54 protein-coding genes and 1 pseudogene (2 of these 55 running past the window's edge) are annotated in these 56,506 nt (G+C 68.5%); 33 read left to right on the top strand and 22 right to left on the bottom strand.

Translation table 11 applies throughout. The annotated features are described in order from the left end of the window. The 9 genes from trbL to CMO28_RS24850 form a co-directional block, all read left to right on the top strand. On the top strand, positions 1 to 1,137 hold the 3' portion of the coding sequence (gene trbL / locus CMO28_RS24890; protein WP_287945096.1) for a P-type conjugative transfer protein TrbL. It extends 234 nt beyond the left edge of the window; 1,137 of the gene's 1,371 nt are visible here — the last part of the coding sequence; the start codon falls outside the window, past its left edge; it ends in the stop codon at positions 1,135 to 1,137. Between the two features lie 12 nt (positions 1,138 to 1,149). After that, positions 1,150 to 1,854 (top strand): conjugal transfer protein TrbF, encoded by a 705-nt coding sequence (gene trbF / locus CMO28_RS24885; protein ID WP_287945095.1) that lies wholly within the window; start codon positions 1,150 to 1,152, stop codon positions 1,852 to 1,854. Next, entirely contained in the window at positions 1,851 to 2,837 is a 987-nt protein-coding gene (gene trbG / locus CMO28_RS24880; RefSeq protein ID WP_287945094.1) for a P-type conjugative transfer protein TrbG, read from the top strand. The genes trbF and trbG overlap by 4 nt, the downstream gene beginning before the upstream one ends. A gap of 2 nt (positions 2,838 to 2,839) precedes the next feature. Then, complete coding sequence (locus tag CMO28_RS24875; protein ID WP_296718592.1) at positions 2,840 to 4,138, top strand: TrbI/VirB10 family protein; 1,299 nt, start codon at positions 2,840 to 2,842, stop codon at positions 4,136 to 4,138. Then, positions 4,135 to 4,359: a DUF2274 domain-containing protein gene (locus CMO28_RS24870; protein ID WP_296718589.1), complete on the top strand. Its 225-nt coding sequence runs from the start codon at positions 4,135 to 4,137 to the stop codon at positions 4,357 to 4,359. The genes CMO28_RS24875 and CMO28_RS24870 overlap by 4 nt, the downstream gene beginning before the upstream one ends. Positions 4,360 to 4,425: 66 nt before the next feature. After that, positions 4,426 to 5,568 carry a patatin-like phospholipase family protein gene (locus tag CMO28_RS24865; RefSeq protein WP_322111408.1) on the top strand — a complete coding sequence of 381 codons (1,143 nt, stop codon included), beginning with the start codon at positions 4,426 to 4,428 and terminating at the stop codon, positions 5,566 to 5,568. Next, on the top strand, positions 5,555 to 6,616 hold the full coding sequence (locus CMO28_RS24860; RefSeq protein ID WP_296718584.1) for a cyclic GMP-AMP synthase DncV-like nucleotidyltransferase: 1,062 nt from the start codon (positions 5,555 to 5,557) through the stop codon (positions 6,614 to 6,616). The genes CMO28_RS24865 and CMO28_RS24860 overlap by 14 nt, the downstream gene beginning before the upstream one ends. An 11-nt stretch (positions 6,617 to 6,627) precedes the next feature. Next, positions 6,628 to 8,382: a ThiF family adenylyltransferase gene (locus tag CMO28_RS24855; protein ID WP_296718580.1), complete on the top strand. Its 1,755-nt coding sequence runs from the start codon at positions 6,628 to 6,630 to the stop codon at positions 8,380 to 8,382. Continuing rightward, the gene (locus CMO28_RS24850; protein WP_296718577.1) at positions 8,357 to 8,821 is read left to right on the top strand and encodes a Mov34/MPN/PAD-1 family protein; all 465 of its coding nucleotides are present in this window, start codon (positions 8,357 to 8,359) and stop codon (positions 8,819 to 8,821) included. Before CMO28_RS24855 ends, CMO28_RS24850 begins: the two co-directional genes overlap by 26 nt. Positions 8,822 to 9,061: 240 nt before the next feature. Here CMO28_RS24850 and CMO28_RS24845 read toward each other — a convergent pair whose 3' ends face one another. Further along, on the bottom strand, positions 9,062 to 10,312 hold the full coding sequence (locus tag CMO28_RS24845) for a multidrug effflux MFS transporter (RefSeq protein WP_296718575.1): 1,251 nt from the start codon (positions 10,310 to 10,312) through the stop codon (positions 9,062 to 9,064). Further along, complete coding sequence (locus tag CMO28_RS24840) at positions 10,299 to 10,739, bottom strand: OsmC family protein (protein ID WP_322111412.1); 441 nt, start codon at positions 10,737 to 10,739, stop codon at positions 10,299 to 10,301. Before CMO28_RS24840 ends, CMO28_RS24845 begins: the two co-directional genes overlap by 14 nt. 211 nt (positions 10,740 to 10,950) lie before the next feature. Here CMO28_RS24840 and CMO28_RS24835 point away from each other — a divergent pair, with 211 nt between their 5' ends. Continuing rightward, positions 10,951 to 11,883, top strand: a complete 933-nt coding sequence (locus tag CMO28_RS24835) for a PhzF family phenazine biosynthesis protein (RefSeq protein ID WP_296718571.1) — start codon at positions 10,951 to 10,953, stop codon at positions 11,881 to 11,883. 215 nt (positions 11,884 to 12,098) lie between these two features. Next, the gene (locus CMO28_RS24830; RefSeq protein WP_014745630.1) at positions 12,099 to 12,374 is read left to right on the top strand and encodes a hypothetical protein; all 276 of its coding nucleotides are present in this window, start codon (positions 12,099 to 12,101) and stop codon (positions 12,372 to 12,374) included. 225 nt (positions 12,375 to 12,599) lie between these two features. On the opposite strand, the gene CMO28_RS24825 is transcribed toward CMO28_RS24830, so the two are convergent. Beyond that, positions 12,600 to 14,069 carry a L,D-transpeptidase family protein gene (locus CMO28_RS24825; RefSeq protein ID WP_296718567.1) on the bottom strand — a complete coding sequence of 490 codons (1,470 nt, stop codon included), beginning with the start codon at positions 14,067 to 14,069 and terminating at the stop codon, positions 12,600 to 12,602. Continuing rightward, a complete protein-coding gene (locus CMO28_RS24820) occupies positions 14,066 to 15,205 on the bottom strand; it encodes a patatin-like phospholipase family protein (RefSeq protein WP_014745628.1) in 1,140 nt (379 codons plus the stop codon). Before CMO28_RS24820 ends, CMO28_RS24825 begins: the two co-directional genes overlap by 4 nt. Before the next feature lie 557 nt (positions 15,206 to 15,762). Between CMO28_RS24820 and CMO28_RS24815 the strand changes: the two genes are divergently transcribed. Together CMO28_RS24815 and CMO28_RS24810 are read left to right on the top strand one after the other, a co-directional pair. After that, on the top strand, positions 15,763 to 16,695 hold the full coding sequence (locus CMO28_RS24815) for a DMT family transporter (RefSeq protein ID WP_296718563.1): 933 nt from the start codon (positions 15,763 to 15,765) through the stop codon (positions 16,693 to 16,695). 217 nt (positions 16,696 to 16,912) lie between these two features. Next, positions 16,913 to 18,418 carry an EAL domain-containing protein gene (locus CMO28_RS24810; RefSeq protein WP_296718560.1) on the top strand — a complete coding sequence of 502 codons (1,506 nt, stop codon included), beginning with the start codon at positions 16,913 to 16,915 and terminating at the stop codon, positions 18,416 to 18,418. A gap of 55 nt (positions 18,419 to 18,473) precedes the next feature. Here CMO28_RS24810 and recQ read toward each other — a convergent pair whose 3' ends face one another. The 6 genes from recQ to phnF all read right to left on the bottom strand — a co-directional run bounded on the left by recQ (position 18,474) and on the right by phnF (position 24,106). Then, on the bottom strand, positions 18,474 to 20,336 hold the full coding sequence (recQ, locus tag CMO28_RS24805) for a DNA helicase RecQ (RefSeq protein ID WP_062762865.1): 1,863 nt from the start codon (positions 20,334 to 20,336) through the stop codon (positions 18,474 to 18,476). A 54-nt stretch (positions 20,337 to 20,390) separates the two neighbouring features. Further along, on the bottom strand, positions 20,391 to 20,870 hold the full coding sequence (locus CMO28_RS24800; protein ID WP_062762839.1) for a peptidylprolyl isomerase: 480 nt from the start codon (positions 20,868 to 20,870) through the stop codon (positions 20,391 to 20,393). Positions 20,871 to 21,152: 282 nt separating this feature from the next. Next, positions 21,153 to 21,395 (bottom strand): type II toxin-antitoxin system ParD family antitoxin, encoded by a 243-nt coding sequence (locus CMO28_RS24795; RefSeq protein ID WP_296718556.1) that lies wholly within the window; start codon positions 21,393 to 21,395, stop codon positions 21,153 to 21,155. A gap of 195 nt (positions 21,396 to 21,590) precedes the next feature. After that, a complete protein-coding gene (locus tag CMO28_RS24790; RefSeq protein ID WP_296718555.1) occupies positions 21,591 to 22,469 on the bottom strand; it encodes a hypothetical protein in 879 nt (292 codons plus the stop codon). Positions 22,470 to 22,588: 119 nt separating this feature from the next. After that, complete coding sequence (locus CMO28_RS24785) at positions 22,589 to 23,164, bottom strand: peptidylprolyl isomerase (protein ID WP_014745620.1); 576 nt, start codon at positions 23,162 to 23,164, stop codon at positions 22,589 to 22,591. A gap of 174 nt (positions 23,165 to 23,338) precedes the next feature. After that, complete coding sequence (gene phnF, locus CMO28_RS24780; protein WP_296718553.1) at positions 23,339 to 24,106, bottom strand: phosphonate metabolism transcriptional regulator PhnF; 768 nt, start codon at positions 24,104 to 24,106, stop codon at positions 23,339 to 23,341. A gap of 174 nt (positions 24,107 to 24,280) precedes the next feature. On the opposite strand from phnF, the gene phnG reads away from it, so the two are divergent. The 8 genes from phnG to phnN are packed head-to-tail and all read left to right on the top strand — an operon-like array spanning position 24,281 to position 30,766. Then, entirely contained in the window at positions 24,281 to 24,790 is a 510-nt protein-coding gene (gene phnG / locus CMO28_RS24775) for a phosphonate C-P lyase system protein PhnG (RefSeq protein ID WP_296718549.1), read from the top strand. Between the two features lie 5 nt (positions 24,791 to 24,795). Beyond that, positions 24,796 to 25,425 carry a phosphonate C-P lyase system protein PhnH gene (gene phnH / locus CMO28_RS24770; protein WP_296718546.1) on the top strand — a complete coding sequence of 210 codons (630 nt, stop codon included), beginning with the start codon at positions 24,796 to 24,798 and terminating at the stop codon, positions 25,423 to 25,425. A gap of 4 nt (positions 25,426 to 25,429) precedes the next feature. Continuing rightward, positions 25,430 to 26,563: a carbon-phosphorus lyase complex subunit PhnI gene (locus CMO28_RS24765; protein ID WP_296718543.1), complete on the top strand. Its 1,134-nt coding sequence runs from the start codon at positions 25,430 to 25,432 to the stop codon at positions 26,561 to 26,563. Beyond that, the gene (locus CMO28_RS24760) at positions 26,560 to 27,498 is read left to right on the top strand and encodes an alpha-D-ribose 1-methylphosphonate 5-phosphate C-P-lyase PhnJ (protein WP_296718541.1); all 939 of its coding nucleotides are present in this window, start codon (positions 26,560 to 26,562) and stop codon (positions 27,496 to 27,498) included. Before CMO28_RS24765 ends, CMO28_RS24760 begins: the two co-directional genes overlap by 4 nt. Further along, entirely contained in the window at positions 27,495 to 28,304 is an 810-nt protein-coding gene (phnK, locus tag CMO28_RS24755; RefSeq protein WP_296718538.1) for a phosphonate C-P lyase system protein PhnK, read from the top strand. Before CMO28_RS24760 ends, phnK begins: the two co-directional genes overlap by 4 nt. A gap of 16 nt (positions 28,305 to 28,320) precedes the next feature. Next, positions 28,321 to 29,058 carry a phosphonate C-P lyase system protein PhnL gene (gene phnL / locus CMO28_RS24750; RefSeq protein ID WP_296718536.1) on the top strand — a complete coding sequence of 246 codons (738 nt, stop codon included), beginning with the start codon at positions 28,321 to 28,323 and terminating at the stop codon, positions 29,056 to 29,058. Next, entirely contained in the window at positions 29,055 to 30,200 is a 1,146-nt protein-coding gene (locus CMO28_RS24745; RefSeq protein WP_296718533.1) for an alpha-D-ribose 1-methylphosphonate 5-triphosphate diphosphatase, read from the top strand. The genes phnL and CMO28_RS24745 overlap by 4 nt, the downstream gene beginning before the upstream one ends. Before the next feature lie 2 nt (positions 30,201 to 30,202). Then, positions 30,203 to 30,766, top strand: a complete 564-nt coding sequence (gene phnN, locus CMO28_RS24740; protein ID WP_296718530.1) for a phosphonate metabolism protein/1,5-bisphosphokinase (PRPP-forming) PhnN — start codon at positions 30,203 to 30,205, stop codon at positions 30,764 to 30,766. A gap of 40 nt (positions 30,767 to 30,806) precedes the next feature. Here phnN and CMO28_RS24735 read toward each other — a convergent pair whose 3' ends face one another. From CMO28_RS24735 to CMO28_RS24725, 3 genes are all read right to left on the bottom strand, one after another. Then, on the bottom strand, positions 30,807 to 31,019 hold the full coding sequence (locus tag CMO28_RS24735) for a DUF805 domain-containing protein (RefSeq protein WP_296718527.1): 213 nt from the start codon (positions 31,017 to 31,019) through the stop codon (positions 30,807 to 30,809). Next, positions 30,920 to 31,381, bottom strand: coding sequence for a hypothetical protein (locus tag CMO28_RS24730; RefSeq protein WP_296718526.1), 462 nt, complete (start codon positions 31,379 to 31,381; stop codon positions 30,920 to 30,922). The genes CMO28_RS24735 and CMO28_RS24730 overlap by 100 nt, the downstream gene beginning before the upstream one ends. Before the next feature lie 90 nt (positions 31,382 to 31,471). Beyond that, on the bottom strand, positions 31,472 to 32,185 hold the full coding sequence (locus CMO28_RS24725; RefSeq protein WP_296718520.1) for a DUF1045 domain-containing protein: 714 nt from the start codon (positions 32,183 to 32,185) through the stop codon (positions 31,472 to 31,474). 339 nt (positions 32,186 to 32,524) lie between these two features. Between CMO28_RS24725 and phnC the strand changes: the two genes are divergently transcribed. The 4 genes from phnC (at position 32,525) to CMO28_RS24705 (ending at position 36,445) form a co-directional block, all read left to right on the top strand. Beyond that, positions 32,525 to 33,379, top strand: coding sequence for a phosphonate ABC transporter ATP-binding protein (gene phnC, locus CMO28_RS24720; protein ID WP_296718518.1), 855 nt, complete (start codon positions 32,525 to 32,527; stop codon positions 33,377 to 33,379). Between the two features lie 66 nt (positions 33,380 to 33,445). After that, positions 33,446 to 34,480 (top strand): phosphonate ABC transporter substrate-binding protein, encoded by a 1,035-nt coding sequence (gene phnD, locus CMO28_RS24715; RefSeq protein ID WP_062762807.1) that lies wholly within the window; start codon positions 33,446 to 33,448, stop codon positions 34,478 to 34,480. 104 nt (positions 34,481 to 34,584) lie between these two features. Beyond that, positions 34,585 to 35,391: a phosphonate ABC transporter, permease protein PhnE gene (phnE, locus tag CMO28_RS24710; RefSeq protein ID WP_014745606.1), complete on the top strand. Its 807-nt coding sequence runs from the start codon at positions 34,585 to 34,587 to the stop codon at positions 35,389 to 35,391. A 97-nt stretch (positions 35,392 to 35,488) separates the two neighbouring features. After that, complete coding sequence (locus CMO28_RS24705) at positions 35,489 to 36,445, top strand: D-2-hydroxyacid dehydrogenase family protein (RefSeq protein WP_296718512.1); 957 nt, start codon at positions 35,489 to 35,491, stop codon at positions 36,443 to 36,445. A 49-nt stretch (positions 36,446 to 36,494) separates the two neighbouring features. On the opposite strand, the gene CMO28_RS24700 is transcribed toward CMO28_RS24705, so the two are convergent. Genes CMO28_RS24700 through CMO28_RS24690 form a run of 3 tightly spaced genes read right to left on the bottom strand, consistent with a single transcriptional unit; the run spans position 36,495 to position 38,066 of the window. After that, on the bottom strand, positions 36,495 to 36,659 hold the full coding sequence (locus CMO28_RS24700; protein WP_014745604.1) for a hypothetical protein: 165 nt from the start codon (positions 36,657 to 36,659) through the stop codon (positions 36,495 to 36,497). 56 nt (positions 36,660 to 36,715) lie between these two features. Continuing rightward, complete coding sequence (locus CMO28_RS24695) at positions 36,716 to 37,204, bottom strand: PaaI family thioesterase (RefSeq protein ID WP_296718507.1); 489 nt, start codon at positions 37,202 to 37,204, stop codon at positions 36,716 to 36,718. Between the two features lie 46 nt (positions 37,205 to 37,250). After that, positions 37,251 to 38,066, bottom strand: coding sequence for an IclR family transcriptional regulator (locus CMO28_RS24690; protein ID WP_296718504.1), 816 nt, complete (start codon positions 38,064 to 38,066; stop codon positions 37,251 to 37,253). Positions 38,067 to 38,316: 250 nt separating this feature from the next. Here CMO28_RS24690 and CMO28_RS24685 point away from each other — a divergent pair, with 250 nt between their 5' ends. Beyond that, positions 38,317 to 39,882, top strand: a complete 1,566-nt coding sequence (locus tag CMO28_RS24685; protein WP_296718501.1) for a 3-hydroxyacyl-CoA dehydrogenase — start codon at positions 38,317 to 38,319, stop codon at positions 39,880 to 39,882. Between the two features lie 36 nt (positions 39,883 to 39,918). Then, the gene (locus CMO28_RS24680; RefSeq protein WP_296718499.1) at positions 39,919 to 41,130 is read left to right on the top strand and encodes a 3-oxoadipyl-CoA thiolase; all 1,212 of its coding nucleotides are present in this window, start codon (positions 39,919 to 39,921) and stop codon (positions 41,128 to 41,130) included. Between the two features lie 34 nt (positions 41,131 to 41,164). Here the strand turns inward: CMO28_RS24680 and CMO28_RS24675 are convergent, their stop codons facing one another. Then, the gene (locus CMO28_RS24675; protein WP_296718497.1) at positions 41,165 to 41,371 is read right to left on the bottom strand and encodes a hypothetical protein; all 207 of its coding nucleotides are present in this window, start codon (positions 41,369 to 41,371) and stop codon (positions 41,165 to 41,167) included. A gap of 56 nt (positions 41,372 to 41,427) precedes the next feature. Continuing rightward, positions 41,428 to 42,738, bottom strand: coding sequence for an MFS transporter (locus CMO28_RS24670; RefSeq protein WP_296718494.1), 1,311 nt, complete (start codon positions 42,736 to 42,738; stop codon positions 41,428 to 41,430). A gap of 374 nt (positions 42,739 to 43,112) precedes the next feature. Between CMO28_RS24670 and CMO28_RS24665 the strand changes: the two genes are divergently transcribed. After that, a complete protein-coding gene (locus CMO28_RS24665) occupies positions 43,113 to 44,324 on the top strand; it encodes an OpgC family protein (RefSeq protein WP_296718491.1) in 1,212 nt (403 codons plus the stop codon). Positions 44,325 to 44,326: 2 nt separating this feature from the next. After that, positions 44,327 to 45,271, top strand: coding sequence for an SGNH/GDSL hydrolase family protein (locus CMO28_RS24660; protein WP_296718488.1), 945 nt, complete (start codon positions 44,327 to 44,329; stop codon positions 45,269 to 45,271). Here the strand turns inward: CMO28_RS24660 and CMO28_RS24655 are convergent. After that, positions 45,199 to 46,134: a LysR family transcriptional regulator gene (locus tag CMO28_RS24655; protein WP_062763838.1), complete on the bottom strand. Its 936-nt coding sequence runs from the start codon at positions 46,132 to 46,134 to the stop codon at positions 45,199 to 45,201. The genes CMO28_RS24660 and CMO28_RS24655 overlap by 73 nt on opposite strands. A 366-nt stretch (positions 46,135 to 46,500) precedes the next feature. On the opposite strand from CMO28_RS24655, the gene CMO28_RS24650 reads away from it, so the two are divergent. Then, positions 46,501 to 48,390 (top strand): autotransporter assembly complex protein TamA, encoded by a 1,890-nt coding sequence (locus CMO28_RS24650; RefSeq protein ID WP_296718478.1) that lies wholly within the window; start codon positions 46,501 to 46,503, stop codon positions 48,388 to 48,390. A gap of 49 nt (positions 48,391 to 48,439) precedes the next feature. After that, entirely contained in the window at positions 48,440 to 53,101 is a 4,662-nt protein-coding gene (locus CMO28_RS24645; protein WP_296718473.1) for a translocation/assembly module TamB domain-containing protein, read from the top strand. A gap of 33 nt (positions 53,102 to 53,134) precedes the next feature. Here the strand turns inward: CMO28_RS24645 and CMO28_RS24640 are convergent, their stop codons facing one another. Next, positions 53,135 to 53,707, bottom strand: a complete 573-nt coding sequence (locus tag CMO28_RS24640) for an HD domain-containing protein (RefSeq protein WP_062763835.1) — start codon at positions 53,705 to 53,707, stop codon at positions 53,135 to 53,137. Between the two features lie 146 nt (positions 53,708 to 53,853). Next, positions 53,854 to 54,891 (bottom strand): NAD(P)/FAD-dependent oxidoreductase, encoded by a 1,038-nt coding sequence (locus tag CMO28_RS24635; protein WP_296718466.1) that lies wholly within the window; start codon positions 54,889 to 54,891, stop codon positions 53,854 to 53,856. 110 nt (positions 54,892 to 55,001) lie between these two features. Here CMO28_RS24635 and CMO28_RS29985 point away from each other — a divergent pair. Further along, positions 55,002 to 55,139, top strand: a pseudogene (locus CMO28_RS29985) (DUF2256 domain-containing protein); the annotation flags it as partial. A gap of 21 nt (positions 55,140 to 55,160) precedes the next feature. Further along, positions 55,161 to 55,880, top strand: coding sequence for a DUF6134 family protein (locus tag CMO28_RS24625; protein ID WP_416370982.1), 720 nt, complete (start codon positions 55,161 to 55,163; stop codon positions 55,878 to 55,880). A 3-nt stretch (positions 55,881 to 55,883) separates the two neighbouring features. On the opposite strand, the gene CMO28_RS24620 is transcribed toward CMO28_RS24625, so the two are convergent. Then, on the bottom strand, positions 55,884 to 56,506 hold the 3' portion of the coding sequence (locus CMO28_RS24620) for a 4Fe-4S binding protein (RefSeq protein WP_296718463.1). 808 nt of this gene lie beyond the right edge of the window; 623 of the gene's 1,431 nt are visible here — the last part of the coding sequence; its start codon lies beyond the right edge, outside the window; its stop codon occupies positions 55,884 to 55,886.

Raw genomic sequence — 56,506 nt, 5'->3', positions numbered from 1 at the left:
GGCAACTTCAACTGGCTGGCCAGCATCGTGTTCCGTTCCTTCGCGGGGCTGGGGCTGACCGCTTCCGGCTCGACGCTGACGCAGGCCGAGTTCCTGCAACCGGGACGGTTGGCCAAGACCGGCATCGACGCCGCCGCGCCGATCATGGAACAGATCGGAGACATGACCGGCTTTCCGGGCGTGTTCACCAACCTCGATGTCATCACCGTGCTGTTCCTCGCCTGGCTGGTGGTGATCCTCAGCTTCTTCATCCTGGCGATCCAGCTTTTCATCACGCTGATCGAGTTCAAGCTGACGACCCTCGCGGGCTTTGTATTGGTGCCGTTCGCCTTGTGGAACAAGACCGCGTTCCTGGCCGAAAAGGTGCTGGGGAATGTCGTGGCCTCGGGCGTCAAGGTCTTGGTCTTGGCGGTGATCGTCGGCATCGGCACCGGCCTGTTCGCCGAGTTCCAGGCCGCGCCGGCCGAACCGTCCATCGACCACGCGCTGGTCATCATGCTGGCGTCGCTGTCGCTGCTGGCCCTCGGGATCTTCGGACCGGGTATCGCGACTGGCTTGGTGTCCGGTTCGCCGCAGCTCGGCGCCGGGGCGATGGCGGGCGCCACGCTCGGCGCGGCCGGTACGGCGGTTGCCGTGGGTGCGGCGGCCACCGGAGTCGGCGGTGCCGTTGTGGCCGGCGCGCGCATGGCGCCGGGTGCGGCCCGCATGGCTGTCGGCGGCGCACGTTCGATGGCATCGACCGCCAGCAGCGCGCGGTCGGCTTTCCAGGCAGGTTCCGCCGGTGCTGGCGGTGGCCTCAGAGGCGCGGCGGCCGGCCTGGGCAACGTCGCCCGGACCGGCGCGCAGTCGGTCGGGCAGCGTGTGTCTGCCGGTGCGCGTTCGCTGCAAGCGCGCGCCGCTGCCGCCATCAATCCCCCGCCTGCCACAGCCGGCGCGAGCAATGCCGCTGCCGGCTCGACGGCTCAAGGCAGCGCGGAAGCCGCATCCGCCGGCACCGGACAACCCGCATGGGCCAGGCGCCTGCAACGCCGCCAGCAGCTTTCCCATGCCGCCACCACCGTTGCGCACACGCTGCGCGGTGGCGACGGCGGCGGCGCGGGCAGCGGCCCCAGCCTGCGCGATCCATCGAACTCATAAGGAGAACCTGCCATGCGATTCAAACGACCGCAGGTGCGCTACGCCGACACACCGCAACCGGCGACGCCGTACCAGGCCGCCGAACAGGTATGGGACGAGCGCATCGGCTCGGCCCGTACACAGGCCAGGAACTGGCGGCTGATGGCCTTTGGCTGTCTGGTGCTGGCGCTGCTGATGGCCGCCGGTCTGGTCTGGCGTTCGGCGCAGTCCATCGTCACGCCCTACGTGGTGGAAGTGGACCACGGCGGGCAAGTGCGCGCCGTCGGCGAAGCGGCCACGCCGTACCGGCCCAACGATGCGCAGATCGCCCACCATTTGGCGCGCTTCGTCACGCTGGTGCGCTCGCTGTCCATCGACCCCATCGTGGTCAGGCAGAACTGGCTGGATGCCTACGACTACACCACCGACCGAGGTGCGGCCGTGCTCAATGATTATGCGCGTGCCAACGATCCCTTCACACGTATTGGTCGGGAGACGGTGACGGTACAGATCAACAGCGTTGTGCGCGTAAGCGATACATCGTTCCAGATTCGATGGGCCGAACAGCGCTATGTCAACGGCGCGGCAGCGGGCACCGAACGCTGGACGGCGGTGGTCTCCATCGTGCTGCAAACGCCACGCTCGGAAGAGCGGCTGCGCCGTAATCCATTGGGCATCTACGTCAACGGCTTGTCGTGGAGCCAGGAACTCGACTCAACCGAAGGAGGCAGGCCATGAAACCGTCTTTCCACTTTTTCGCTGTTGCATTGGTCGCCATCGCACTGTCGGGCTGCGCCACGCCACGCAAGCCACCGAGCATCACGCTCGACGAGCCGGTGCAGGCGCAGCCCTTGCCCGAACCGCCTCTGCCGATGGAGGTGGTTGCGATGCCGGAACCCTTGCCGCTGCCGGGACAGTTGATGCCGCTGCCCGAACTCGCGGAAACGCAGGCGACACCCGAGCCGGAGGACGAGCGCGTGCGCGTATCCCGCGCCAACGAGGAAGCGCGCATGGCGCCCACGCGCGAAGGCTACATCAATGCGATTCAGGTCTGGCCGTTTACCGACGGCGCACTGTACCAGGTCTATACGAGTCCGGAGCGGGTCACGGTGATTACCCTCCAGCCCGGCGAGGAACTGGTGACGGTCGCCTCCGGCGACACGGTGCGCTGGATCGTCGGCGACACGTCGAGCGGCGGCGGTGACGAGCTGCGCGTCAACGTGCTGGTCAAGCCGATCCGCGCCGGCCTCAAAACCAATCTGGTCATCACCACCAGCCGCCGCACCTATCTGATCGAGCTGACCTCGACAGAACGCGCATGGATGGCGTCGGTGTCCTGGGACTATCCGCGCGACCGCATGCTGGCCTTGCAGCGCCAGGCGCAGGCGGCGCAGACAGCGGCGCCGCTCGATACCGGCCTGACGCTGGAGAACATCCGCTTCCGCTACGCGATCAGCGGCAGCAATCCGCCGTGGAAGCCGCTGCGTGTCTTCGACGACACGGAAAAGGTCTACATCCAGTTTCCGGCCGGCATCGCCCAAGGCGAGTTGCCACCACTGTTCGTGATCGGCGCGCAAGGCGACGGCCAACTGGTCAATTACCGCTTCCGCGCGCCGTACTACATCGTGGACCGGCTGTTCGGCGCGGCCGAACTGCGCCTGGGTGGCGACAGGGGCGACGTGGTGCGCATCGAGCGGACCGACGGCACACGGAGGAACTGAGCATGGATCAGGACAATGCTTCCGGCCGGCCGGTGGCCGACGCCCCGCCCAAGGTGGCGCCGGAGCAGGTCGCGCTGCGCGCACAGCCGCGCCCGGTCACGCGCCTGAACCGACGCGTGCTGGCGGTGCTCGCCGGCGGCGTAGCCACCGCCGTGCTGGGCGCGACGCTCTGGTCACTGCAAGCGCCACAGCGCCGGGGCGGGAATGAGCCGGCCGAGCTGTACAACGTCGATCGCGTCTCGCCCTCCGAAGGGCTGGCCCGCTTGCCCGCCGACTATTCGCAATTGCCGCCGCCCTTGCCGCCGGAGGTGCCCGTGCTGGGCGAGCCATTGCCCGGCGACCTCGGCGGACCGATGCTGCGCGCCGAGCAGCAGGCACTGGGCTACCAGCAGCCTGGCCATGACTCGGCCGAGGCCGAGCGCCTGGCGCGGCTCAAGGAAGCCGAGGAAGCGGCGGTTTCGTCCGTGTTCTTCAGCACGGGCGGACAGCGTGCCGCCGTGGCCGCTCCCGCTCAGACCGTGGCGGGAGCGCCACCACTGACCGGGCTGGCGGGTTTCGATCCGTTAGCCGCCGGGCCGGCTTCGACGGCAGCGCAGCCGGCCGATCCCACCGCCGTGCAGAACCGGCAGGACCAGAAGGAAGCATTCCTGCAAGCCGGTTCCACGGAAACCCGTAATTCCGGCAACCTGCAATTGCCCGCGTCGCCGTACCAGGTGATGGCCGGCACGGTGATCGCGGCCGCGCTGGTGACCGGCATCAACTCCGACCTGCCGGGCGACGTGATCGCCACGGTGACGGAGCCGGTCTACGACACGGCCACCGGACACCACCTGCTGATCCCGCAGGGCTCGCGCATTCTCGGCCGCTACAACAGCCAGGTGAGCTACGGGCAGACCCGTGTGCAGGTGGTGTGGAACCGGGTGATCCTGCCCGACACGTCATCATTCCAACTCGACAACCTCGTGGGCACCGACCCTGCCGGCTACGCGGGCCTGGAGGATGGTGTCGATTGGCATTGGGATCGCATCTTCGCCGGCGCGGTGCTGACCACGCTGCTCGGCGTCGGCGCCGAACTGGCCGCGCCCGAGAACCGGCAGGATGGCAACCGCGTCATCATCGCCGGCCGCGACAGCGCGCAGGACACGATCAATCAAGTTGGCCAGGAAGTGACCCGGCGCAACATGAACATCCAGCCCACGCTGCCCAGCCGCCCCGGCCTGCCGGTGCGCGTCATCGTCAACCGGGATCTGGTGCTGCGGCCGTACCAGCCGCTGTTCTTCCAGAGAGGATCATCGCAATGAGCACGAACAAGCTGCGGCTCGGGCCGCTGCCCAAGAGCGAGACCGTCAAACTGACGTTTGCGTGTCCGGCCAGCTTGAAAGCCGACCTCGACCGCTACGCCGCGCTGCACGCGCAGACCTACGGTGAGCCGGTCGATGCGATGACGCTGATCCCCCACATGCTGGAGGCGTTCATGGCGCGGGATCGGGGGTTCCGTCAACGTAAAGCGATTGGTAAATGACAGCTTATTGGCGGTCGAAAGGTCGTACTTGAAATTTACCTGCCCACCCCCATATATCGTGCTTGGATGGCTACAGGAGGGCCATATATGGGGGGTGGAGAGCCATTTCGCGTACTGTGCCTGGACGGTGGCGGAATGCGCGGCGTTTACCAGGCGACGTATCTCGACACATTCGCACAGCGGCTCCGCGTCTCAGGTACTGGAGAGATCGACCCGGGCCGGGCATTCGACCTGCTGGTGGGGACCAGTACCGGCGGGATTGTCGCCTGCGCCCTGGCGGCAGGCATCCCGCTCGGCAAGGTGCTGGCGCTGTACCAGGTGCATGGCCGGGAGATTTTCCCGCGGCAGCGGCTGCGGGCAGTGCCGAAGTTGGGCAAATACGTCCGAGGCCTGTTCTCCGGCCTTGCCGCCGGCGACCGGGCCTTGCGTGCCGTGCTTACCGATGCCTTCGGCACCGAGACCATGGGGCAGGTCTACGCGCGCCGCGGCATCGGCCTGGCCATCACCACGGTGGATTTGAACCGCCATGCCTCTGTGGTGTTCAAGACCCCGCACATGGACCGTCTCAACGGGCGCGACAACGAGCGGCTATTGGTGGACGCCTGCATGGCGACCAGCGCTGCCCCCATCCTGCGATCGATCGCACGCCTGACCGAACCCGGTGGTGGCGAGGCCACCGTCGACTACGTGGACGGCGGCTTGTGGGCGAACAACCCGGGCGCGGTGGGCATGATCGAAGCGCACGAGATCCTGCAGCGGCGCGGCGAGGCCGATCGCCCGATCCACCTGTACATGCTCGGCACGCTTCCCGTACAGGGCGGCGAAGAACTCAAGAGCGCCAGGAAACTGCACCGCGGGGCGCTGGGTTGGGACAGCGGCCTCAAGGCCATCGCCGCGAGCATCAACGCACAGGCGGTCGCATATGGCTACCTCGCGCAGAAGATCGCGGAGCTGCGGGGGCACGGCAGCTTCGCCTACCGGCTGCCGGCGCAATGCCCGTCCGGCGAACTCCACAGGTATCTGGAAAACATGGACGACGCGCGTCCCAAGGTACTCAACGCGCTCGCCCGGCAAGCCATCTCCGACGTCGATTTCGCCTGGGCGACGACTGAATCAGACGATCGGATGAGCGCGTTCCGCACTGCACTGGCGGGCGCGTCCGATCCCAGTCGCCAGCAGCCCGAGGCAAAAGCCCATGACCACCATTGATTGCAACAAAGAGATGAAGGGGTATCACGCGGACGGGGTTAACCTCTCGAACGACGACCAGACGGAGATGCGCAACCGCCGCGACAGTGGCCGGACGCGGCTCAAGAACGGGTTGACCAAGGCCGGCCATCCCTTGCCCAAGGAGTTCAGCTCGCAGGGCTCCTATGCGATGCGCACCATGGTCCAGGATGATGCCTGCGACTACGACATCGACGATGGCGTGTATTTCGACAAGGAAGACCTGAAGGACGCCGATGGCGGCTACCTCGGCGCACGCGACGCCCGCACCCGGGTTCGCAACGCGCTGAAGGACGACCGGTTGGCCTACGACGCGGTGGTCAAGACCAATTGCGTGCGCCAGCAGTATCCGGACGGCTACCACATCGACATTCCCGTCTACCGCACGATCCGCTCGAAGGACTTCTGGGGCAACGAAGTCGTCGAGTACGAACTGGCCAGCGGCGACGACTGGGTCAAGTCGGATGCCCGCAAGGTGACGCGCTGGTACAACGATGCGGTCGGCTCGGAACTGAAGGCGGGGCAGTCCGATACCAGCCAACTGCGGCGGATCACCAAGCTGACCAAGAAGATGGCCCGCAGCCGCGTCGCCTGGAAGAAAAAGACCACCAGCGGCATCTGCATCTCGAAACTGGTCGTAGACCACTTCGTGGCGCGTCTCGACCGGGACGATGACGCCCTGCGCGACACTTGGAAGGCGATCAAGGCGCAACTGGTTTTCAGTCAGCGCATCGGCCATCCGGTGTATGCGGACAAGAATCTCGCGGAGGAAGGTGACGAGGGCGTGATCTTCTTCCGCGATTGCCTGGGCGAGGCATTGGAGACACTGAAAGTTCTCGACGAATACGACTGCACGCGCAAGAAGGCGGGCGACGCCTGGGACAAGGTGTTCAACACGGACTATTTCAGCGCCCAGATCGCCAAGGACGCCGCTACGGCCAAGTCCCTGCTCCAGCCTGCCGCCGCTGCCGCTGGCCTCACTTTCCCCAGCCGCCCGGTGGTGCCGAACAAGTCCTCGGGCTTCGCCTGATGAAATGGGCCATGGACGATCCCGCGCGCTTCCTGCGCGAGCGCGCGGAACTCGATCATCTCGAAGCCGAGGCCGGCTGGCTGAGCACGGCCTGGCGCATGTCCGAGGACGGCTCGATTGCGGTCGATCTCGACATGACCATCCATGGCCGCGTCTTTGCGGGGCGGATGACCTATCCGGCCATGTTTCCGGACTCGCCGCCCTACATCTGTCCGCGGGACAAATCCGAGCGATGGTCCGGCCACCAGTACGGGGCCGGCGGCCCGCTGTGCCTGCAGTGGCGGGCAGACAACTGGCATCCTGACGTGACGGGTGCAGACATGGTGCGTAGCGCACACGAACTGCTGAGCACTGAACAGCATCCCGAGTTGCCGAACACGGTGCCCTCGGCGCACCGCCTGACGGAGGGACAGGACATGCGCGGCGCGGGCCAGCGCTTCGTGGCCACCACCGGGCTACTGGCCACGTGGACTGCGCTCCCTCTATCATCCCGAACCCGGCTGAAATCGGCGATCGTGTACAACCTGGGTGCAGTCGTCATGTTCGCGGGGAAAGTCGCCGACGCGCAGGACGTGCTGCAGGACGTGGTCGACGTTCCGGAAGGTATCGCAACATCGCTTCCGCTGTTCTCGCTGTCCGGCGATGGATGGATCTTTCGTAGCGAAGTTTTCGACCAGCGCCAATCCGTCGAATACGCCGAGGCGTTGGTGCGGGTGCTGGCAGAGGCGGGATTTGCCACCGACGACGTCCTGGTGCAGGAGGCTGGCAAGTACAAGGCGAGAACCATCGTGCTGCTGGGCACGGCGTTGCCGTCGCTGCGGGTGTTCCTGATCGACTCGGGCGAGCAGCCGGAGTTGTTGGAGCACAGGATCGTGTGGCCGACGCCTTCCGATTTCAGGTTGTCGGAGGAAACACAGCGACTGGCCAATGTCCGTGTCGGCATCGTCGGACTCGGATCAATGGGCAGCAAGATCGCGGTTTCATTGGCGCGATCCGGTGTCCGCCGCTTCCTGTTGGTGGACGACGACTACCTCGCGCCCGGCAACATGGTGCGCCACGAGCTGTCTTGGGCCTACGTGGGGACGCACAAGGCACGAGCGGCGCGTGACGCACTGTCACTGATTGCCGCTGGGGTGCAGGTGGATACGCGAACCACTCGTCTCGCCGGTCAGGAGTCAGCGGTGACCGCGGCAGCCGCGCTCAAGGATCTGTCCAACTGCGACCTGCTGATCGATGCCACCGCCAATCCGGAAGTCTTCCTACTGCTGGCAGCGTTAGCGAAGCGGCAGGAAACGCCGCTATGCTGGGGCGAGATATTCGCCGGCGGTTACGGTGGGATGATCGCGCGGGCGCGCCCGGGACGCGATCCGAACCCGTTGGCGGTTCGCGACGCCTACCACGCCTACCTGGCGACCCTTCCCGACGCGCCTTTCAAGAACGCGGCAGGCTACGACGGAACCGAAGAACAACCGTTGGTCGCATACGACAGCGACGTCGGCTTCGTGGCGACCGCGCTGACCCGGCTGGCCATCGATACCGCGTTGTCCCGGGATCCAAGCGAGTTTCCCTATTCGGTGTACCTGTTGGGCATGCGCCGCGAGTGGATCTTCGAGGCGCCGTTCGATACGCGCCCGGTCGCCGTGCAGGGCCAGGGCTGGGAGCGTGGCGAGGACGCCGGAAGTGGCGAGGACAGGCATGCCGTCGTGGAAGCGTTGCTGAGGATGTACGAAGGACAAAAGCGTGCTGACGCTGATCCTGCCGCCTGAGCAGCACGAGTTGCTGCTGGCGGCGCTCCGGAAAGCCGGCCGGCGCGAGATCGGGGGAATCCTGATGGGCGAACATGCCGGACCGAATCTTTTCGTCGTCCGGGAGATGACCGTGCATCGTCGCGGTGCGTTCGCCTCATTTGTGCGAAGGATCGAGGACGCCATCGGAAGGCTGCGCGCATTCTTCCAGCAGACGGGACATGACTACACCCGGTTTAACTATCTTGGTGAATGGCATTCGCATCCATCGTTTGCGCCTTACCCAAGCAGGACAGATGATCTGTCGATGCTACAGATCGTCCAAGACGAAACTGTAGGCGCAAACTTTGCGGTATTGCTAATCGTAAAGCTTGGAGCTGAGGGAGAGCTTGTTTGCACTGCTCATACTTACCTTCCCGATGGTCTCCGGGCGCCTTCCATAGTCAGCACTGAACGGTAGATTCAGAAGGACATAGATGGAGGGCTGTATCCGGCCGATCTGAAACGACCCAATACGATCCGGCTTTCTCTCCTGACGCTCTTATGTGGCCCCTAGCCTACGAAGCCACAGTTCTGCAAAGCAGCCCTGAAAAGAGCTAACCTGCTGTCCCATATGCGGTTTCAAGCCTTATGTGATTTTCACTAAAGACTTGACAGCAGAAATTTTTTATGTGGATCGGGTTTTTGTGCGGGGCGGAACCTATCCGGGGCGGCGCTCTGCGCCCCAGGCGATCCGGGTGCAGAGAAGCGTGCCGACCCCGCAGCCGACCAGCACGAAGACCAGCGGCCAGGCATCGTCGCCGCGGGTCCAGCCGATCACCTGAGAGGCGACGGCGCCGCCGCCCATCTGAAGGAACCCGGCCAGCCCCGCCGCCGCACCGACATTGCCGGTGCCGCCCGCCACCAGCGCGCGGGCGGTGGCATTGGGCAGGATGATGCCGTTGGCGAGCGCGATGCCGGTCATTGGCAGGAAGATGGTCATCGGCGCCATCGGCAGCAGGCCGGCCGCAAGGATCAGCGAGCCGTAGCCGGCAACCGCCGCAATCGCGCCCGCGGCCAGCATGCGCATCGGCCCGACGCGCGAGGCCAGACGCGCGGTGATGATGTTGCCGATCATGTAGCCGCCCGAGGCCACGATATACCAGAGCCCGAATTCGGCCGGGGTGCGGCCCATCAGTTCGATGATCACATAGGGCGCGCCGGCGACGAAGGCGAAGAAGGCGGCGGTGCCGAAACCGGCGGCGCCGGCATGGCCCAGGAAGCCGCGATCGGCCAGAAGACCGCGATAGGCGCGCAGCATGGGCGCCAGCCCCGGCATCGGCCGGCGGTCGTGATGGGTTTCGGGCAGGCGCAGGGTCACCGCCACGAAGATCGCGGCGGCGATCGAGGTGATGACCCAGAACCCGGCCCGCCAGCCCAGCCATTGATCGACATAGCCGCCGACCGCGGGGGTCAGCATCGGCGCCAGCATCATGGCGAGCGTGACGGTGGCGATCCGCGACGCCGCTTCGGACGGATCATGGCGGTCGCGGATCATCGCCCGCCCCAGCACCAGCCCGGAACAGCCGCCGATCGCCTGCAGCACCCGGCCGCTGACCAGCTGTACGGCATCTTCGGCAAAACCGGCGACGACACTGCCCAGCGCCAGGCACAGCATGCCGAAGATCAGCGGCGGCTTGCGGCCGAAGCGGTCGGAGACCGGGCCATAGATCAGCTGGGCCCCGGCCAGCGCCCCCAGATAAAGGGTGAGCGTCAGCTGGATCGCGGCATCGCTGAGGCCCAGCCCGCGCTGCGCCGCCGGCATCGACGGCACGAACAGGTTGAGCGCCACCGGCCCGATCGCGGTGATGACCACCAGGATCCAGAGCGGCGCGTCGCGACCCGGCCTGCCGTCCGCCGGGCCGCCGACGGCCGCTGCACGCAGTTCGGGCGGTGTGTCAGACCTCGGCATCGCGGGCTGCCGCTGCCGGCCGTATCTCGAAGACGTGCTCGATTTCGGCGGTCTTGCCCATCATGATCGAGGCCGAGCAGTATTTCTCGGCCGACAGCTTGATCGCCCGGTCGACCTTGGCCGGATCCAGCCCGTCGCCATAGACCACATAGCGCACGGTGATCTTCGTATAGACCTTGGGGTCGGTCTCGGCGCGGTCGCCCTCGATCTCCAGCCGGCAGCCCTGGATCGGCTGGCGACCCTTCTTCAGGATCTGGACGACATCGAAGGCGCTGCAGCCGCCCATGCCGAGCAGCAGCATCTCCATCGGCCGGATCCCGTGATCGCGGCCGCCATGCTGGGCGGCCCCGTCCATCACCACCGTATGTCCCGAGCCGCTTTCGCCCACGAACATCATGCCGTCCAGCCAGGACACGCGCGCGGTCATCGTCGTCATCGTCATCCGTCCAATCACACCGGGTCCGTATGGCGGACCATTCATCCCGTCACCCGCATTTTCGGGCGGCTGTCGAGTAAACCACGCTCCCGGTGGCGCGGCCAGCGCGGAAGCTGGCGGGACGGGGTGGCGCGGATCGCGCGGCCGGTGCAAGATCGGCGCGTTCGTCCTGCCTCGCCATCCACCATAAGGGGAGAAGCCCATGTCCGCTGCCGACGTCCCGGGGCGCGCCTTTCTGACGGCCGACGTCTTCACCGATCAGCCCTTCGGCGGCAATCCGCTGGCGGTGCTGCCCGATGCCGACGGGCTGGACGAGGGGGCGATGCAGCGGATTGCGCGCGAATTCAACCTGTCGGAGACGACCTTCGTCCTGCCGCCGACCCGGCCGGATTGCGATCTGCGCTTCCGGATCTTCACGCCCGAAATCGAGCTGCCCTTCGCGGGGCACCCGACCATCGGCGGCGTGCTGGCGCTGGTCCATCTGGGGCGGATCAGCCCCGCCGGTGACGGCAGCCCCGTCCGGGTGGTGATCGAGGAAGCGGCGGGCCCCGTGCCGGTCGACATCCTGGCCGATGGCGCGGGCGGTCTGCCGCGGGCGGTGATGGGCGCGCCGCGCCGGCCCGAGCCGGTAGCCGATGCCCCGGCGCGCGCGGATCTGGCCGCACTTCTGTCGCTGCCGGAGCGTGCGATTGCCGATGGGGCGCTGGTCGCCTCCGCCGGCATGCCCTTCCTGTTCGTGCCGCTGGCGCAGGATGCCGATCTGGACCGCTGCCGGCCGGATGCCGCAGCCGCGGCCCGGCTGCTGCCAGAGGGCGCGCCCTCGCGGCTGGTCTATCCGATGGTGGTGGATCGGGCGGCGCGGCGGGTCCGCGCCCGGATGTTCGGGGCCGCCGCCGGCATCGGCGAGGATCCCGCCACCGGATCGGCGGCGATGGCGCTGGCGGCCTGGCTGGCGGGGATCGAGCCGGTTCTGGTGCCCGGAACCGTCGCCTGGACCATCCTGCAGGGCGAGGCGATGGGCCGCCCCAGCCGTCTGGATCTGGAAATCGATCTGGACCACACCGGGATTTCGGCGGTGCGTCTGTCGGGGCGCGCGGTGATGATGAGCGCCGGCAGACTGATCAGCGGCATATGAGGGTGTGGTCTCAGACACCATACGTCCACAGTATAAACGGACATTTGCTACAGATGCCGCAGTCCTGTTGCTTCTGTGCAACAGAGGCCCGATGCGATGCGGCGCCGTGCGGTCCGCCCTCCGCAGACCGGTGAAACGTGACGGGTGTTGTGCTACGGTCGCCTCGGTACGCATGTGGGTGCGCCACATGCTGCCCAGACAACTGGAGATGTGCCATGACCATGAACCGTATCAAGCGCGTTGCGCTGCCCCTCTTCGGCGCCACCGCCCTGATCGCGGTCGCCGGCTGCGCGAACCTCTCGGACGAGGATCGTATGCTCCTCAACGAGGCGAAGGCTGCCGCCACCTCGGCGAAGCAGAGCGCCGACGCCTCGCGCGCTTCGGCCGCCGAGAGCGCCCGCAGCGCCCAGGCCGCTGCCGCTTCGGCCGACCGCGCCGAGCGGGCCGCCGAGCGCGCCGAGCGCGCCTTCAGCGCCGGCCAGCGCAAGTGATCGCTCGCGCCGGGTAACCGGCGCGACGGAAACCCCCGGTCGGGCCTGGTCCCGCCGGGGGTTTCGCTTGGCTTCGGTTTCCGCTGCGGCGGAGGACGTCCACCGGAGCCGGGCATCACCGGACGTCGACGAAAAGAAGGGCCGGCGGAGCATCTCCGCCGGCCCTTCTCGTTTTCATGCGCTGATCCGGTCCGCGTTGCAAAGCTGCAACCGGGCCGCGGCGCATCAGTCCGCGACCGGCTGGATCAGCTGCACCGGCGCGCCGCGCGGGATGCGCGTGTCCACCGCCGCCGGCGGCGCCGGCTGGGTGATCGGCGCGGCGGTGGCGGTGACGGCCGGGATGGTGGCGGTCGGAAGGGCCGCAGGGGCCGGCGTCGCCACCGGCTGCACCACCCGGGCCTCGGCTGCGGCGCGGGCAGCCGGCGAGACGCTCAGCGTTACCACATTGGCGGGCTCCGCCGGCCGGGCGATCGGCTGGGCGGGCTTCAGCTCGGCCGGGAAGGTATGGGCGGTCAGCGGGTCCTTGCGCGGATCGACCGCGGGCTTCGGCAGGCCGTCGGCCGCCGGCTGGGGGGCGGCGGTGGCCGAAACCGGCGTCATCCGCGCCGGCCCGCCGTCTTCTGCCGGCACCGACTGCTGGCCGGGCAGGGTCTTTTCCACCGGCGTGCGCGTGGGGTTGATCGGCAGCGCCGCCAGTTCGGGGATGGTGCCGCCGCCCAGGCTGACCTTCACCGGCAGGCCGGTGCGCTCGATCACGGCGCGGGTCACCGCTTCCCAATCGACCTTGATACCGGCCTTGGTCGCGGCGGCGGCCACCTTGGGCTCCACCTCGGGCATGGCTTCGGGGGTGAAGCGGCCGACTTCCTCGATCTGATCGACCTGCAGCTGGGTGGGGTGAACCTCCAGATAGAGCTGGCCGTCGATCACCTGCACCTTGGCCGGCTGGTCGATCACCGTCACCTTGGTGCCGCTTTCGGTCATGCCGAACAGCTTGATGATGTCTTCCGGATAAAGCCGCACGCAGCCCTGGCTGACCCGCCGGCCCACGCCATAGGGGCGGTTGGTGCCGTGGATCACATAGTTCTGCCAGCCCAGATTCATCGCATGCGTGCCCAGCGGGTTGTTCGGGCCGGGGCCGACGAAGGCGGGCAGGTTGGGGTTGCGGGCACGCATCGACGGCGTCGGCGTCCAGGTCGGCCCGTCGCGCTTCATGGTGACGCGGGTCACGCCATAGGGGGTGGCGAAGCCTTCGCGGCCGATGCCGATCGGGAAGCTGAGCGGCGCCCCGCCGCCCTTCGGGAAGTAATAGAGCCTGAGGTCGCCCATATTGACCACGATGCCTTCGCGCGGCACATCGGGCAGCAGATGGGCGGCCGGCACCGTGATCTTCGTGCCTTCGCCCGGCAGCCAGGGCTCGACGCCCGGATTGGCCGCCAGCAGTTCGACATAGCCGATGCCCAGCGTGCGGGCCAGATCGACCAGCGTGTCTTCATGCTTCGCGGTCAGCGTCTCGATCCGGCCGATGATGCCGCGCGGTCCCTGGGGCACGGGCTTTGCCGCCGCCGCCTTTTGCGCGGCGGCCCCCGTGGCGCCTGCGGCAACGCCTTGGGCCTGGGCAGGCATGGCGGCGCCGACCGCGGCGGCGATCAGGGCGGCGGCGGTCAGATGTCGGAGAGCGGCAGGGACCGTGGTCACAGGAATTTCTCCACAAGGTCGATGCTCGACCGCTTGCCGACCAGATCGGCATTGGCGGTCAGCCACGTGTCGGCAGAGGCGCGGCCGATGTCGCGAAGATGCAGAATGAAGTCCCGATCGGCATTCATTTTAGAGAAACTGCCCAGCGGCACCATCTCCTGTTCGCCGTCGATCCAGTGAACCCGCATGCGCTTATAGCGCTGCGGATCCAGGCGGTTCTCGTCGAGCAGGCGGGCGACGAAGCCGATCGCGCGCATTTCCCGCATCAGCGACGAATTGAAGCTGATCTCATTGACGCGTTCCCAGATCTCGGTCGCGGTCTTGGGGATCTCGTCGCGATTGATCGGGGTGACCTGCACGATCACCACATCGGCGCTGCGGGCGCCGTAGATCAGCGGAAAGATCGCCGGATTGCCCATATAGCCGCCATCCCAATAGGCATCGCCGTCCATTTCGACCGCCTGGAAGACATAGGGCAGGCAGGCGGAGGCGAGCAGGGCTTCGGCGGTGATGGCCTCGTTCTCGAACACCTTGATCTTGCCGGTGCGGACATTGGTCGCGGACACGAACAGCTTCATCGCCCCGCATTTGCGCACGGCATCGAGGTCGATCGCTTCCGAGACCACATCGCGCAACGGGTTGATGTTGAGCGGGTTCAGCTGATAGGGCGACAGCACCCGGCTGGTCAGATCGAACAGCATCCGCGCCGGGCTCATATCCATGTTCCAGCCGCCCATCAGCCGGTCGAGCAGGGTGCGGCGAAGCGGGCTGTAGCGCCCGGCCTCCATCACCGCTTCCCACAGCCGGTTCAGGGCGTCGCGGGCGCCCTGGCGGCCGCCGGTCGCAAAGCCTGCGACCAGGGCCGCCCCGTTCAGTGCCCCGGCGCTGGTGCCGCTGACGGCTTCGACGCCGAAACGGTCGTCTTCCAGCAGCCGGTCGAGCACGCCCCAGGTATAGGCGCCATGCGATCCGCCGCCCTGGAGCGCCAGTGTGATCGGTCGGGTCTTTGCGGGAGAGCGCGCCTCGCGCTCGGCATGGGTCTGCGGGCGGTGCCGGGCATCCGTCACCTGCGCAGTGTCACCCACCGGATCGTCGACATGGTCTCTGACCCGGCGGTCGGGCGCGCGGTCGGTCATGCGGTCGTTCCTGCCCCTCATCGTCCCGGAAACCGCCGGAACCCGGGTGCCGCATTGCGGCACGAAAGCTGACCCAAGCGATATAGGCGCAGACGGGGGGTCGTGCAAAGTCTGCTGGTGAGCCCGCGCCCGGAATGCCACGGGTTGTGGCTGTGCCGCAACCATCGCGGCCCCGTCATTTCCCCCAAAAAAAACGGCGGCCGCGCAATGCGGCCGCCGCGAGAGGCGACAGGGTTGAGGCTTGCTGGAGAGCGTGCGTCCACTCGGCCTGGTCGGCGTCGCGGTCAGGGTCGATTGCCGGGCGAGGCATATCGACCGCTCACCATCGGGATGATCATGCCCCGGCAGACCGTGCTCTGGGCGTGTCAAAACCCCGCCCGCTGTGACCTTGAAGAGACATCCGCCAGCCGCCGGTCGCGTCCGGCGCTGATTCACCGATCATACGTTTGCTTGACGCCCTGGTCGGGCGCGGCCCAGGATCACCCGTCGCCGCGGCGGATGATGGCCATGCAGGCGCCCAACAAGCAGGCAACCAACAGGATCGGGAGGAGAGACCCATGGAGGGCAAAGGGGCGATGCGGGCAGAACCCGCCGGCGCATCGGACAGCGACAGGCGCGGGCCGTTCCAGAGTGGGGTTCTGCAGGTTCTGACGGTCGCGGCGATCTGGGGGGTCAATTTTCCGATCGCGAAATCGGTACTGGATCAGATGTCTCCGCTCGCCTTCTCGGCGACCCGCTATATCACCGGCGCGGTGTTGCTGCTGATTCTGCTGCGGCTGCGCGGCGTGCGTCTGCATCTGCAGCGGCGCGATATTCTGCCGCTGATCGGGCTGGGGCTGGTGGGCATCACCGCGTTTCAGGGCTTCTGGGCCACCGGCCTGCACATGACCAGCGCGTCGAGTGCCGCGATCGTGATGTCGGCCGCGCCGATCTTCGGGGCGATCTTCGGCCATCTGACCGGCCAGAAGGCGGGGCCGCGGGCCTGGGCCGGCATTCTCGTCGCCTTTGCCGGTGTGGCGCTGGTGGTCAACAACAGCCTGACGGGGCTTCATCTCGAAACCGGTGATCTGGCCGGCGATCTGGTGATGCTGGGGGCCGCCGCGGCCTGGGCGCTGTATTCGGCGCTGTCGCGCCACCTGCTGGCGCGGCTGGGCGCCCTGGCGGTGACCGCCTGGACCATGCTGTTCGGCGCCCTGGCGCTCTGTCTGCTGGCGCTGCCGGGGCTGGCCGATCAGCCCTGGGCGGCGCTCGGGGCCGCCGATTGGGCCGCCTGGGGGTTCAGCGTCGTCTTCGCCTCTGCCCTTGCCTTCGTCTGGTGGTACGAAGGGATCGCCCGGCTGGGTGTCGCCCGGGCCATGGTCTTCACCTATCTGACCCCGGTGATCGCGGTTGCGGTTGCGGTTCTGCTGCTGGGGGAAGAGCTGACCCTGGCCCGTCTTTTGGGTGCAGCTGTGGTTATTACAGGTGTTCGCCTTGCGCGGCGCGGATGAATAATGGATTTCGATTGGTTTTTAAGAAAATTCTCCATAAATTCCATTGCCTGCCTCTGTACGTTCCGGCATCTATACATATACACTCCCAATCGCGAGCCACTGGGTTGCAGGATGCAACGGTGCTCGATCCGGGGGCGAGGGGTTTAAGGTGTCACTGCTGTCGCGGGGTCTTTATGGATGGATCGATCGGACGGGGGCTCGCCGCAGCTGGCTGATGCCGCTTCTGTTCGCCGCGGCCCTGGCCGGGGCGGCGCTTGCGCTCGCGGGCGGAGAATTCGTCGCCCGGCGAATGTCGGATGCGACGCTTGAGACACATCTGACCGAGATGGTGGCCCGATCGGACGAGATCGCCGACGAGGCGGCGCGGATGCTGGTGGCCGCCAACACGGATATGGCGGCCGCCTGTTCCGAGCTCGATCTGGCCCTGCTGCGCGAGCGGATCTTCGTTTCGCGCTTCATCCGCGATGTCGGCCGGCTGGATGGGGACCGGATCCTGTGCACGGCAGCCTGGGGGCAGCTGGACCTGCCGACCCCGCTGGATCCGCCGGATTACGAAGCGCCGAGCGGCTCGCGGGTCTGGACCGCCTCCCGCAATCCGGCGGCCCGGCGCATCACCACCGACATGGTCAGTCTCGGTCGGACGATCGTGTTCATCTCGGATGCCGCCTACGACTTCATGCGCGATGAAGGTCGGCTGGTTTTCAGCTATGCCCGCAGCACCGGCCGGGTTTTCCGCACCGGCGACGGCACGCCGACCCGCAGCCTGAACGTGCGCCCGACGGCGGGCGGGGTGTTGCTGGAAGGCCGCATCTATCCCGCCGCCTGCTCGCGACGGTTCGATATCTGCGTCGCCATTGCCTCGGGTGATCGCGGCATGCTGGGTCAGCCGATGCCGGTGGTCGCAGGGGTGGGGCTGCTGGGGGCGCTGGCCGGTGCCGCTTCGGCCCTGGCCATGACCCAATGGCGCCGGCCGGGCGGGTCGATCGAACAGGATCTGCGCCGGGCGCTGGCCGCCGGGCGTCTGCGGCTGGTCTATCAGCCGGTGGTACGGGTCCGCGACGGGGGGGTCGTGGGGGCCGAAGGGCTGATCCGCTGGGACCGGCCCGATGGCGGCGAGATCCCGCCCGATATCTTCGTGCCGGTTGCTGAACGGACGGGGTTGAGTGGCGAGCTTGCCCGCTATGTCCTGATCCGGGCGCTGGATGAAATGGCACCGCATCTGACCGGGCCGGGCGATTTCCGCCTGGCACTCAACGTCACCACCATGGATCTGCTCGATCCGGACATCTTCGATCTGCTGGAGACGGAGACCCGCCGGCTCGGCATCGCGCCCGAGCGGATCGCGCTGGAGATCACCGAGCGATCGACCGCGGAATATCAGCAGCTGGCGCCGGCGGCGGCCCGGTATCGCCACCGCGGCTATCGCATTCATATCGACGATTTCGGTACCGGCTATTCCAGCCTGGCCCATCTGGGCGAGCTGCCGGTGGATGCGATCAAGATCGACCGGCTGTTCACCCGGGCGATCGGCACAGGTGCGATCAGCGCCTCGATCGTGCCGCAGATCTTCACGCTTGCGGGCCTTCTGGGGGCCGAGGTGATCGTCGAGGGCATCGAGACTGAGGCCCAGGCCTGCCATCTGGCGGTGGAACATCCCGATGCGCTGGGGCAGGGCTGGTTCTTCGGCCGGCCGGTGCCGGCCAGAGACTTTATCACCTGAACCGGGATTTCATCGCCTGAACCGGGATTTCATCGCCGGATCGGCCCCGGGCGGGTCAGAACCCGTCGGCGACCGTCTCCGGATCCTCGCCCTGCAGCACCGCCAGGAAGGCGTCGCCATAGCGGCTGAGCTTGGTGGAGGCGACACCCGGGATTTCGGCCAGCGCGCGTTCGTCCAGCGGCCGGTTGCGGGCCATCTCGACCAGGGTCGCGTCGTGGAAGATCACATAGGGCGGCACGCCCTGGGCGCGGGCAAGCGCCAGGCGCAGCCGGCGCAGCGCCTGGAACATGGTCTCGTCCTCGCCCGCCAGGCTCGGGCGTTCGGGCCGGCTGCGGTCGCGGGCGGGGCCCCGGCCGCGGCGACGCGGCGCCGGGTCTTCGCGCAGCGTCAGGCTGGTCTCGCCGCGCAGCAGCGGCCGGCAGGTCTCGTTGTCGCCCAGCCTGAGCCCGCCATGGCCGGCGGTGTCGACCACCAGCAGGCGATGGGCGACCAGCTGACGGAACACTGCTTTCCAGCCGCGCTTGTCCAACTCGCTGCCGATGCCGAAGACGCTGAGCTTGTCATGGCCGAACTGGCGGACCTTGTCGGTGGTTGTGCCGGTCAGCACGTCGATGACATGGGCGGCGCCGAACAGCTGGCCGGTGCGATACACCGCCGACAGCGCCTTCTGCGCGATGACCGTGCCGTCGAAGGTGCGGGCCGGCTCAAGGCAGGTGTCGCAATTGCCGCAAGGCTGCGTGCCGTGCTCGTCGAAATAATCCAGCAGTACCTGACGCCGGCAGCGCGTGGTCTCGCAGAAGCCGACCAGGGCATCGACCTTGCGCCGCTCCACCCGTTTCTGGGTGTCGGCCGCTTCCGACGCCTCGATCAGCTGGTAGATCCGGGCGATGTCGGGTGTGCCGTAGAGCATCAGCACTTCCGATGCCAGCCCGTCGCGGCCGGCGCGGCCGGTTTCCTGATAATAGGCTTCCAGCGATTTCGGCAGGTCCAGGTGGATGACGAAGCGCACATCCGGCTTGTCGATGCCCATGCCGAAGGCGATGGTCGCCACCATCACCAGCCCGTCTTCCTTCAGGAACCGGTCCTGGTTACGGGCGCGGGCATCCTTGTCGAGCCCGGCATGATAGGGCAGGGCGTCGATGCCCTCGGATGTCAGCCAGGTTGCGGTCTCTTCCACCTTGGCCCGCGACATGCAGTAGATGATGCCGGCCTCGCCCTGATGACGATCCAGGAAATCCTTGATCTGCTGGCGCGGCGTCTCTTTGGGCGCCACGCGGTAGCGGATGTTGGGGCGGTCGAAACTCGACAGGAACACCCGGCCCTGGCCAAGGTCCAGATGGGTCTGGATATCGGCGCGGGTGGGGGCGTCGGCGGTGGCGGTCAGCGCCACCCGGGGGACATGACGCCACTGTTCGTGCAGCACCGTCAGCCGGCGGTATTCCGGCCGGAAGTCGTGGCCCCATTGCGAGACGCAATGCGCCTCGTCGATCGCGAACAGCGCGATCTCGATCTCGTCGAGCAGGCGCAGGAAGGGTTCGGTCAGCAGGCGTTCAGGGGCGACATAGACCAGGTCGATCTCGCCCCGGCGCATCGCCTGCTCGATCGCCATCGCCTCGCGGAAGGGGATGGTGGAGTTGAGTGCGGCGGCGCGCACGCCCAGCTGCCGCAGCGCCTCCACCTGATCCTGCATCAGCGCGATCAGCGGCGAGACCACGATGCCGACCCCCGGCCGGCAGAGCGCCGGGATCTGGTAGCAGAGCGACTTGCCGCCGCCGGTCGGCATCAACACCAGGGCGTCGCCGCCCCGGGTGACGTGGTCCACGATCTCGGCCTGAAGGCCGCGGAACGCCTTGTAGCCGAAGACCTCGTGCAGGACTTCGGCCGGGTCGCGCGTCGCGGCCTTCGAACCGGTCGTGATGTCCGGGGCGTTGCCGCCCCCGGACGTGGTGTCTGGCGTATCCAAGGTTGCGCGTCAGCCCTGGATGTCGGCCTTGACCTTCAGGCTCTTGATCGCATCCGGCTTCCGCGGCGGCTCGCCACGGGCGATCTTGTCGATCGCCTCCATGCCCTCGACCACCTCACCCCAGACGGTGTACTGGCCGTCGAGGAAGCGGGCCGGGGCGAAGCAGATGAAGAACTGGCTGTCGGCGCTGTCCGGATCGGGGGTGCGGGCCGCACCGATCACGCCGCGCTCGAACGGGGTCTTGGTGAACTCGGCCTTGAGCTTCTTGCCCGAACCGCCCCGGCCGGTGCCGGTGGGGTCGCCGGTCTGGGCCATGAAGCCCTCGATCACGCGATGGAAGACGATGCCGTCATAGAAGCCTTCGCGCGCAAGTTCCTTCATGCGGGCGACATGGCCGGGCGCGAGGTCGGGACGCAGGCGGATCACCACCGTCCCGTGGTCCAGGGTCATCACCAGCGTGTTCTCGGGGTCGAGCGCGGTGTCGGTCATGAGCGGAGGGCTCCGTAACGGGTGGTCGGAAGGATGTGGATGCAGGATCGTCAAAAAGCCATACGGCACCACCCGCAACCGGGTTCACCGCTGACGCGCCCCATCCTAGCCCGATCATCCGCCGATGCGAGCGAAAAAGCCGGGGGGGTGAAAAAGGCGGCGGCGGTGAGGTGTGCCATCGCGGGTATGGGCGGCGGACTGCGCCGAAAGGTCCGGATATAGAAGCCACTGTTCTCCGACCCCGCAGGGCGAGATCAGAGAGATTGACCGCCATTCAGACGATCAGCTCTTGAAGGCATCAGGCTCGAACCCTCGCGGGTCAAAGTCGGCAAAAGCCCCACTCTCCGCCGCAGCAGCGGCGGTCCCAAGCTCGGCTTTCAACGCATAAAACTGCCGGGCGCCGTCCTCCTGCATCAGCAGGCGGATCCCGGCGCGCACCACTTCACCAAGATCGGCGTAGCTCCCTGATCTGATCAGGCCGTCGACATAGTCCTGCATCGATTCCGTCAGATGAATGTCGGACATGATCGCACCTCTCTTAGGTCCGATCATATCAGCTGCGAGCGCAGGGGCAAACGAGCGGCCTGCTGCAGACTGTCCGCCCCCGACCGGCACTTGCCGGCCCGGTAGCGGGGCGCACCCCACAAAAAACGGGTGACCGCCTGAGGCGATCACCCGTCGTCGTTCTGACCGGCTGAAAGCCGGTCCGTATCCTGCAGGTCAGGCTGCCGGCAGCAGGGCCTGGATCGGCCAGGCTGCGGCTTCCGCCGTGGGGCGGGCGACCAGCAGGCGGGCGCGGTAGAAGCCGTCGATTTCGGCACCGCCGGTGTCGATGCCGAAATCGGCCAGGCGGTCGAGCGCGGCGGTCTGCTCACTCTGGTCGTGGAAGCGGCGGTGGCGGAAGGTCTTGGAGCTGTGCTCCACCGCATAGCCGTGATCGGCCAGCATCTCTTCAAGGGCGTGCGTGTCGACGGTGCGCACCGGCATCGACAGCACCCAGGGCTTGCGGCCGTCCTCGGCCGCCGAGATCAGCTTGGAGATGGTCGCCTCGCCGACATAGCCCATGCCGCCGGCCTCGACGATCACGTCGGTATCGGCCGCCCAGCGGGCCAGCTCGGCGCTCGGCGCGTCGTTCTCCAGATCCTCGACGAAGGCCCGTTCGATCAGGCCGACGGTGCGGGAATAGCGCAGCGCATTCTCGGCCACGTCGACACCGGCGATGCGGTGCTGGGCCGCCGCCTTGCGACGCTGGAGCATGTTGCGGTCATAGGCGATGCGGCCCGCATCGTCGGGCTGGGCCGCGCGCTTGGGGTCGGTATAAAGCCGATGCAGCGTGCCCGGCTGCAGGTCGTGGTTCAGCATCATCGGCAGCGCGCCGTAGCCGCTGCACAGATCGATCAGCTTCAGCGACCCGCGGCCACGGGCCACCGCCAGGCTGCCGAGCAGCGAGCGGTAGAAGCCTGCGGCGATCTCGGGGGTCTGGTAATCGAGAGGTGCCAGGCGCTGCCAGTACGCTGCCGGATCCGAGAGGTTGTACACATCATCGAACATGGCCTTGCCGGGGCCCCAGAGACTGGTATCGGGACGGCCGCTGTTCATGGGAGATCCTCCTTGCATGTTGATCCGGAAAGTCTGCTGCATCACCTATCAACTTCGAGTTGATAAACGGACAGATGGAACGGTCCGCGGCGGCCTTTCGGGCCGCCGCGGCTGTGGGATTACTTCGGGGCTGCGTCGGCCAGGACCTGCATCTTCTCGATGCGGTCGGGGCGCCGCGGCGGTTCGCCGGGCGCGATGCGGTCGACGAGATCCATGCCTTCGATCACCTCACCCCAGACGGTATAGCTGCCGTCGAGATGGCCGGCACGGTCGTAGCAGATGAAAAACTGGCTGTCGCCGCTGTCCAGATCGCTGCTGCGGGCCATGCCCACGGTGCCGCGCCGGAAGGGCGTGTTCGACAGCTCCGCCTTCAGCTTCTTGCCCGAGCCGCCACGGCCGGTGCCGGTGGGATCACCGGTCTGGGCCATGAAGCCGGGAATAACGCGGTGGAAGACCACGCCGTCATAGAAACCCTGCCGGGTGAGTTCCTTGATCCGCGCCACATGGCCCGGCGCGATGTCCGGGCGCAGGCGAATCAGGACCTTGCCTGACGCAAGGGTCATGACCAGGGTGTTCTCGGGGTCCGGTGCCCCTGCGGGGGCCGGATTGGTCTGGGCCAGGGCGTTTCCTGCGATACCCGTGGCAGCTGCGGCGCCGGCAAGAATGCCGAGGGCCGCGCGTCGGCTGATCGTCACCAAGCGAGGGGTCCTGATCATGGTCGTTGTGGCGGGTTCGACGGAAATATAGGGGATCGGCGCGCCGAAACCAACCCGTGGACCGAAATTCGCTGCAGGGATCTGCCGTAAGTGGCTGAGTTGGCGGTGAAAATTCTCCGGCGTCACGCCATGGTCGGCGCGGGCGCCGGCGATTTACATTGATGTCGATGCATCGGTTCTGTCGGTGGCATCCGGGTTGCGCGGGTCGGTGACGATCTGCACCCGATCGCCGGCAAAGAGGGTGATGCCGTATTGCACCGGCCGGCCATTTACATCGACGTCGATGTATTCCGTCTTCAGCACCGGCCGGTTGGGCGGCTGGCGCAGCAGCCCGGCCTCTTCGGCAGAGGGCATGCGCGCGGTGATGCGGGTGCGGCCGCGGGTATAATCGTGGATGTCGAAGCGGGTGAGAGCGAGGGTCATGGAGGGCGTCTCGCGGAACACCTCGTCGATGCCGCGGAAGCGTTCGAACTCCAGGTAATGCCGCCCCAGGCTGACCGGCACGTTGTCGGCGAAAGAGAGGGTGGTGAGATAGATCAGCGGCGCGCCTTCCGCGACGCCCAGCCCCTCGGCGACGCGGCCGGTGGCGGCGACGGCGGCTGCCTCCAGCAGCATGCCGGCGGGGCGCCGCTCCTGCGCTTTCAGATTGGCGCTGAAGCGGGTGCGCGGGCCCAGGGCATAGTCCATCACGTTTTCATGCACGAAAGTGCCGCGGCCCTGTTCCACGCGGATCAAGCCGCGGGTCTTCAATTCGCGGATCGCGCGGCGGACGGTGTGGCGGTTGGCCCCGAAGCGTTCCGCCAGCTGGTGTTCGGTGGCGAGCTGGGCACCCGGCGTCATTATACCGCGCTGAATCTCGTCGGCGAGCACCCGTTCGATCTGCCGCCAGAGCGTCACCCCCGGTTCCCGGTCGATGGCCATCCGATCCCCCTTCTGGTCCTGCTGCGGTACCGCAGCGTCATGCAAACGTCACCCTCCCGGGCTTGCCCTCGGGCGGTGATGGAGGCATCATGCCCATGAGAGATACGGATGTCTATACAAATATACCAAGTTGTCGACATCCACTTCGACGCGGGTACGGAAGGAACAAGTCCGATGACGATGACGGCGGAGATGGCCGGCGGCACGGCGGAAATGGCCGGTGGCACGGCGGACCAGGCGGCGCGCAGGCACTGGCTGGCGGTGTTGGCCCGTGCCGATCGCGGCCGGTTGCAGGCGGCGCTGGATGATCTGCCCGGCGGCCGGGCCGGTGTGCTGGCGGGGGCCGTGGCCCTGCGTCGCCCGGAAACCGGTCTGGCCATGGTCCGCGGCCGCGCGGGCGGGGCAGGGGCCCGGTTCAATCTGGGCGAGATGACCGTCTCGCGCGCCGTGGTGCGGCTGAAGGACGGCGAGGCCGGGGTCGGTTATGTCGCCGGGCGCGACCGGGTGAAGGCCGAACTGGTGGCGGTTCTGGATGCGCTGCTCCAGACCGGGTCCCACGGCCCGCAGCTGATGCGCGACCTGATCGAGCCGCTGGCGGCCGAACAGGCAGCGGCCCGGGCCCTGGCCTCACGCAAGGCGGCGGCGAGCCGGGTGGAGTTCTTCACCATGGTCCGCGGGGAGTGACACGGATGAGCCTGAGCCCTGACATGCCGGCGGCGGCCCCGCTCGCCAGCCTTGCCCCCGGCTTCCCCGACCCGGTCGGCGATGCCCAGACCACCTTTCGCGCCGTGCTGGACGCCATGGCCCGCCCCGGCCGTATCGCCAGGGTGACGGCGGTGCCGGGGTTGGACCGGCCGCTGTCGCGCGCCGCCGCCGCCGTGCTGCTGGCGCTGGCCGATCACGACACCCCGGTCTGGCTGGACCGGGTCTCGGCCCCGGCGCTGCCCTATCTGCGCTTTCACACCGGCGCGCCGCTGGCGGTCGCCCCCGACAAGGCCGCCTTCGCGGTGATCTGCGATCCCGAGGCGATGCCGGCGCCCGATCGTTTCGCCCTCGGCACCGATGCCTATCCCGACCGGTCCACCACGCTGGTGATCGAGGTCGAGACGCTGTCGGCCGGGGCGGCGGCCGGCTGGCGGCTGGAAGGGCCCGGCATCGATGGGGCGGCGCATCTGGCGGTGACCGGGCTGCCGGCCGGCTTCGTTGCCGCCCGCGCCGCGCTGGCGCCGCTCTATCCCCGCGGTCTGGATATCGTGCTGACGGCGGGCGACCGGCTGGCGGCCCTGCCGCGCACCACCCGCATCACCCCGGAGGGCTGATCCGATGTATGTTGCGGTCAAGGGCGGCGAGGCGGCGATCGCCAATGCCCACCGGCTGCTGGCGGAAGACCGCCGCGGCGACCCGCAGGTGGCGGAGCTCGGCGTCGACCAGATCACCGGCCAGCTGGGCCGGGCGGTCGACCGGGTGATGACCGAAGGCTCGGTCTATGATCCCGAACTCGCCGGGCTCGCCATCAAACAGGCCCAGGGCGACCTGGTCGAAGCGATCTTCCTGCTCAGGGCCTATCGCACCACCCTGCCGCGCTTCGGCGCGACGGAGCCGGTCGATACCGCGCGCATGGCGATCGCCCGGCGCATCTCGGCCACCTTCAAGGATCTGCCGGGCGGCCAGGTGCTGGGCTCGACCTTCGACTATACCCATCGCCTGCTGGATTTCGGCCTGCTGGCGGGCGGCAGCGCCCCGGAACCGGTTCTGCCGCTGGCCGAACCGCTGGACGACGCCATGCCGCGGGTCACCGATCTGCTGAACCATGAAGGGCTGATCGAGCGCGAATTGCCGGTGGCCGACGAGGACGAGGAGACGGTGCCCGACCTCACCCGTGAGCCGCTGGACTTCCCGGCCGACCGGGCGCTCCGGCTGCAGAGCCTGGCCCGCGGCGACGAGGGCTTTCTGCTGGCGCTCGGCTATTCGACCCAGCGCGGCTATGCCAACAGCCATCCCTTCGCGGGCGAGATCCGCATCGGCAAAGTCGCCGTCGAGATGGTGCCCGAAGAGCTGGGTTTTGCGGTCGAGATCGGCGAGATCGAGCTGACCGAATGCCAGATGATCAACCAGTTCCGCGGCACGGCTGCGGCGCCGCCGCAATTCACCCGCGGCTACGGGTTGGGCTTCGGCCAGGTCGAACGCAAGGCCATGGCCATGGCGCTGGTCGACCGGGCGATGCGCGCGCGTGAGCTGGGCGAGGCGGTGATGGGCCCGGCGCAGGACCCGGAATTCGTGCTCTACCACGCCGACAATGTCGAAGCCTCGGGCTTCGTGCAGCATCTGAAACTGCCGCATTACGTCGACTTCCAGTCGGAACTCGACATGGTCCGTCGCCTGCGCCGTGCACATGGTGAACGGCAGGTTCAGGACGATCGGGACGCCGAAGACCAGAACAGGGATGCGGCAGAATGACCTCCCCCGCGACGACCACCGTTCTTGCCGCTGACGCCGATGGCAGCAGCGTCGATGGCTACAACTTCGCCTATCTGGACGAGCAGACCAAGCGGATGATCCGCCGGGCGATCCTGAAAGGCGTCGCCATCCCCGGCTATCAGGTGCCCTTCGCCAGCCGTGAAATGCCGCTGCCCTATGGCTGGGGCACCGGCGGCATCCAGGTGACCGCCGCCGTGCTTGGCCGGGACGACGTGCTCAAGGTCATCGACCAGGGGGCGGACGATACCACCAATGCGGTGTCGATCCGCCGCTTCTTCGCCCGCACCGCCGGGGTGGCCACCACCGAGCGGACGCGTGAGGCGACCATCATCCAGACCCGCCACCGCGTGCCGGAAGCCCGGCTGACCGAAGACCAGATCCTGGTCTATCAGGTGCCGATCCCCGAGCCGCTGCGCTGGCTGGAGCCGCGCGAGACCGAGACCCGGCGCATGCACGCGCTGGCCGAATATGGCGCGATGCATGTGAAGCTCTACGAAGACATCGCCCGCCACGGCCGCATCGCCACCACCTATGACTATCCGGTGATGGTGGCGGGGCGGCATCTGGCGCGGCCGTCGCCGATCCCCAAATTCGACAACCCCAAGCTGGACGATGCGCCCTTCCTGCAGCTGTTCGGCGCCGGGCGCGAGAAGCGGATCTACGCGATCCCGCCGCACACCACGGTGCGCAGCCTGGATTTCGAGGACCATCCCTTCGACGTGGAAGGCTGGGACCGGCCCTGCGCGCTCTGCGGCGCCACCGACAGCTATCTGGACGAGGTGATCGTCGACGACCGGGGCGGGCGGATCTTCGTCTGTTCCGACACCGATCACTGCACCAGCCGGCGCGAGGCCGGCCATGAGGGGCCTGGCATGGATGCCCCGTTCCATCCGGGCGAGGAGGGCGCGCGATGAACGCGATCGCAAAGGCCGCAGAGACCCTGTCCCCCGCCCGGCCTCTGCTGGCGGTGGAGGGGCTGGAGAAGCGCTATGGCAGCGCCATCGCCTGCACCGACGTCTCGTTCCGGATGTGGCCGGGTGAGGTGCTGGGCATCGTGGGCGAGAGCGGATCGGGCAAGACCACACTGCTCGGCATGCTGTCGGGCCGGATCGAAGCCGATGGCGGCCAGGCGCTCTATACCGACCGCGCCGGCGCCACACATGACGTGGTGACCATGGGCGAGGCCGAGCGCCGCCGGCTGGCGCGCGAGGAATGGGGCATCGTCCACCAGAACCCGCGCGACGGGCTGCGGCTGGATGTTTCCGCCGGTGCCAATGTCGGCGAGCCGCTGATGGCGACGGGCGCCCGTCATTACGGCCGGATCCGCGACCGGGCGCTCGACTGGCTGGGACGGGTGGAAATCGACGGCGGGCGGATCGACGACCTGCCGCGCACCTTTTCCGGCGGCATGCAGCAGCGCCTGCAGATCGCCCGCAATCTGGTGATCGGTCCCAGGCTGGTGTTCATGGACGAGCCGACCGGCGGGCTCGACGTCTCGGTGCAGGCACGGCTGCTCGACCTGATCCGTGAACTGAACGAGGATCTGGGCCTGTCGGTGCTGATCGTCACCCACGACCTGGCGGTCGCCCGCCTGCTCGCCGACCGGCTGATGGGGATGCGCCGCGGCCGGGTGGTGGAACAGGGGTTGACCGACCAGATCCTCGACGACCCGCAGCACCCCTATACCCAGCTGCTCGTCTCTTCCGTGCTCCAGGTCTGATCCGATGGTGACCCCGATGACGCAAGATTTCGCCGGAACGGCGACGCCGGTTGCGGATGGCTGGAGCCTGAAGGCCGAAGGCATCTCGAAGACCTTCGTGCTTCACACCCAGGGCGGCGTGCGGCTGCCAGTGCTCGATCGGGTCGATCTGGAAGTGGCGCCCGGCGAATGCGTGGTGCTGGACGGCCCTTCCGGGACCGGCAAGAGCACCCTGCTTAAAACCCTCTATGCCAATTATCTGGCCGATCAGGGCCGGGTTCTGGTCCGCCATGGCGACGAGGTGGTCGACATGTGCAGGGCGGAACCCCGCGAGGTGCTGGATGTCCGCCGCCGGACCATGGGCTATGTCAGCCAGTTCCTGCGGGTGATCCCGCGTGTCGCGACCCTCAGGATCGTCGCCGAGCCGTTGCGCCGGCGCGGGGCAGGGGCGGCCGAGGCGGAGGCGCGCGCGGCCGAACTGCTGACGGCGCTGAACCTGCCCGAACGGCTGTGGTCACTGCCGCCGGCCACGTTCTCGGGCGGCGAGCAGCAGCGGGTGAACATCGCCCGCGGCCTGGCCGCCGGCCATCCGGTGCTGCTGCTGGACGAGCCGACCGCCTCTTTGGATGCCGGCAATGTCGATGCGGCCTGCGGGCTGATCGAAGCCGCCCGCAGCAATGGTGCCGCGATCGTCGCCATCTTCCACGACCGGGCGGTGCGCGACCGCCTGGCGACCCGCCTTCTGCCCCTCACTCCCGCCGGAGCCGCCGCATGACCGCCCAGACCATCCTGACCAATGCCCGGGTGGTGACGCCCGAAACCGTGTTGCCGCGGGCGACCGTGGTGGTCGCAGAGGGCCGCATCGTCGAACTGGCCGAAGGGGTTTCGGGCCTTGCCGGCGCGATCGACCTTGAGGGCGATCATCTGATCCCGGGACTGGTGGAGCTGCACACCGACAATCTGGAGCGCCATTTCGCGCCGCGGCCGGGGGTGCGCTGGCCGTCGCTGCCGGCCGTGCGGGCACATGATGCGGAACTGGCCGCGGCCGGCATCACCACGGTTTTCGACGCCGTGACCATCGGCGATCTGAAGCAGGGCAACCGGGCGCGCGATCTGGCCGACATGATCGAGGCGGTGGCCGATGCCAAGGCCCGCGACCTGCTCCGCGTCGACCATCTTCTGCATCTGCGCTGCGAGATCGCCCATGAACGGATGCAGGCCTTGGTCGAGCCGCTGGTCGGTCATCCGCTGACCGGCATGCTGTCGATCATGGACCACACCCCCGGCCAGCGGCAGTTCGTCGACGAGGCGAAATACCGCGAATACTACATGGGCAAGCATGGTGTCAGCGCCGACGAGATCGAGGAGATGATCGTCAACCAGAAGCGCATGCAGGCGGAATACGCGCCCGCCAACCGCGCCTATGTGGTGGCGCAGGCGCGGACCCGCGGCTATGCGCTCGCCTCTCACGACGACGCCACGGCCGATCATGTGGCCGAGGCCGAGGCCGATGGCTGTTCGGTGGCTGAGTTCCCGACCACCATCGAGGCGGCGCGCGCATCGAAGGCCGCCGGCATGGCGGGGCTGATGGGGGCGCCCAATCTGGTGCGGGGCGGCTCTCATTCCGGCAATGTCTCGGCCCGGGCGCTTGCCGAAGCCGGGCTGCTCGACGTGCTGTCGTCGGATTACGTGCCGGCGAGCCTGCTGCATGCGGCCATGATGCTGGCGGATGTGGAGGGGGTGGGGCTGGCGGCCGCTATTCGCACCGTCACCGACATTCCGGCGCGCGCGGTCGGGCTCAAGGATCGCGGCCGGATCGCGGCCGGCGCGCAGGCCGATCTGGTGCGCTTCGCCGTGGTCGACGGCCATGTGCCGCTGATCCGGAACGTGTGGCGGCGCGGCCGGCAGGTGCTCTGATCATGGCTGCGGCCGAAGCTGAGACCGGGGGCCTGCTCTGCCTGGTGGTGGGGCCGTCGGGCGCGGGCAAGGATACGCTGATGGAGCGCGCGCGGGCCGAATTGGCCCCGCGCGGCCGTCATCTCTTCGTCCGGCGTGTGATCACCCGCCAGGCCGATGCCGGGGGCGAGGATCACGAGCCCGAAACCGTCGCCGGCTTCCAGGCCCGGGCGGCGGCCGGCGACTTCCTGCTGCACTGGCAGGCCCACGGCCTTTGCTATGGCATTCCGGCGACGGTTGCGGCGGCGCGGCGCGACGGGATGACGGTGGTCGCCAATGTGTCGCGTGCGGTGCTGGACGATGCCCGGCGGCGGGCGGCGCCGGTCAGGATCGTGGTGGGCGATGCCCCCGATGCGGTGCTGGCCGAACGGCTGGCCGCCCGCGGCCGGGAGACGCCGGAGGATATCCGGCGCCGCCTGGCCCGGGCCCGGGCGGAGATGCCCGCAGGACCTGATGTGGTTGTGGTCGACAATGGCGGTGCGCTGGACGACGCCGTTGCCGCCTTCGTCCGCGCGATCGACGGCTGACGGCTGCCGGTCGTCTGTATGCGTCGGCCGCCGATATGTATCAGTAGCCGGTGTGCAGAGGGTCGGGACCGAACCGGTTCGGCCCCTCGGTGCCGCGCAGGAAGCCGATCTCGACCAGCAGCCAGATCCAGCCGATCAGCGGGATCAGCATGATCAGCTGAAACCAGCCGCTGCGGCCGCGATCATGGCAGCGGCGGGCGCCGATCGCGAGGCTGGGCCAGATTGCGGCCAGAGAGAACAGTCCGCTGAACAACCCGCCCCGGTTTCGGCATTGTAGGTGCCGAGGCCCACATCGAGCAGGGTCAACAGGATGCTGATCACGAAGACCGGCAGGATCAGATACAGCCAATAGGGCTTGCGGGTGGTGCGGCCGCGGAACGAGAAATAGAACGCCCACCACGAGAAGCCGTCCCCGACCCGCGCGGCGGCCGGCGCCTGGACCGGAAAGATCGCCTGGGCCATCTGGCCCTCGGGGTGGAAATCGACCGGAACACCGCTTTCGGGGCGGATGACGCTTCGCCATTCGGTGCCCGAAAATTCATAGCGCAGGCCGTCTTCGCCTTCGATGGCGCCCGTGCCCGTCCGGCTGTCGAAGCCGATGACCTTGCCCTTCATGGAAATTCTGCCTTCGGATGCGGTAGGGGGATGTCGCGCTTTTGCGTCGTTGTCGTTGACGTGTCAGCATCCCATCCTGCGTCTGCCGCATCAACCGCGGAGCGCGAAGCGGCGGTGGCAAATGAAGGGCGCGCCCGGCGCGGCTTCCACGGCGACCGCAATGGCATCGATGACGAAGGGCCGGGTGGCAAAAGCCGCGGTGGCGCCGGCCAGGGCATCGAACAGCCGGGCGACCGCCGGCTCGTCTTCGGGCAGCCGGCCGGTCAGGGTCATGTGGAAGCGGAAATCCTCGAACACATGGGGATAGCCCCAGCGGTCCATCAGTTCGATCTGCCGCGGGGTGAGGCGGCTTTTGGCCAGCCGTTTCGCCCGGTCCCCGGCATCGAGCGGCCGGCGCAGATCATTGGTGCCCTCCACGATCCGGGCAGCGAAATCCTGCAGCGCGTCCGAGCGCGCGGCCGGCACCAGCGCCAGGAAATGCGCGATCCGGCGGAGCTGCAGCCCTTGCGGGATCATCACCCGGGGCAGGGCGGCGGCAAGCTCCGCCGCCCGGGCCTCGATCGCGTCCAGATCGACGCCTTCGGCCGGGCGGAAGGGCGCACGCAGGGTGGCATGGAAGCCATAGCGCCGCGGCTCTGCCGTCACGGCATCGAGGGCGTCGACGGACCAGTTCTCCGGTACCGCCGGGCGCGGCGCCAGGGGCCCGCCATCTGCCGCGCGGCCGAGCCAGGCAGCCCCGAAGGCCCCCAGCGGGTCCGAGGTGCCGGGCATGACGTAAAGGGCGGCACGGTACGGTACCGGCATCGGCGCGGATCTCCTGAAGACCAAGGGGCGACATCCCTCCGGATAGATCCGGAATTGCGGATGTGTATCAAGGATTTGTCTAGGGGGCAGGGCCCTCCGGCAGCCCCGTGATGCCATGGGGGCGGCCCTTCATCAATGCTTTACCGCGTCGTCACCGAAACGTCATCGAAGCCGGCTAATCAGATAGCCGACGGGGCCGCGCAATGTGGCCGCCCGGGGTACGGCCGCAGGTGATCTGAACCCGCCTGGCCGGCCTGACCGGGACGTCTCCGACGGGGGTACCCCTGCGCGAGGCGACATTGCCCCCCGATGCAGGACATTCGGAAGGACCGACCGGCGATGACCGACAGCGCCAGCGCACCCGCCATCGAGGTGGCGCGCCTGACCAAGACGTTCCGTGGCCATCGTGCGCTGGACGGCGTGAGCTTCCAGGTCGCCCGGGGCGAAATGGTCGCCCTGATCGGTGCCTCGGGCTCGGGCAAGTCGACGCTGATGCGCCATCTTTCGGGCCTGATCGCCTCGGACCGCACGGAAGGCGGCGAGATCCGCATGCTGGGCGGTTCGGTGCAGAAGAACGGCCGCATCGCCCGCGACATCCGCCGGCGCCGCGCCCGGATCGGCGTGGTCTTTCAGCAGTTCAACCTGGTCGGCCGGCTGACGGTGATCACCAATGTGCTGACCGGCACGCTCGGCAACCTGCCGCTCTGGCGGGTGATCACCGGGCGCTTCCGGCGCGACGACCGCATGCGGGCGCTGGCGGCGCTGGAGCGGGTCGGCATCGCCGAATGGGCCCATCGCCGCGCCTCCACCCTGTCGGGCGGCCAGCAGCAGCGGGCGGCGATCGCCCGGGCGCTGGTCCAGCAGGCCGAAGTGATCATGGCCGACGAGCCGATCGCGTCTCTGGACCCGGAAAGCGCCCGGCGGGTGATGGACACGCTCGCCCGGATCAACACCGAGGACGGCACCACCGTCGTGGTCTCGCTGCACCAGGTGGATTACGCGCTCCGCTACTGCTCGCGGGTGATCGCGCTTTCGAAGGGCAGGCTGGTCTATGACGGCCCGTCTGCCGCGCTGACCAACGACATGCTCGCCCGTCTCTACGGGACCGAGATCGAGGATATCGGCCTGCCCGTGCGCGACCGCGCCGCACCGGCCGCTGCCTCTGCTTCTGCGGGGCAGGCGCTGGCGGTCTGACGCCGCGCCCTGCCACCCAACGCTTCCGCCTCACGCATCCCACGCCCCATGGAAGGCATGCACCCCATGTTCCTGAAGCGTCTGACCCAGGTGGCCGTGGCGGCCGCCATCGCCGTCGGTTCGGCCCTGCCGGCCGCCGCTGCCGAAGACATGAAGATCACCTCGATGAAGGAGATCAACTTCGGCATCATCTCGACCGAGTCGACCCAGAACCTGAAGACCATGTGGGACCCGTTCCTGGCCGACATGTCGCGCAAGCTGGGCGTCGAGGTGAAGGCCTTCTTTGCGCCTGACTATGCCGGCATCATCCAGGGCATGCGTTTCGACAAGGTCGACGTCGCCTGGTACGGCAACAAGTCGGCCATGGAAGCGGTGGACCGCGCCGGCGGCGAGATCTTCGCCCAGACGGTTGCGGCCGACGGCTCGCCCGGCTACTGGTCGCTGCTGATCACCCAGGCCGACCGCACCGACCTGAACTCGGTCGAGGACATGCTGGCCAAGGCCAAGGATCTGACCTTCAGCAACGGCGATCCCAACTCGACCTCGGGCTTCCTGGTGCCGAGCTATTACGTCTTCGCCCAGAACAATGTCGATGCCCGCACCGCCTTCAAGCGGACGCTGGCGGCGAACCACGAGACCAATGCGCTGGCGGTTGCCAACGGCCAGGTCGACGTTGCGACCAACAACACCGAGAACATGGCCCGCCTTGAGAAGACCTTCCCCGAGAAGGCCAAGCAGATCAAGGTGATCTGGAAGTCGCCGCTGATCCCGGCGGACCCGATCGTGTGGCGCACCAGCCTGCCGGCCGAGGCCAAGGAGAAGATCGCGAGCTTCTTCCTGACCTATGGTGTCGAGGGCCCGGACGCCGAGAAGGAAAAGGCGGTTCTGCAGGGTCTGACCTGGGCGCCGTTCCGCAAGAGCAGCAACGACCAGCTGATCCCGATCCGTCAGCTGGAGCTGTTCCGCTCGAAGGCGAAGCTCGAGGCCGATACGGCCATGGCCGCCGACGAGAAGGCGAAGAAGATCGCCGAGATCGACGCCCAGCTCGACGCGCTGAACAAGCGCGCCGCCGAGATCGAGAAGGCCGCCAAGGCTTCGTGATCCATCGGCCTCAAGCGACCGGCGGCTCCCCGCGCCGCCGGTCGTTCTTCATGTCAGACCAGTCTCGACCATCGACGTCGTTTTCTCTGAAAGTTCCGGCCGCCATGACCGATCTTGCCCAGCCCCGCACGCCCGGCATCACGCCGCCGCGCGACCTCAAGGGATCGCTGCTGCGCTACGTTACCTATGGCCTGCTCGCCGCCGTGCTGGTCTGGTCCTGGGACGGCGCCGAGATGCGGCCGCTGGACCTGTTCCGCGATGCCGGCAATATGGGCGTGTTCGGAGCCGAGTTCTTCCCGCCGAATTTCCACCAGTGGCGCTTCTATCTGGACGAGCTGCTGGTCACCATTCAGCTGGCGCTCTGGGGCACGGTGCTGGCGGTTGTCTTTGCCATTCCCTTCGGCATCCTGTCGTCGTCGAACGTGGCGCCGGTCTGGGTGGTGCAGCCGGTGCGGCGGATGATGGATGCGCTGCGCGCCATCAACGAAATGGTCTTCGCCATGCTGTTCGTGGTGGCGGTGGGCCTCGGCCCCTTCGCCGGCGTGCTGGCGCTGTTCGTCCACACCACCGGCGTGCTGGCCAAGCTGTTCTCGGAAGCCGTGGAAGCGATCGACCCGCGGCCGGTGGAGGGCATTCGCGCCACCGGTGCCGGGCCGCTGGCCGAGGTGATCTATGGCGTGATCCCGCAGGTTCTGCCGCTCTGGGTGTCGTATTCGCTCTACCGTTTCGAAAGCAATGTCCGCTCGGCCACGGTGGTCGGCATGGTCGGTGCCGGCGGCATCGGCGTGGTGCTGTGGGAAGCGATCCGCGGCTTCTATTTCGCCGAGACCTGTGCGGTGATGATCATGATCATCGTCATGGTCAGCCTGCTGGACGTGATTTCAAGCCAGCTGCGCAAGCTGTTCATCTGACCGGAACCTTCCGCCCCGATCTCCTGTATCATCCCTGTCGAACCGCCGCCGGCCGGTGCCGCGGCGGTTCGTGGCGTTTGCAGGCAGGAGAAGACCGATGCGGTATCGCTGCGCGATCCTGGACGATTACCACGATGTCGCAACCGGCTTCGCCGACTGGTCGGCGGTGGAAGACCGGGTGGCGCTGACGGTCTTCCATACCGGCTTTGCCGACGAGGAGGCGGTGGTGGCGGCGCTCGCCGGGTTCCACATCGTCTGCGTGATGCGCGAGCGCACGCCCCTGCCGGCACGGGTGCTGGAACGGCTGCCGGATCTGCGCCTGATCGTCACCACCGGCATGCACAATGCCGCGATCGACACCGAGGCGGCCGGGGCACAGGGCATCACGGTCTGCGGCACCGAAGGCCTGGCGGCCCCCACGGTGGAGCTGACCTTCGCGTTGATCCTGGAGGTGATGCGCGGGGCCGGCGCCGAAAGCGCCCGCATGAAGGCGGGGCAGCCCTGGCAGACGGTGATGGGACGGGGGCTGGAGGGCAAGACCCTGGGCGTGCTGGGCCTTGGCCGGCTGGGCGGACGGGTGGCAGAGGTGGCGCAGGCCTTCGGCATGAAGGTCGTGGCCTGGAGCCCTAATCTGACCGATACCCGCTGCCGCGAGGTGGGGGCCCGACGCGTCTCGAAAGAGGATCTGCTGGCGACGGCGGATATCGTCACCATCCATCTGAAGCTGGGCGACCGGTCGCGCCGGCTGGTCGATGCGGCGGCGCTTGGGATGATGAAACCGGGGGCGGTGCTGATCAACACCTCGCGCGGGCCGATCGTCGACGAGGCGGCGCTGATCGACGCCCTCTCGACCGGCCGCCTGGCCGGTGCGGGCCTCGACGTCTACGACCGGGAACCGCTGCCCGCCGACCATCCGTTCCGGCAGCTGCCGACGGTGGTGGTCTCCCCGCATCTGGGTTATGTGACGGCCGAAAACTTCCGCATCTTCTATCGCCAGACCGCCGAGGCGGTGGCCGCCTGGCTGGATGGGGCGCCGGTCAGACGGATCGTCTGAGCAGAGATGACAAATATGCAGGGAAATATTCAGGTCTGCATAGAAATACTCAGGCCCTGCGAGCAGCCAGTGCTTCCCGGAGCAGCACCGCGAAATGACGATCGAGGTCTTCTTCGTCAAGATCTGGCCGAGGGTCGGCATCGGCTTCGGCGATCTTGCGGCGAAGAACGTCTAAGTCGAGCATATCAAGGCCCAACGGGTCGACGTTTTGCATGAGAGCCTCCATCTCCGGCGCATCGTAGCAGAAGATGGGGTGCGTGCCATTGAAGGTCAGCCCCGCGGCACGCCTTCGAGCGATTCGCTGCCGCCGCGATAGCGGAAGGTGCCCTGGGCCGAGGCGATGAGCGCGCCGGTCTCGTCGGTGACTTCGCCCGTGACCATGAAGATCTTGCGGCCGCCGCCCATCACCCGGCCGCGGGCGGTGAGGAGCCTGCCGCGGGTCTGGGAGATGAAGCCGATGGTGAGCGACAGGGTGACGCAATAGCGCGCCCGCGCGGGGTCGGGGCAGTAATTACCGGCATAGCCGCAGGCGCTGTCGAGCATCGAGGCGATCACCCCGCCATGGGGCACGCCGGCACGGTTCAGGTGCTGAGGGCCGAGCTCGATCGAGACCTCGGCGTAATCGGGCTGCCAGCGGACCAGCCTGGTGCCGATCAGACCGTTATAGGCCCCCGGCGGCTCACCCTCGGCCAGGATGGCGGCCAGTTCTACCGCATCGGGTGGGGAGGCGGGCGAGACGATGGTGGGGCGTCCGGTCATGTCGGGTCTGCAACTCCTGGGGGCGTCGGTCCTTGGGGGGTGGCGGTCAGCGGCGGACCAGCGAGGCTTCGATCTGCTGGGCGATGCGCACCAGACGGGGGCCGATATCCTTCTCGATCCGCTCGCGATGGACGATGAAACTGGGGCCGCCGCAATTGATCGCCATCAGCCCGCCCGAGGGCCGGCGCAGCGGCACGCCCACGGCATTGACACCGGTGGTCCATTCGCCGATCGAGGTGCAGAAGCCGCGGGCATTCACCTCGTCCAGCGCCTGCATGATACCTTCCTTGATCTTGGGCCATTCGGCGCCGGAACGGCGCTGGATGTGTTCCATCAGGAAGCCGCGCTCCTGCTCGGGCAGGCCGGCGAGGAAGGCGCGGCCGATGGCGCTGGTCGCAATCGGGATCCGCGAACCCACGTCGAGGCGCAGCGTGACCGCGGTATCGGCCCGGCAGCATTCGACATAGAGCACGTTCAGCCGGTCGCGGTCGCCCAAGGCTGCCGACACGCCGGAATAGTCGGCGATCTCCTGCAGCAGGGGACGTGCGATGTCGCGCACCGTCAACCCGGCCAGCATGCTGTAGCCCAGCGTCAGCACGGCCGAACCCAGGCGATACTTGCCGATCCGCTCGTTATAGGACAGATAGCCCAGCCTGGTCAGCGTATAGGTGAGCCGCGAGACCGTGGGCTTGGGCAGGCCGGTGATCTCGGCCAGTTCCTGATTGCCCATGGGCTGGTTGCCGACGCGGAAGGCGCGCAGCACCTCGAGCCCGCGGGCCAATGCCGTCACGAAATTCCGATCGCGGGCGGCTTCTTCCGGGTCGAGCTCTGCAATGGGCTCGATCTCGGCACGTTTGCGCATGCCTGTACTCCCAACTTCCTCCCCTGGGGCGCTTCCGATCGTCTGCCGGAATTCATACCCCGCCGCTCCGTCGTTTACCCGTGAAAATTGTCCGGACGAAGCTCGGTCTCGGGCAAATTCCGCGGATGCGCATGCTGATGGATTGCGGTTGCAGGCCAATCTGACACTGCCTAACCTCCCCGTCAACGCGATGGAATATGAGTCCGCCCTGCGGAAATCGCATGGCGGCGCCTGCCGGAGGACCCCGCCCGTGACCGATTTCGCTGCCCGAACCGAGACTTCCGCCCCCCGCCGGATCGATATCGCCGGGGTGATCGGCACCGGATCCATGGGCCGCGGCATCGCCCAGGTTCTGGCCGAAGCCGGGGTCGAGGTCCGCCTGGCCGATGCGAAGCCGGGCGCAGCCGATGCGGCGCGCGGCTTCATCGCCGACATGCTGGCACGCAAGGCTTCAAAGGGCCAGTGTGACCAGGATCACATCGACGCAACCCTGGGTCGGCTGAAGGTTGTGGAGGCCGCTCCGGCCTCGTTCGCAGGCGCCGATCTGGTGGTCGAGGCGATCGTCGAGGCGCTGGAGGTCAAGCGCACGCTGTTCCGTGATCTGGAACCGGCGGTGGGGCCGGACTGCATCCTGGCTTCCAACACCTCGTCGCTGTCGGTGACCGCGATCGCGGCGGCCTGCGCGGTGCCCGAGCGCGTGGCGGGCTTCCATTTCTTCAATCCCGTGCCGCTGATGAAGATCGTCGAGGTGGTGGCGGGGGCCCGCACCGCCCCCTGGGTGACCGCGGCCCTGACCGATCTGGCCGGCCGTACCGGCCATCTGCCGGCCAATGTCACCGACAGCCCCGGCTTCCTGGTCAATCATGCCGGTCGCGGTTTCGGGGTGGAGGCGCTGCGCATCCTGCAGGACGGGGTGGCGCGGCCGGTGGATATCGACCGGATCATGCGCGACGCGGCCGGGTTCCGCATGGGGCCGTTCGAGCTGTTCGATCTGGTCGGGCTCGACGTGTCGCAGCCGGTGATGGAATCGATCTACAATCAGTTCTTCCAGGAGCCGCGCTTCCGCCCGTCGCCGATCGGCCGCAACCGGATGGAGTCCGGGCTGCTGGGGCGGAAATCCGGCGCTGGCTTCTATACTTACGAGAACGGGCGCGCGCGGATCGAGCCGGACCCCGAGCCCGACCCGCTGGCCGGCCGCGCGGTCGACGGGCCGGTCTGGGTGGGGCCCGCCGCCGATCCGACCTGGCGGGCGGCGGCGCAGGAGCTGGTGGCGCGGGCCGGCATGGAGGTGGATGCGGGCGACCGGCCGGGCAAGGGCGCGATCGCCCTGCTGCTGCCGCTTGGAACCGACTGCACCACGGCGGCGCTGGAGGCGGGGGGTGATCCGGCCCGGGCGCTGGCGATCGACCCGCTTTTCGGCTTCGAGCGGCGGCTGACCCTGATGACCTCACCCGCCACCGATCCGGCGCTCGCCGCCGGCATGGCGGTGCGGCTGGAGCAGGGCGGCGTGCCGGTGACGCGGATTCGCGACAGCGCCGGTTTCGTCGCCCAGCGCATCGCCGCCCAGATCGTGAATGTCGGCTGCGAGATCGCCCAGATGCGCATTGCCGCCCCGGCCGATATCGATCCCGCGGTGGAACTGGGCCTCGGCTATCCTAAGGGGCCGCTGCGCCTGGGCGATAGCCTGGGGGCTGCCCATGTGCTGACGGTGCTGGAGGGGCTGCTGGCGGCGACCGGCGATCCGCGCTACCGGCCCAGCCCCTGGCTGTCGCGCCGCGCCCGCCTGGGCCTGCCGCTGACCCGCGACGAAGCCTGAGACAAGACCAGAGAAAAGCCCGGAGGAACCGTTCCCATGACCGCCACCACCGACGCCTTCATCTTCGACGGCCTGCGCAGCGCCTTCGGCCGCCAGGGCGGCGTGCTGTCACGCATCCGCCCCGACGACCTGCTGGGCCAGGTGATCCGGGCGCTGATGGCGAAGACCGGCGTTGATCCGACCGCGATCGAGGACGTGCTCGCCGGCTGTGCCTGCCAGGCGGGCGAGGATGCCCGCAACGTTGCCCGCCATGGCGCGCTGATGGGCGGGCTGCCGGTCGAGGTTGCGGCACAGACCGTCAACCGGCTCTGCGGCAGCGGCATGGCGGCGGTGATCGATGCGTCGCGTGCCATCCGCCTGGGCGATGGCGAGCTGATGATCGCGGGCGGCGTGGAAAGCATGACCCGCGCGCCTTTCGTGGTCGCCAAATCGGAACAGGCCTTTGGCCGCGATTTCAAGGTCTATGACAGCGCCATCGGCGCCCGCTTCCCGAACCCGAAGGTGATCGCGGCCTATGGCGGCGACACCATGCCCGAGACCGCCGACAACATCGCCCGCGACCTGGCCATCGGCCGCGAGGAGAGCGACGCCTTCGCGGCGCGGTCGCAGGCGAGCTATGAAGCGGCGCGCGCGGCCGGCTTCTTCGAGGGCGAGATCACGGCCGTCACCGTCGACCAGGGCCGCAAGGCGCCGGCGCTGGAGGTGACGGCCGACGAGCATCCGCGACCCGACAGCACCCTGGCGGCGCTGACGAAGCTACGGCCGCTGGCGGCCGATGGCGTGGTGACGGCGGGTAATGCCTCGGGCATCAATGACGGTGCGGCAGCACTGCTGCTGGGCACCGAAGCGGCTGGTGCCCGTTTCGGCCTGAAGCCCCGGGCGCGGATCGTGGCGGCGGCGGTGGCCGGGGTGGAGCCCCGGGTGATGGGGCTGGGTCCGGTGCCGGCGGCACGCAAGGCACTGGCCCGCGCCGGGCTCTCGCTTGCCGATATGGATGTGATCGAAATCAACGAGGCCTTCGCGACCCAGGTGCTGGGCTGCCTGAAGCAGCTGGATCTGGCCTATGACGATGCCCGCGTGAACCCCAATGGCGGTGCGATCGCCGTCGGCCATCCGCTGGGGGCTTCGGGCGCGCGGATCACGCTGACGGCGCTGCGCGAACTGGAGCGTCGCGGCGGGCGCTACGCCCTGGTGTCGATGTGCATCGGCATCGGCCAGGGCATCGCGCTGATTGTCGAGAGGGTCTGACCCAAGGGATGGGGGCTGGGCCTGGCCTTGCGGCTCAGCCGCAGAGCAGGCCCACCCAGTCCATGGAGATGACGCCGGAATAGCGGCCCCAGCCATAGAGGGCGGCCCCGAGCACGAGGCCGATGCCGATCGCGGCGGCATGAATGGTCCAGGCCGGCAAAGGCCGGTCGCCGTCGGTTGCTTCGTCCTCCGCCGCTGCATGCCTCATATGCATCCGGTCGACGGGCAGCATTTCGCTCATCACGTTCGCCTCCGTAACGGGATATCCGGAAAGTATAGCCCGGATCGCCGCCCCGCTCACGCGGCTTTCGGCTGCCGGACCACCGGCCGGTCGGAAATGGGCAGGTGCAGCAGGGCCGCAATCGCCGAGATGACGGCCATCGCCGTCCAGACCGCATCGTAGGAACCGAGCAGGTCGTAGGCATAGCCGCCACCCCAGGCGCCGAGGAAGGCGCCGACCTGATGCGACAGGAAGACAACACCGTAAAGGGTTGAAAGGTAACGCGGTCCGAAGATCCGTGCCACCATGCCGCTGGTGAGCGGAATGGTGCCGAGCCAGGTGAAGCCGAACAGAACTGCAAAGGCCAGGATCAGCGGTGCCGAGGGCGGCAGAACGACCACCGCCGTCACGAAGATCATGCGCAGGGTATAGATGGCGACCAGCATGTTGCGGCCACGGAAGTGGGCGCCCAGGCTGCCCAGCACATAGGCGCCGACGATGTTACAGGCCCCGATCAGCCCCAGCGCCCAGGCCGCCACCCAGCCGGGGATGCCGACATCGCCGACATAGGCCGGCAGATGCACGCCGATAAAGGTGATCTGAAAGCCGCAGACCCCGAAGCCGAGCGCCAGCAGCCAGAAGCTGCCGCTATGGGCGGCTTCGTGAAGCGCCTTGCCCAGCGTGTCGGCACCGGACGGGGCGGCAGGGGCCGGCGCGACCCCGGCGGTGCCCTGCGGCTTGCGCCGGCGTGCCCCGTCGAGCGCGAAGCCGAAGGCGGCCATGGCGCTGGCGGCGATGGCGAGCAGCAGGATCGCATCCCGCCAGCCGAAGGCATCGAGCATGGCATAGGCGCCGGGGACCACCGCGAACATGCCGAAAGAGCCGCCGGCGGTGACCAGGGCGAAGCATTGCGGCCGCCGCGCTTCCGGCACGGCCCGGCCGACTGCACCCAGCACCACCACGAAACTGGTGCCGGCCAGGCCGAAGCCCACAGCCACGCCCAGCGTGACCATCAGCCCGGTGGGGGAACCGGTCGAGGCGGCGAGCACCAGCCCCGCCACATAGGCGGCGGTGCCCGCCAGCACCACGCGCGACGGGCCGAACCGGTCGGCGATCATGCCGATGAAGGGCTGCATCAGCCCGAAGAGCAGGTTCTGCACGGCGATCGCAAAGCCGAAGACCTCGCGACCGATGCCGAGTTCGGCGACGACGGGGGTAAGGAAGACGCCGAATGCCTGGCGCACGCCCATCGAAATGGTCACGACCACGGCGGCCGCAATGAGCACGAGGCGGGCTGTCCGGTCGAGCCCGGGACGTGTGTCGCGTATCTGAGGTGACTGGGGCGGCTGGCCGATGGCGGACGGGGCGGCAGTCGGATCCTGGCTCATGGGCACCTCACGCGTAAATATGCTTATAAACCATCGTAAGGGTTGTGTTTCGGCTGGAAGAAAAATCCCGCCACAACGCCCCGGGAAGGGCGGTGTGGCGGGTAAAGTCAACCATACCGGGAACACAGATAGATCATAATGTCGGATCTGATCATGACGCCAATGCATAATGGGCATAATGATCATTACCGGATCGCAGCAGCTCGACCTGTGGTGGTGACCCAGGGGCGGGGAAGGATGGTCACGGCCGCCACGGGCCTGCCCCGCTTTTGACGCGGGGGATCCACATTATGCCCCTGTACCGGTTGAAGGCTGGTGCGTTGCAATGGTGTTGCTGATAAAGCAGCGGGCCACAACCACCAAGGACGAGACCGATGGACGCCACACGGCGCGGCAGGCTGAACGAGATCGATACGGTGCGGGGCCTTGCCCTGGCCATGATCTTCATCGATCACGTGCCGGGCAATCCTTTGGAAAACATCACGATCCGTAACTTCGGATTCGCGGATGCGACCGAAATCTTCGTCTTCCTGGCAGGGTTGGCGGCGGCGCTCGCCTATTTCCGCAAGTTCACCGCAGATCGGCCCTGGCTGGCCAGCGCCAAGGCGGCGAAGCGCGGTTTCGACCTCTATCTGGTCCATGTCTTCTGCATCGCCGTGGTGGCGGCGCTGGTGGCCTGGATGGCCGGCGCCACCGCCGATCCGGAGCTGTATTCCTGGATCAATCTGGGCCCGATCTTCAATGACCCGGCGGCCGGCCTGATGGGGGTGGTGACGCTGGGCCACCAGCCCGGCTACTTCAACATCCTGCCGATGTATATCTGCTTCATGCTGGCCCTGCCGGTGATGATGCTGATCGCACGGGCCAGCGTCGGCGCCATGCTGGTCGCCTCGGCCACGGTCTGGGTGGTCGCCAACATGACCGGCATGAACGCCCCGCAATGGCCGAATGGCGGCGGCTGGTTCTTCAACCCCCTGGCCTGGCAGTTCGTCTTCGCGATCGGTTTCGTGGTCGGTGCCGGCATTCTGGGCCGGGCGCAGGTGGTGCCCTACCGGGCCTGGGCCTGGTGGCTGGCGGCGGCCTATCTGGTGCTGGCGCTGGCGATGAAGCTGGCGGCCTTCTATCCCGCGCGCGACATGCTGCCGATCCCCTTCTTCCTTTATGGTCAGGACAAGACCTTCGTCACCCTGCCGCGCATTCTGCATCTGCTGGCCCTGGTCTATGTCGTCGCCTATTCGCCGGCCGGCCGCTGGCTGCGGGATCTGGGGGCCAACAACCCCTTCGCGGTGATGGGGCGCCAGGGTCTGGCGGTCTTCGCCACCGGCTCTCTGCTGGCGGTGGCGGCGCAGCTGGTCCGGGTTCCGCTGGGTGGTGGCGTGGTTCTCGATGTGGTACTCGTGTCTGCCGGTCTCGTCATTCTCGTCCTGCTTGCCGGGGGCCTCGAATGGTTGAAGCGCAGCACTGCCCAGACGTCTGCCCGCACCGCCACGCCCGCTCGTACGACCGTGACTCCTGCCCGCACCGCGCCTGCGGCGCCGTCGGCAGCCGTCCCACCGACCAAGGCCTTCGGTCCCGTCCGCGCCTGATCATGACCCGCCTGCTGCACCACGTCCTTCGCCCGCTGACCGTTACCGCCGCCATGCTCCTGCCGGGGCTGGCGGCGGTGCCGCCTGCGGCACTGGCTGCCGAGGCAGCGGTGACACCGAAGCCGGCGCCGGAACAGGATGCCGGCAGCTTCGGCCTAGCCCTGGATACCAGCATCGACGGCGTCTGCCGCGTGCCGGAAGACGGCCCGGATCTGGCGGGCGATCTGCCGGTGACGGACGAGAAGCTGGAAGAGGGGCGGCCGCTGGTGGTGCTGGCCATCGGATCCTCGTCAACCCAGGGCTATGGCGCGCCGCGGCCCGAGGCGAGCTATCCCTTCCGGCTGGAGCGCGATCTGGCCCGCCGCTACCCTGAGAGCCGCGTCCGGGTGATCAATGCCGGTGTCGGCGGCGAGATCGCAGCCGACCAGCTGGCGCGGCTGGACGAGCTGCTGGCCGAAAACGATCCCGATCTCGTCATCTGGCAGGCCGGTACCAATGATGCGCTGCGCGCGGTCGACCGCGCCCGGTTCACCGATCAGCTGCGCGAGGGGCTGGAGATGATCCGCGAGAGTGGCGCCGATGCGCTGCTGATGGATCTGCAGCTCTATCCCGGGGCCAAGGATCCCAGGACCTATGCCGCCTTCGTCACCCTGATGCATCAGGTGGCGGATGAAACCCATACGCCGATCTACAGCCGCTATGCGCTGATGACCGCCTGGGAAGAAGACCGCGCGCATCCGACCCCGGATCTGCTGTTCACCGATCGCTTCCATCTGAACGCGCTGGGCTATGCCTGTATCTCCCGTGCCCTTGCCGCGGCAATCGCCCATACGGTGGAGGAAGACGAGGCGGTGCCGACGGCGCCCAAGCGGGTTCAGACGGCCGCGACCGCCGCGGCCGGGGTGGAGGCGGGTGCCCAGAGGGTGGCGAGCGAGCCTGCCAGATGATCGATGGCCGGTGTCAGCCGGCCGGCGAGAGAGGACCGCAGCACCCAGACCGCAAGGGACAGGTCCAGTCCCCGCACCTCGATCCGCCGCAGCTCGCCGGCCTGGGCGCTCTGCATCACCCGGCGGGCCGGCACCAGCCCGAACCCGACGCCACGGGCAATCAACGACAGCTGGATGTCGGGCCCCAGAACCTCGGCCGCAACTTCCAGCCGCGCGCCCATCCGGTCGAGCAGACGCTGCACCACCATGTGATAGCCGCAGCCTTCGGGGTTGAGCACCCAGCTTGCCCGGGCCAGCTCTTCGGGCGCAATCGGACCAGAGGAGGTTTCGTCACGTGCGGAGCCCACGATCCAGACTGGTTCGGAGCCGACCCGCACCCCTTCGATATCCTGCGGGGGGTGTTCGTTGGGGTCGATCAGCACGACGGCGGCATCCAGGCGGCCGTCGCGGACCTGATCGATCAACTCCCCGGTCCAGCCGCTGCCGATCTGCAGGGCGACCAGCGGGAAGGCGGCGCGCAGCTCGTCGATCGGCCGGGTGACGGCCAGATCGACCACGCCATGGGCAAAGCCGAGGCGGAGCCGTCCGGCGGTGGCGCCCTCGGCCATGCCCATCGCCTTCAGATCTTCCACCGCACTCAGCACACGGCGGCAATGCTCCATCGCATCGCGACCGGCGGCGGTCAGCGTCGGGGGTTTGCTGCGCCGGTCGAGCAGAATCAACCCCAGCTCCGCTTCCAGCCGCTGGATCTGCCGGGTGACGGCCGGCTGTGTCAGATGCATGCGACGGGCGGCGCCGTTGATCGACCCCGCCTCGGCGACCGCGAGGAACGTTTCGATCTCGCTGAGCTTGATGCCAAGCATCGTGGATGATCCTCCGGACAGGTGAACGGCTCATTTCTGCGGTGAGCGCATGAGATGATCGTTGCGCGCGATATGTGCCGGCGTCAATGCCACTTGCACGCCGGGCCCGCCCCTGATCGGGCCGGTTCCAAAATTCGTCACGGCACGAAGGGGGAGCCCGGCTTGCCGTCCGGGGGCGGGGATCGTTAAGGTGAAGCGGCGCCCGTCGCGCATGATGCAGCTTGATCCGGAGGCCTCTCACAGGTGCCATGTCGCAAGATCGGCCCGTCCCACACTTCCCGTCTTCCGCTGGTCCCGGCGCTGTTTGCCGCAGCCCTGCTCGGTGGATGCGGGACCGTTAATGATGTCGGCCGCAGCCTTGGTCTGGTGGATGAGGAACCGGTGGCCGAAAGCGGCGAGCCGCTTTTCGCGACCGTGGGCGGGGTGACCTATACGACGCAGATCACCGTCGAGGGGCTGGATCCGGAAGAGGCGGCGGAACAGCAGCGCCTGGCCGAGGCCCGGGCCGAGAAGCGTGCCCGGGAGGAAAAGGAGGGTGCCGCCGGCAGCGTCACCGGCAGCCAGCCGCAGGTGGACGAGCTTGCCGATGCGCCGCTGGACGAGCTGTTCGACAGCCTGTCGGAGCTGCGCCGGCTGGAGGATCGCCCGCCGCCGAGCCTGGCGGCGCTGCGCCGCCGCGGGCAGGGCGATGTCGAGCTGTTCCAGAAGGCCCTGCGCTCGCGCGGCTATTTCGATGGCGAGGTGCGCCTGCGCATCGATCGCGATGCCGAGCCGCCGGCGGCGCAGATCACGGTGCGCCCGGGGCCACGCTACAAGCTGGCCGGCTGGACGGTCGACTGGGCGGCCGGTCAGCCGCCGCTGGTCGATGCCGAAAAGATGACGCCCAAGGCGCTGGGCCTGCCGATGGGGGCGGCCGCCGAGGCTGCGGAAATCGTGGCCGGCGAGCGCCGCCTGCTGACGACGCTGGGCGCCAACGGCTATCCCTTCGCCCGCCAGACCGGCCGCCGCGCGGTCGTGGACCATGACACCCGCAGCATGGCGGTGACGGTCGACATCGACAGCGGCCCCTTCACCCGCTTCGGCGATACCAGCGTCGAAGGGCTGGAAGACGTGCTGGCGACGGTGGTGGAGGGCAAGCGCCCCTGGCAGCCCGGCGACACCTATGATGCCGGCAAGATCGAAAGCTTCCGCGCCGACCTGCTGGCAACGGGGCTGTTCTCCTCGGCCGTGATCGAGACGCCCGAGACCCCGCCGGCCGACGGCAGCATGCCGGTGAAACTGACGGTGGTCGAAGGCCCCCCGCGGAGCATCGGTGCCGGCGTGCGCTATTCGACGACGGTCGGGCCGGAACTGCGTGCCTTCTGGGAGCATCGCAACCTGACCGGCCGTGGCGACAAGCTGCGCACCGAACTCGACATTTCGCCGGTGCTTCAGGAACTGGACGTGAACTACAAGCGGCCGCACCCGCGCGAGGACCGGTTCAATTTCGGTACCGTCAAGCTGATCAACGAAGACACCGACGCCTTCCAGCAGACCGGTATCGAGACCCGTTTCGGCCAGGAACGGGCGCTGGGCGACGGCTGGCGCGGCTCTCTGGCGCTCGCCCCGGAATACAAGATCCTCGACGACGAGAAGGGCGAGCGGACCAGCTATCTGCTGGGCGTGCCGGTGACCCTGTCGCGCGATGCCTCGGACAGCCTGCTGGACCCGCGCCGCGGCTATCGCATCTCGGGCGAGGTGATCCCCTATACCGGTGCGATCGAGGGGGCGGCGATCAGCTTCCTCAGGGCCGAACTCAACGGCTCGATCTATGTGCCGCTGGACGAGCTGGGGCGCTGGGTGCTGGCCGGCCGCGGGCGGATCGGCTCCGTCGCCGGTGCCGCAACGGCAACCCTGCCGGCGGACAAGCGCTTCTATGCCGGTGGCGGCGGGTCGGTGCGCGGCTATGGCTATCGTATGCTGGGACCGCTGGATGGTAATGGCGACCCGCTGGGCGGCCGGTCGGTGGCCGAAGCCGGGGTCGAACTGCGTATGCCGGTGACCCAGGACATTTCCGTCGTGCCCTTCATCGAAGCCGGCCAGATCTCGGAAGAGCCCTGGCCGGATCTGTCGACCAATCTGCGAACCGGCGCCGGGCTGGGTCTGCGCTATTACACGCCGCTCGGTCCGTTCCGCTTCGATGTGGCCCTGCCGCTCGACCGCCGGGATGCCGACGACCCCTATCAGATCTATATCAGCCTTGGACAGGCATTCTGACCGACCGGTGACCCGGATGCGGCCTTCCGAGGCGGAGTGAGACCGAAACGTGAGCAGTGACACGCCCGAACGGGCACCCGATCCGACGACCCCGTCCTCCAGCGGCGGAGCCGAGCCACCCAAGCCCGGACCTGACAAAGGCAGGGCGAAACGGCGCCGTGGCCGGATCCGGAAGATCCTGGGCTATGGGGTGGTGGGCCTTGTGGTGGTTGTGGCCGGCGGCATCGGCGGCGCGGCGATCTGGGCCGACAGCGATCAGGGGCGCCGGACCATCGCCGGGCTTGCCCGTGACGGGATCGAGGCGGCCGGTCTGGGGCCGGTTGATCTGCCGGCGATCGAGGGCAGCCTGTTCGGCCGCCTGCATCTGCCGCGGCTCCGCATCGGCGATCCGGCCGATCCCTGGCTGGTGGCCGACGACGTCACCTTCTCGTGGCGGCCCTCGGCCCTGCTCGCCGGGCGCATCGAGATTGCGACCATCGCGGCGGAACGGATCAAGGTTGCGCCGCCGCCCGATGACGGCACGCCGCCGCCACCGTCGGAGCCTTTCGATCCGCGGACCGTGCGCCTGCCCGACGAGGGCATGCTGCCGCCGCTGACACTCGATCTCCGGCAGCTGAGCGTTTCGCTGCTCGAACTCGATCCGAGGCTGACCGGCCTGGATGCGCCGGCCATGCTGGGGGTCGATGGCGCCGCGCGGGTCGGGCGTGGCGATACCTCGTGGGCCAGGCTCGACATCCATCGCCTGGACGGTCCGGCGGGACGGGTGTCTGCTGCCCTCGAAACCGATCTCAAGGCCGGCACGCTGGATGTCGATCTGGTCGCCGAAGAGGCGGCAGGCGGGCTGGTCGCGACCATGGCGGATCTTCCCGGCCGGCCGCCGATCACCGCCAGGCTTGAAGGCTCGGGCCCGCTGGAGGGCTGGACCGGCCGGCTGACGGCGGATGTGCAGGGCTTGGCCGATCTCGAGACCGGCATCGCATTGGCATTGCGTCCCGATCCCTCGCTGCAGCTTCAGGGCGAACTCGACTGGGCAGGCATGGGCCGGGCGCTGGCCGGGGCCGATACCGCCGCACCCGCAGCGGATGACGCACCCGTCGAGGGCGACGCATCCGTCGAGGGTGGCGCATCCCTCGCGCGGGACGCATCGGATCAACCGGTGCCGCCGCTGGTGCTCGCCTCGGAAACCCCGCTCTCCTTCGATCTGTCGGCGCGGCAGCCGGACGGCCAGACGCTGACCGTCGACCGGCTGGCGCTCTCGACCGGCGGCATCACCCTTTCGGGCACGGCCGGGATGGATACCGGCACCGGTGCGGTGCAGGCGCGGCTGACCGGCAATGTCTCGGGCACGGCGCCGCTTCTGGCGCTGGCGCAGCCGGCGGCGATGTCGGCGGCGACCCTGACGCTGGATGTCGACGGTACCTGGCCCGCCGTCGATGCCCGGCTGGCGGCGACGCTGGCGGCGCCGCGGCTGCAGGGCATCGGCGATGGCGGGCCCTTCGCCAATGCCGCCCGGCTGACCGCGGCGGTGACCGGCCGCGCCCCGGCCCAGGATCTGCCGGCCGATCTGGATCTGGCGCTGGATCTGGATCTCGACGGGCCGCGCCCGGCGGCGCTGGGTCTGCCGCCAGAGGCGGCCGACGGGGTTCTGTCGCTCAAGACCCGGGGCAGTTTCGACGGTGCCGCGGACAAGGTGGTGATCGATGCAGCACTGCTCGACATCGGCACCGCCAACCTTTCGGCCACCGGCAGCTACGCCCTGGATGGTGGCACCATCGACGCCCAGGCGGGGCTGTCGGCCGAAAAATTGAGCCGGCTCGCCACCCTTGCCGGCCTGCCGCAGCTTGCCGGCACGCTGGGCGTCGATGTGACGGTCACCGGCAATCCGGCGAGCCGTCTGGTGGCGGATGTCTCCGCTGAAGGCCGGTCGATGCAACTCGGCATTCCAGAGGCCGATGCGGCGCTGGCCGGGCGGATCGATCTCGCCACCCGGGTGACCGTCACGGGCGAGGGCGGGGTCACGGCCGAGAACCTGTCGCTTGCAACCGGCACCACCCGCCTCGCCGGACGGGCGGCGCTGGGGGCTGCGGGCGGGCTTGACGGCACGAAGCTCACCCTTGCGGTGCGCGATCTGGGGCGGCTGGCGGATGCGGTCGGCGCGCCGGCCGCGGGCCGGCTGGAGGCGGATATCGCGCTCGGCGGCAATCTTTCCGATCCGGCGGCGCGGGTAAATGCGCGGCTGGCGGATGGCCGGCTGGGCTCGATCGACGTCCAGCGCCTGACGCTCGGTCTCGATGGTCGCAATCTGCTCACCGCTCCGACCGGTCGCGTGGCACTGGATGGGGAGACGGCGGAAGGCCCGCTCAGGCTGACGGCCGAGGCGGCTTCGGCCGATGGCGGCAAACGTCTGGATGTGAGCGCGCTGACCCTCGATTTCGCCGGCACCACGGCGCGCGGCCAGGCGGCGGTGACGCTCGCCGATGCGCTGGTGCGCGGCCGGCTCGACATCGACGCGCCGGATCTGGCGCCGATCGGCCGGCTGGCCGGGCTCGACATGGGCGGGCGGCTGTCGCTGGATGTCGATCTGGGCGCCGACCGGCGCGGCCGCCAGACGGTGAAGGCCGATGGCGAGGCGGCGGCGCTGTCGGTGGCCGGCAGTGTCGCGGCCGAGCGGCTGACGCTGGATGCCGATATGGTGCTGGACCAGGGCCGGCCGGGCGGCCGGGCGACGATCGCGGCCGAGCGGGTGACCGCAGGCCCCGTGCAGCTGGCCACGCTGAAAGCCACGGCCACGCCCCAGGGGGCGGCGACGGGGTTCGATCTGGCGGCGACCGGCAATTTCAAGGGCCGGCTGACGCTGGATGCCAGCGGCAATCTGGCGACCGACCGGCAGGGGGCGATGGTGCTGACGCTCGACCGGCTGAAGGGCCAGGCCGTGGGTGAAGAACTGGGGCTGGGTGCGCCGGCGACGGTGCGCCTTGCCGATGCGACCCGCGTCGACCTGCCCGAATTGCGGATCGGCAAGGCCGGCCGCATCGTGCTTGATGCCGTGATGGCGCCGGATCGGCTGACCGCCGAAGGCCGGCTGACGGCGGTGCCGCTCGACCCGCTGCGCCGGTTCCAGGCGCCGATCGGCAATGGCGGCCGGCTGGACGGCACGATCGATCTGGCCATGGGCCCCCGCGGGCGGGAGGGTGCGGTCACGCTCACCATCCGGGACCTGCCGGTCGATGCCGAGGTCGAAGGCATGGAGACGCCGATCATCTCGGGCGACGTGAAGGCGACGCTCGGCGATCGGACGGCGGATCTGGACCTTGCGATCGCAGGTCTGGGCGAACAGCCGCTGACGGTCACCGCCAGGGTGCCGCTCCAGCCCTTCCGGCGCGGGGCGCCGACGGAGATTGCGCTGGATGACGCCGGGCCGGTCGAGGGCCGGCTGCGATGGCAGGGCGATCTGGGCCGGCTGGCGCTGGCCGCCGGCATCGACGGCCAGCGCTTCGCCGGGCGGATCGATGCCGACATGACCGTGAACGGCACCGTCGCCAATCCGGATGTCGCAGGCGGCATCAGGCTGACCGATGCGGCCTATGAGAACCAGGATGTGGGCACGCTGCTGACCGGCATCACCGGCGAGATCGGTGTCTCGGGGCGCTGCTGCCTGGCGGTGAAGCTGGATGCGCGCGACGGCGGCAGCGGCACGGTTGCCGTGAACGGTACGGTCAATCTGGACGACCTTGCCGACCCGCGCATGGATATCAAGGTGAAGATCGACCAGGCTCGCCTGGTACGCCGCGACGATGTCGATGCGGTGCTCGACGGCAATCTGGCGATGACCGGCGGCCTGGGCGACGGGCAGCTTGGCGGGACCGTGACGGTGCGTCAGGCAGAGGTCCGGCTGATCGACAGCGGCGGGCCCTCGATCCGCACGATCGACGTGGTCGAGGTCAGGAACGGCCGGGTGGTGGCGGATCCGGGCTCGCCCGAACAGCAGCAGCAGGCATCGGGCGGGCTGGCGCTCAACATCGATGTCCGGGCGCCGGGGCGGATCTTCGTGCGCGGCCGCGGGCTGGACACCGAATGGCAGGGCAATCTGAAGGTGCGCGGCACCACCGGCACACCGGTGATCAACGGCGAACTCAGCGTGGTGCGCGGCGAGGCCGATGTGGTCGGGCGGACCCTGACCTTCTCGAAGGGTGTCATTACCTTCGACGGTCTGGCCGATATCGATCCGCGGCTCGATATCGAGGCGACGCTGACCAATGCCGATGTCACCGCCATCGTGCAGGTCACCGGCCGGGCATCGGCACCGCAGCTGACGCTGAGTTCCGAACCGGCGCTGGCGCAGGACGAGATCCTGGCCCGGGCCTTCTTCGGCAAGCCGGGGGCGAAACTCTCGGCCGTGGATGCGATCAGGGTCGGGCAGGGGCTGGCGACGCTGACCGGTGGCGGGGGCGGCGGATTCGACCCCACCGGTTTTGCCCGTGACCTGTTCGGGCTCGACGTGCTGGATGTCGGCACCGACGATACCGGCTCCGGCGCCTCGGTCAGGGCCGGCAAATATCTGAGCGACGATCTGTTCGTCGGTGTCGAGCAGGGGGCCGGCAGCAGTGCCGTGACGGTGGAGCTGGAGGTGCTGCCCAACATCAAGGTCGACACCGAAGTCGGTGCCGAGGGCGGCAGTTCCGTGGGTGCGACCTGGAGCTATGACTACTGACGGAAGATGACCGAGGGAACGAGCGGCGCGGCGTCAGTCGCGCCGCGACGCCGCCAGCACATGGCGGGCGAAGCTGCGGAAGCGGGGCAGCACGAGATTACGCTGCTTCGCCCGGTCGCAATAGCGCCGGAGCCTGAGGGCGGTATCGGCATGGCGGCGGATGCGGAACACCGTCGCCTCTTCCTGGGACATCGCACCGCCGCCGGCCGAAAGGGCGACCCGGGCGGCCGGGGTCAGTGTCGCGGCATAGCCGGCATCCGATGCCGCCAGATAGCGCTTGGCCTGGACATGCAGGCGCACCGCCTCTGCCACCTCGGGCAAGAAATAGCTGGCGAGGAAGTCGCCGCCGACCCGGGCATGCTCTTCGTCATCCGCCAGGCGATGGGCGTCCTCGGCGGCGCCGCGGATCAGCTGGCCCACATCATGGAGCAGGGCGGCCGCGATCATCGTCGGTGCGGCGCCGTCTGCCTCGGCGATCATTGCCGATTGCACCGCATGTTCGTAGACCGTCACCGGCTCGCCCAGATACAGATCATGCGCCCGGCGCTCATAGAGGCCTGCGACGAGGTCGGGCAGGTCGGAAGAGGACTGGTAGAGCACGGACATGGGGCGGGGGCCACCGGCACAAAGCGGGATCGGTCGCCGGGATCTGCGACCGCAACCAGAGGGGGTGAACCCTATTCTTAGCCGCGCAACCCTCGGATCAGAAATGAAGTGTTGGTGACAAACCCTTGGTGCCTGACCGGTCTTGCTCAGCCGATCAGTGCCAGGGCTGCGGCGCGACCGCTGTCCACCGCGGCCTCGGCACGCCCGCCGATGCACCAGTCGCCGGCGATGGCGATCCCGGTCCCGGGATCGGCCAGGCAAGGTGAGCAAAGCGGCACCTCTGCGAGAGCATAGCGCCAGCGATGGGCCTGGATCAGGCGCGGGGTGATCGCCCGGCCGACCAGGCGTTCCAGGTTGCGAAGCAGGGCTGCGGCGGCCACTTCGGGTGTCTCTTCCAGATGAACCCGGCTCCAATGCGGGGTGGCGTGGACGACCAGGCTCTGTGGCGCGGATGGCCGGCCTGGCAGGTCACGCTGATCGCCGATCCAGGCGATCGCCTCGTCCTCGGGCCGCCAGCGCGGGCCGGGCAGGGGCAGCGTCTCGTCCACCGCCAGCATCAGGGCCCAGCAGGGGGCGACGATGGTCGAGGCGATGCGGCGGCGCCAGCCTTCCGGCAGCAGCACATCGATCAGCAGGTCCAGCGTCTGTTCGGGCGGGGCGGTGACGATCAGCTGGCGCGCATGGACCAGTGGCAGACCGTCTTCGTCCTCCAGCCGCCAGAGGCCGTGGTCGGTGCGGACGACCCCGCCGATGCGGGTGCCGGTGCGGATGTCGAGACCCTGGGCCAGATGTTTCGCGATCGCCGTCATGCCGCCCATGCCCACCCAGCGGGGCTGGTCGCGTTCGGCTTCCGCCGGCTGGCCATGCCGGGAGGGGCCATGCAGCGGCGGAGCAGGCAGGCGGCGGGCCAGATTGGCGGCCTCGGCCCCGGCCATGGCGGCGACCAGGGCGGGGCTGCGGGCGGTCATGAACTGGGCACCGTGGTCGAAGCGGAGAACCGTGCCGTCGTCGAGCGTGGCGCGGCGGGTGGCGAGCCGGCCGCCGATGCCGCGTCCCTTGTCGAAGATCAGGGGCGTGACGCCCTGGCGTCTGGCCAGCCGGCCGGCGGATATGCCGGCAAGGCCCGCACCGATGATCGCAAGCCCGATCGGGTCTTCGAAGGCAGGGGGCGGCGCTGAGGTCACGGACGATTACTCCCTCGACAGATGCCGAACGGGTGATCCGTTGGCTTCCGCCGTCGGTATATGGGGCGGAGACCGCGAATTGTGAGACCTGACCACCCGGGAGACATGCGATGCCGAAAATGCGACGCAAGGCCGATCTGCCGACCAGGCTGTGTGCGGCATGCGGGCGGCCCTTCGCCTGGCGGCGCAAATGGGCCCGCGACTGGGAGGCGGTGCGCTATTGCTCTGACGCCTGCAGGCAGAGGCGTGGCGGGGTCGACCGGCGGACCGTGGTGGCCGGCCTGCTGGGGGGCGGGCTGCTGCTGGCGGCACCGGTTTTTGCTGGCCGGGCCCTGGCGGCTGCCGCCCCGGGGACGGGTGAGCTGGCCTTCGACGTCTTCCGGGGCGATGCCCCGATGGGCCGCCACGTGCTGCGCTTCACGCCCGAGGCCGATGGCCGGCTGACGGTGTCGGTGGAGATCGATCTTGCGGTCTCGTTCGGGCCGATCACGGTCTATCGCTACACCCATCGCAACACCGAAAGCTGGGCCGGCGGCCGGCTGGTCGCGATCCGGACCCGCACCGATGATGACGGCACGGCCTATGCGGTCGACGGGCGGGCAGAGGGCGACAGTTTCGTGGTGGAGGGCGCCGACGGCCGGGCGGAGGCCCCGGCCGACGTGATCCCGACCAGCTATTGGCATCCCGAGACGCCGGCGCGGCCGCGCTGGCTGGACACGCAGCGCGGCCGGCTGCTGGATGTGGCGGTGACCGATCGGGGCGGCGTGGAGCGCCCGGCACCCGATGGCGGCAGCATCGCCGCCCGCGCCTATGACGTGACCGGCGACCTGACCATGACGCTCTGGTACCGCGCGGCCGAGCCGCGCTGGCTGGGGGTGGCCTTCGACGGGCGCGGGCGCGAGGTGCGCTATCGCCTGGCGCGGGACACGGCACCGTCGCCGCTGCGCCTGGCCCGCGGCGACTGGCAGATGCCGGCCGCCGGTGCCTGAACATTAGTGGACATGGCCGGCCGGCATCCCCTGGGCGGCGGCCCAGAGCTTGACCACCAGCACCAGCGCATAGAGCAGCACGGGGGCCGCCGCGGCTGTCGTGGCGAGAAAACGGCGGCCGCGGGGTGTGCCGGCGGGCAGCACCAGCGCCGTGCGGCGATGCATCACCCGCAGGGACCAGAGGATGGCGATCCAGGGCAGCAGGTCGAAGATGCCGAGCCAGGGCGTGCCGCGCGCGACCAGCGGCCCGATCTCCGCAGCCGGCAGGCCATAGGCGGCAATGGCGCTGTTCCAGAGCCTGGGTGCATAGACCGCCAGGAAGAACACGATGCCGTGGGCGAGCATGGCAATGCAGGCGAGCGGCGCCAGACCATGACCCAGCACCGCGGCAACCTCTGCCCGATCGCGGCCGGCAAGACGGGCGACCAGGCCCCAGCCTGTCCGCGCCGCCCCCAGGGTGAGGGCGATGGCGAGCAGCAGCGCGACCAGACCCGACCACTGGAACCAGGCCGGCATCGGGATCCGATCGGCCAGCAGCCCGCCGGCCAGGTTCCAGGGCATCATGGCGGCAAGCGGGGTGTGGTTCAGCCCGTGCTGGAACTGGACGCCGACCGCGGCAACCGCCG

The organism is Tistrella sp. (assembly GCF_002684955.1).
In the GTDB taxonomy this organism is placed as follows: Bacteria; Pseudomonadota; Alphaproteobacteria; order Tistrellales; family Tistrellaceae; genus Tistrella; species Tistrella mobilis.
This window is presented reverse-complemented; position numbering and strand designations above follow the sequence as displayed.

Coding starts and splice junctions, on each gene's coding strand:
- CMO28_RS24855 (WP_296718580.1), top strand. CDS start 6,628: ATGGACGATCCCGCGCGCTTCCTGCGCGAGCGCGCGGAACTCGATCAT.
- CMO28_RS24865 (WP_322111408.1), top strand. CDS start 4,426: ATGGCTACAGGAGGGCCATATATGGGGGGTGGAGAGCCATTTCGCGTA.
- CMO28_RS24820 (WP_014745628.1), bottom strand. CDS start 15,205: ATGACCGACCGCGCGCCCGACCGCCGGGTCAGAGACCATGTCGACGAT.
- CMO28_RS24680 (WP_296718499.1), top strand. CDS start 39,919: ATGACCGCCACCACCGACGCCTTCATCTTCGACGGCCTGCGCAGCGCC.
- CMO28_RS24765 (WP_296718543.1), top strand. CDS start 25,430: ATGTATGTTGCGGTCAAGGGCGGCGAGGCGGCGATCGCCAATGCCCAC.
- phnD (WP_062762807.1), top strand. CDS start 33,446: ATGTTCCTGAAGCGTCTGACCCAGGTGGCCGTGGCGGCCGCCATCGCC.
- CMO28_RS24830 (WP_014745630.1), top strand. CDS start 12,099: ATGACCATGAACCGTATCAAGCGCGTTGCGCTGCCCCTCTTCGGCGCC.
- CMO28_RS24870 (WP_296718589.1), top strand. CDS start 4,135: ATGAGCACGAACAAGCTGCGGCTCGGGCCGCTGCCCAAGAGCGAGACC.
- phnL (WP_296718536.1), top strand. CDS start 28,321: ATGACGCAAGATTTCGCCGGAACGGCGACGCCGGTTGCGGATGGCTGG.
- CMO28_RS24675 (WP_296718497.1), bottom strand. CDS start 41,371: ATGAGCGAAATGCTGCCCGTCGACCGGATGCATATGAGGCATGCAGCG.
- CMO28_RS24745 (WP_296718533.1), top strand. CDS start 29,055: ATGACCGCCCAGACCATCCTGACCAATGCCCGGGTGGTGACGCCCGAA.
- CMO28_RS24860 (WP_296718584.1), top strand. CDS start 5,555: ATGACCACCATTGATTGCAACAAAGAGATGAAGGGGTATCACGCGGAC.
- trbG (WP_287945094.1), top strand. CDS start 1,851: ATGAAACCGTCTTTCCACTTTTTCGCTGTTGCATTGGTCGCCATCGCA.
- CMO28_RS24700 (WP_014745604.1), bottom strand. CDS start 36,659: ATGCAAAACGTCGACCCGTTGGGCCTTGATATGCTCGACTTAGACGTT.
- phnC (WP_296718518.1), top strand. CDS start 32,525: ATGACCGACAGCGCCAGCGCACCCGCCATCGAGGTGGCGCGCCTGACC.
- CMO28_RS24815 (WP_296718563.1), top strand. CDS start 15,763: ATGGAGGGCAAAGGGGCGATGCGGGCAGAACCCGCCGGCGCATCGGAC.
- phnF (WP_296718553.1), bottom strand. CDS start 24,106: ATGGCCATCGACCGGGAACCGGGGGTGACGCTCTGGCGGCAGATCGAA.
- phnE (WP_014745606.1), top strand. CDS start 34,585: ATGACCGATCTTGCCCAGCCCCGCACGCCCGGCATCACGCCGCCGCGC.
- CMO28_RS24640 (WP_062763835.1), bottom strand. CDS start 53,707: ATGTCCGTGCTCTACCAGTCCTCTTCCGACCTGCCCGACCTCGTCGCA.
- CMO28_RS24790 (WP_296718555.1), bottom strand. CDS start 22,469: ATGAACAGCGGCCGTCCCGATACCAGTCTCTGGGGCCCCGGCAAGGCC.
- CMO28_RS24705 (WP_296718512.1), top strand. CDS start 35,489: ATGCGGTATCGCTGCGCGATCCTGGACGATTACCACGATGTCGCAACC.
- trbF (WP_287945095.1), top strand. CDS start 1,150: ATGCGATTCAAACGACCGCAGGTGCGCTACGCCGACACACCGCAACCG.
- CMO28_RS24875 (WP_296718592.1), top strand. CDS start 2,840: ATGGATCAGGACAATGCTTCCGGCCGGCCGGTGGCCGACGCCCCGCCC.
- phnG (WP_296718549.1), top strand. CDS start 24,281: ATGACGATGACGGCGGAGATGGCCGGCGGCACGGCGGAAATGGCCGGT.
- CMO28_RS24670 (WP_296718494.1), bottom strand. CDS start 42,738: ATGAGCCAGGATCCGACTGCCGCCCCGTCCGCCATCGGCCAGCCGCCC.
- CMO28_RS24845 (WP_296718575.1), bottom strand. CDS start 10,312: ATGCCGAGGTCTGACACACCGCCCGAACTGCGTGCAGCGGCCGTCGGC.
- CMO28_RS24760 (WP_296718541.1), top strand. CDS start 26,560: ATGACCTCCCCCGCGACGACCACCGTTCTTGCCGCTGACGCCGATGGC.
- CMO28_RS24695 (WP_296718507.1), bottom strand. CDS start 37,204: ATGACCGGACGCCCCACCATCGTCTCGCCCGCCTCCCCACCCGATGCG.
- CMO28_RS24800 (WP_062762839.1), bottom strand. CDS start 20,870: ATGACCGACACCGCGCTCGACCCCGAGAACACGCTGGTGATGACCCTG.
- CMO28_RS24795 (WP_296718556.1), bottom strand. CDS start 21,395: ATGTCCGACATTCATCTGACGGAATCGATGCAGGACTATGTCGACGGC.
- phnN (WP_296718530.1), top strand. CDS start 30,203: ATGGCTGCGGCCGAAGCTGAGACCGGGGGCCTGCTCTGCCTGGTGGTG.
- phnH (WP_296718546.1), top strand. CDS start 24,796: ATGAGCCTGAGCCCTGACATGCCGGCGGCGGCCCCGCTCGCCAGCCTT.
- CMO28_RS24725 (WP_296718520.1), bottom strand. CDS start 32,185: ATGCCGGTACCGTACCGTGCCGCCCTTTACGTCATGCCCGGCACCTCG.
- CMO28_RS24690 (WP_296718504.1), bottom strand. CDS start 38,066: ATGCGCAAACGTGCCGAGATCGAGCCCATTGCAGAGCTCGACCCGGAA.
- phnK (WP_296718538.1), top strand. CDS start 27,495: ATGAACGCGATCGCAAAGGCCGCAGAGACCCTGTCCCCCGCCCGGCCT.
- CMO28_RS24665 (WP_296718491.1), top strand. CDS start 43,113: ATGGACGCCACACGGCGCGGCAGGCTGAACGAGATCGATACGGTGCGG.
- CMO28_RS24660 (WP_296718488.1), top strand. CDS start 44,327: ATGACCCGCCTGCTGCACCACGTCCTTCGCCCGCTGACCGTTACCGCC.
- CMO28_RS24835 (WP_296718571.1), top strand. CDS start 10,951: ATGTCCGCTGCCGACGTCCCGGGGCGCGCCTTTCTGACGGCCGACGTC.
- CMO28_RS24655 (WP_062763838.1), bottom strand. CDS start 46,134: ATGCTTGGCATCAAGCTCAGCGAGATCGAAACGTTCCTCGCGGTCGCC.
- CMO28_RS24840 (WP_322111412.1), bottom strand. CDS start 10,739: ATGACCGCGCGCGTGTCCTGGCTGGACGGCATGATGTTCGTGGGCGAA.
- CMO28_RS24810 (WP_296718560.1), top strand. CDS start 16,913: ATGCCGCTTCTGTTCGCCGCGGCCCTGGCCGGGGCGGCGCTTGCGCTC.
- CMO28_RS24730 (WP_296718526.1), bottom strand. CDS start 31,381: ATGAAGGGCAAGGTCATCGGCTTCGACAGCCGGACGGGCACGGGCGCC.